The sequence below is a fragment of the Microcoleus sp. D3_18a_C4 genome (genome assembly GCF_036702415.1).
Classification (GTDB): Bacteria; Cyanobacteriota; Cyanobacteriia; order Cyanobacteriales; family Microcoleaceae; genus Microcoleus.
Genome location: NZ_JAUBTI010000007.1, coordinates 1 through 55,371 on the forward strand (window position 1 = coordinate 1; position 55,371 = coordinate 55,371).

The window sequence follows — 55,371 nt, forward strand, 5'->3', positions numbered from 1 at the left end:
CGTCCCGCCCGTCCTTTTTGGACGGGCGGGACGCCCATCCCACAATAACAATTAAAATTGTAAGTTATTTAATTCGCTATCCTTAATAACTAAGGTATTTTTAAACCCGCCCCCACCCAGCGACAGGATTTTATGAGGGTCACACTTACCGGAAACGAGAGTTGAAAACTTTGTTAAGGCAGTTTGTAGCTGCTCGATCGCACAATCAACTCACCTTGACTGGGGTTGCGGCTAAAAATAAAAGCTCCTTCTTGAGTTTCACCGCTTGACAAAAAATCTATTTGTTGGTCGCCGGATTCTACAACTTCACCGTTGACGCGGAGTTCGGCACTAATTTGCACGGATTCAGCCGTTTCGCCGCCAGTGTTAGTTACTGTAAACGGCACGTAAAATTGCCCTTGAGTTTCGCGAATAGGCGTGTTGCGAGTGACAGAAATAACCGGAGGTTCCTCTTTTTTAGTCACCCAGTTGTAGATTACGAGTCCGGTGAGGGTAAAAAGGATCGAGCAGGCGATCGCAAATGTCACCCATTCAGCAGGAGTTCTTTTTTCTTGCTGTTCGTTATTACTTTCACTCATACCGCCAACCTCCCCGCCGCGCCGCCAACAGCCGCAGGCAATCCCAATACTAACGTATAGTTCAACCAAATCGACCACGGGTCGTCAAAACTGAGTTTGTGGAAGAAAAACATCATAAATGCAGAAGCCGCCAGCGACACTAAATAGGCCATGACAGTTTCGCTGAGGGGGCGCTGAAAAATCCCTTGCTGCTGCTGCCGTTTTGCTTGATAAGTAAAGCCTGCTACAAATACAATACCGTAGGAAATTAGCAGGGAAGCGGCGATAATTGCTAATTGCCAAGGCGGCGAAATACCTGCCGCTAGCATGGGAATTTCGTCAGTTGGGGCGATGTTGAAAGCAATGATCATCGCGCCGATTAAAGTAGCGCCGATATCTGCTACAGTTGGATTGATGCTAGGTTCCTTTTCGCTGTCTGAGCTTTGATAGCGATCGCCGCTCAAGAAACCGTTTGCCAGGGCTACTCCCAAGGCAAACGGCAGGCCTTCAAATATGATTTTCCCCAAAGTTTCTTGCAGCGGAGTTTCCGGCGTAATTTCCCTGAGCAAAAACAGGACAAAAGCCGCGCAAACAATGCCAATGGCGATCGCTTCTACGGTATCGATTGCAGCATCTAGCCAGCGGATGTCCTTAGTTTTGCGAAAACCTTCTGTGCGAGTCAGCAAGAAAACGACGATAAAGGTAGTTGCGATCGCGATCGACATTTCCGCTGGTTTAGTATACGAACCAATCCACCAAACCTCCATCGTATAAAGCAGCGGAATGCCGAATAAAAAGCCCCCCGATGCACCTCGAATGATGTCGTTTAGTTCATTTTTCCACGGATTTTTGCGCTGTTTTTTTTTCTGGTTCATTTTTCAGTTAAAAGGTCCATTAAAAATTATACAAAATTTCCCGTGCTTATAAATCCCGTTGCCAAATCTTGATAGTTTTGTTATCACTTCCACTAACCAGAGTCTGCCCATCCGGGCTAAAAGCCACAGAGTAAACTCCCCATGAATGCCCCAAGAGACTGCAAATTTTATCTCTGGTATCGAGATTCCAAAGTTCGATAATACCAGGTTCCGTACTATCCTCTTCGCTGCCAGAATCCCACCCGCCACTTGCTAAAATTTTCCCATCAGGGCTAAAAGCTAAGCAGAAGTCCCCCATTGAATTTTCCGCAAGAGTATAGATTTCTATTCCCGTGTAGAGATTCCACAGCTTAATAGTTCCCACACAGTGCAAAGTCGCAAAAGTTTCTCCATCGGGGCTAACAGCGATCGCATAAACAGAGTCCATACCCTCCTGCCAATGCTTTGTCCAGATTTCATCTCCAGTGGTTAAATTAAAAGCTACTGCACTTAGAGAAACATAATCATCTGCACTGCTACTAAGTAGAATCTTTCCGTCAGGGCTGAATAAAATAGCCAAACTATAAAATACTTCTACTGGCCACTTTAAAGTCCGAATTTCTTCTCCATTTCTAAGGTTCCAAAGTTTGATAGTTGTGTCTTCACTGGCACTTGCCAGAGTCTTCCCGTCGGGGCTGATAACTACAGAAGTAATTATGTCTGAATGTCCGGTGATGGTGTAAATTTCCTCTTTAGTGCTGAGATTCCAAAGCTTGATAGTTTTGTCCTTACTGCCACTAGCAAGAGTTTGTCCATCAGGGGCGAGAGCAATGGATGTAACCCCTTGTGAATGTCCTGATAAAGTGTGAAGTTCTTGCCCTGTGTTGAGGTTCCACAGCTTAATTGTGCTATCAGAACTTCCGCTAACTATAGTCTGTCCGTCTGGGGTGATGACAACAGAACTTACCGCGCTTGAATGCCCGTGAAGGGTGTGTACGCATTGCCAGTTCGGAGTTGGAAACATTTGATATTACTCCTCGTACTCATCCATTAACAACATTTTTACTTATTGTTTTCAAGACCATTAAAGTGCAAGCTGAATTTCGGAAGATTCTCCCAAAGCTTCGTTGACAACAATCAGTTTTCCTTGACTATCTGCCCCTAATTGTTGATTGGCATTGAGTAATTCAATTCCATAAATAGTACCGTCGGGGGCAATGTCCACATTCATTTGATCGCTAACTTGGATAGTTTTTACCTGTGTGGTTTTTTCTTTGAGGTATATATAAGCTACGTTGTATCTTGGATCGTAAGTCAGTTTCACGGGAACCTCCTGCTCAAAAGAATTTGACAATTACAGTGATAATTATCCAGTCTTCGCCTTCTGGGGCTGCGATCGCCTCCACTTTCTTCATAGCATAAACTTTTCCCTGCCACTCAGCATTGAAGGAAAAGTTGCGCCTAAATCCGGTTCTGCCAAATTGAGCCGGAAAAGTTGTGCCACTTTCAACAGTAGCAATTACTTCTGCCTCAGTTGCACCTCGCTCAATCAATCGTGCTTGAGCATGGGGATGTAATCTAACGCTCACGTTGCTATTACCTCCTTTTTGCCTCTTTATTTTTGCACTAACTTAATTCACCACAGCCGCGCATAAGCATCAAAATAAAGGCATGAGTGTCCCACAACAACCTCATTCCATATACTCCTTAAACTCTTCTAGCGGTTCGTCAAAATCATCGGACATCCCAACCATTCCTTTAGCACTTCCTGCTTGCGGATTGGGTTTAGCTTGTTTGGGAATTCCTACCAATTTTACAACAGGCTGGTTATCTTGAGTAATCGCAATTTCTTCCCCTCTCATCGCCGCTTCGATTAATTCCAAAAGCTTTTCTTTTGCCTCAAGAATGTCTACTTGATACATAATTCGGGCCTCCGCATACAGTTGGAAATTTGAGAATTGAGATTTGCCGTGACTAATGAAGCTTGCGATCCTGTATTTTCATCAAAGGAAAGACCAGATTTGTTTGACTCTATCTCGCACTTGCACCAAATCATCAGGGGTTAATATTCCCAGTCTCCTTTCAACTAAACTTTTTTGTAATGTGTTCAGTTTATGTAAGCGAACCGCTGAAGGTCGCTTTAATCCTGCTTTTTGCCATTCCTGAATTTCGACATCAAAGGTTGTACGAGGGATTTGACTGGTTATCTTGGCAACAATCATATCTTCATCTCCTGTGTCCAACAGTACCAAACCAGGACGGTGTTTAGTTTCGGCTGTACCCGCAAACAAGAATGCGACTATAACTAATTCTCCAAACTGATAATTAGTCATTGCTCAATCCTCAGCGTAAATTGCATCTTCTTCGCTGCAATCAGCAAAGAATTGTTCGGCGGCAAGACGCTGCCAATCTGTTTTTTCCTCTACTTCATCTGCTTCTGAGTTTGTTTGTTCATTCACCAGAATTATCACTCTTACATCTTGGTTGACTGCCAAGTATTTTAAAATGTCATCGGTCAAGTTAATTTGGCCTTCCGATGTAACTTTTGCGGGAAATTCGTAGGCTTTCATCATGTTAATTTTAGATTTGTGTTTACCCAGTTATTGCTACTTTAACATAATCTCAATTAGACAAATCTCCCTCCAAATCAACAGACTGTAATTCCATATCACCAGACTGCAACTGAGCGGGAGTAGCCGGAATCGCCGCAATTATTGCATCGATTACCTTAGCCACCGGAATAATCTCCATTCCTAACTCCGGCACCGGTTGATTCTTAGGAATAATCGCCCTTTTGAAACCCAATTTCGCCGCCTCCCTCAGCCGCAACTCTAATTGCGAAACCGGCCGCACCTGTCCCCCCAAACCCACTTCCCCAAGCAAAACAGTGCGTGCATCAACCACCCGATCGCGAAAACTGGCCACAACGGCGATCGCAACTGCCAAATCCGCCGCCGGTTCATCCACCTTCAACCCGCCCACCGTCGCCAAAATCACATCTAGTTTAGATAAAGGAATCCCCACCCTTTTCTCCAAAACAGCTAAAATTTGCTGCAATCTAGCATTGTCCACACCAGTAGTAGTGCGGCGCGGCGAACCAAAACTCGCAGGGCTGACTAACGCCTGAATTTCCACTAAAATCGGTCGAGTTCCTTCGCAAGTAACAGTCGTCGAAGTACCCGGAGAAAATTCATCTCTATTCCCTAAAAACAACTCCGACGGATTATCTACTTCTCGCAAACCGTTGGCTACCATTTCAAAAACACCGATTTCGTGAGTCGCGCCAAAACGGTTTTTCATCGATCGCAAAAGTCGATGAGAAGCAAAGCGATCGCCCTCAAAATACAGTACAGTATCTACCAAATGTTCCAAAACCCTCGGCCCGGCCAAAGCTCCATCTTTCGTAACGTGACCGACAATAAATAAAGTAATATTTTCCCTTTTCGCAACCTGCATCAAAGCCGACGTACATTCCCGCACCTGAGCCACCGAACCCGGAGCCGATGTTAAACTAGCAAAATAAATAGTTTGGATGCTGTCAATCACCGCCACATTCGGTTTCAGCGCTTCCAACTCCCGCAAAACAACTTCTAAATCCGTCTCTGGAAGCAAGTAGAAATTCTCCGCTGAATTGTCCTCGGAATCCTTTTTAGCTTCCCCGTTACTGCCAGATTTATGCCCGCCGTTGCTTGACAATTCAACCGGATTAGCCACGCCCAAACGCTGCGATCGCAACTTCACCTGCTGGCCGGACTCCTCCGCACTGACATACAGTATCCGATCCTTGCGGGCCAACATATTCGCCACCTGCAACAGCAGCGTCGATTTCCCGATTCCCGGTTCCCCCCCAATCAACACCAGCGATCCCGGAACAATCCCGCCTCCCAAAACTCGATCGAGCTCGCCGTAACCAGAAGGCCAGCGAGACTGAGTTTGGTCGGAAATCTGCGATAATCTGAAAGATACCCTTGGTTGACCCTTCGACTTATCAGGGGGCGAACCGCCCACTGTCTTAGTTGTCACCCCAGTTAAACCAGCCCGCGGCACACCAGCAGTAGGTTGCTCTAACTGCTCGTCAAAAGAATCCCACTTCTGACAGCTAGGACATCTGCCAAAATATTGTGGTGAATCATAGCCGCATTCCCGACAAATATATTGTATTCGAGGCTTAGGCATTGTTTACTATGATAAATAGTCACCCTAACATTTAGAAAAGTCTGAGTTAAAGCAATTATCAAGCTTTCAGACCGATCCCCACACATGATTCAATTTGTGTCTTCTATGATAGGGTACAAAAAATTAACATTATCTGAAATGTAACTTAAGGAGTGCTCGGTAACTTGGAAAACCATAAAGAAAAAATTCTGGTAGTTGATGACGAAGCCAGTATCCGCCGCATTCTGGAGACTCGCCTTTCCATGATTGGCTACGATGTCGTCACCGCTGCTGACGGCGAAGAAGCTCTCGAAACCTTTCGCAACACCGAACCCGACTTAGTGGTTTTGGACGTGATGATGCCGAAGCTAGACGGTTACGGCGTCTGTCAGGAGTTGCGTAAAGAGTCAGACGTGCCTATCATCATGCTAACTGCTTTGGGAGACGTAGCCGATCGCATCACCGGTTTAGAATTGGGCGCCGACGATTACGTCGTCAAACCTTTCTCTCCCAAAGAACTTGAAGCCCGCATCCGTTCGGTACTGCGGAGGGTTGACAAAAACGGCGCATCGGGCATTCCCAGCTCTGGAGTCATCCACGTCACCAATATCAGGATTGACACCAACAAGCGCCAAGTTTACAAAGGCGACGAACGAATTCGCCTCACGGGCATGGAATTCAGCCTGTTAGAACTGCTTGTCAGCCGTTCTGGAGAGCCTTTTTCGCGATCGGAAATTTTGCAGGAAGTCTGGGGATACACGCCCGAACGCCACGTAGACACCCGCGTAGTGGACGTTCACATCTCGCGGCTTAGGGCAAAGTTGGAAGACGACCCCAGCAATCCCGAATTAATTCTCACCGCCCGCGGCACCGGCTATCTCTTCCAGCGAATTGTCGAAATAGGAGAAGTAGGATAAAGTCAGTTGGCAGTTGGCAGTTGGCAGTTGGCAGTTGGCATTAGTTAAATTACCAACTACCAATTACCAATGACTAATGACTAATGACTAATGACTGCTGACTAATGACTAATGACTGCTGACTAATGACTGCTGACTAATGACTAATGACTAATGACTAATGACTAATGACTAATGACTAATGACTAAATCTGATCCCAATAAAGTTTTGCGGCAATTGCCCTTAGTTGCAGGAGGGTTAGCAGGTACGCTGCTAATGGTAAACCGGTTGCTGACAGAGCAAATTACAGATTCTCAAGCTCGATCGGACGCTTTGGGAGTAATTATCAGCGCTTTGCTGATTTTAACAGGTTTGCTGTGGCAGCAGGTGCAAGCGCGATCGCCCGATTCCGTAAAACTTATCGGCGAAGAAGGTTTTGAATTTGCGCCGGATTTGCCGGAGGCTGTGAAAATAGAATTAGCCTGGGCGTCGCGTTTGCTGTTGACAAATACCGCCACAAGGTCGATCGTAATTGTGTATCAGGGAAAAGTTCTATTGCGGCGCGGTATTTTAGGCATCAATCCCGAAGTCAAACCGGGGCCAATATTGCAGCGAGTGCTCGACAAAAATAAACCAGTTTATTTAGTAAATCTCAATATTTATCCCGGCAAAATTGAATTTGACTATTTGCCAGAAAATACCCAAGGAGTCATCTGTCAACCTATCGGCAGCCAAGGCGTTTTAATCTTAGGTGCTAACGCGCCCCGCAGCTACACCAAACAAGATGAAAACTGGGTGGAAGGCATTGCCGACAAACTAGAAAATACCATCAATCGATTTTAGATTTTAGATTTTAGATTTTAGATTGTGGATTGTGGATTGTGGATTTTAAATTTTAGATTGTGGATTTTAGATTGTGGATTGTGGATTTTAGATTTTAGATTTTAGATTGTGGATTAGGGATTGTGGATTTCACAATGCCAGCCCGCGTCTTGGTGCGATCGTCTTCGAGGGCTGCGCTAACGACGGATTTGCCTCATTCTCGGTGTTGGCTATCGGCAATAAACAAGATTTATTACCGATAATATCTTTTGAAAAGAAGAAGATCCAGCGCTGCCCCCAACGAAATTTCCAGGGTTTGAGGGTCTTCTTAACCACCAAGACGCGGGCTGCGTGTACAGGGCGCATCTTAGTCCTCAACAAGACTCTCCGGGTGCGCTAGGCGCACCTTACTAGCTCAAAACTCGCAACTCAAAACTCAAAACTCAAAACTACTAGCGAGCCCAGTCAGTACCGCGCCACAGCGTAAAAAACAAAACACTAGAAATCAGCGCGCCCAGCAGCCACTTAACAGCATTTTTAAATAACCCCAAGCGCTGACTTTGCTGAACCGCAGCACTTTGCGTCTGTAACCGTTCCTTAGCCGGAGTAATTCTCGAAAGAATTTGCTCTTTCAATTGCTGTGGGTTTTGCGTATCCGCTTGTACCCCCAAACGAGTAAGTTCCCCCGCCAAATTCCTTAAATCTTCAGGACTACCCTTATTCAGCCGTTCTTCCACCTGCTGCAACTGAGCTAATTGTTGGTTTGCTTGAGTAGTAATTTGCTGGTTGTTTTGGTTGTTGACGTAGATAGTGCCAAAAATTCCCAAAGGCAGCATCAACAGAAAAACCAGACCTAGCAGCAGACAAACCCAAGACAAAACCTTCAAAAAAACTTCTTCCAAGCCTCTGCGATCGTACCCTTCTCCAAAAAATATCAGCGCCATTGCCAGTAAAGGAACTGGCACCCGTTCCACTACAGCCCCAATGGTTTGCAATTCCCAGAGGCGATTGCCAAAATTGGCTGGTATAAGAGTTGCGATCGTATCTAATACAGACAAAATTAATAGACCGTAGCCAATCCAACGCAGTCTGTAGATAGAAAAACCTTGTTCGCCTTGTATGTCATTCATAAAATAATCAGAGTTGTTGTTAAGAAAAATGTCTCTTGACCCCGCTCAAGAACGGATACAAGCCCCCGACAACAGTCGTGGAGAGTCAAAAATTTTAGACTCTTGTTCCAGCTTCCAGATTCACCTGTGGAGTAAATCTAAAAGCTAAAAGCTAAAAGCTAAAATCGACTGAATCGAGTCAAGGATCGGGGAATCGCGGCTGCCACCACCCATACCAAGAAACCCAAGCATTCTCTAGAATTTTTTTGGCATCTTCTGGAGTTGTTTTATCCAAAGGCACAGACATCTGAGTCCACAAACAGCGCCGGTCTTGAATATTTCCCCTACCCAACAACCAAAACAGAATACGGTTTGGGTGCCAATCGCGAGTATTTCGATTATATCTAAACTGTTGGGAAGTTACTGTAGCACTGCCACGAGGATTGATACACGAACTCAAATACAGTCGATTTGGCTGTTGCAAGATTCCGTGAAATCCCGCGCCTTGAGTGTTTACTAATGCTAGTTTACCAGGAGACGACTTGAGAACTGTATGTCCCCTCATCATACCTTCCACTGCCCCAATGGTGTCTACCGCATAGCGCATCTCTATTTCTAGAGCCATGCTATTTTTTTGATATTCATATTTCCTGGCCGCTTGGAATTCTGAATTGTCGCTAAGTTCGATCGGCGCGCTCTTGTTTAGTTTCCAATCGGCTAGAGGCACCGACTCGGGAAACTCAAACGGGGTGACCAGATGCTTGCCGTCCGATGGATATAAAACCACTTTTCCGGCAACCAACAAAACCCCTCCCAAAGTAACAGCCAACAGGGAAAGCCTAAGTGGTTTCCAAGAGGTAATAGCCATTAGCAATTCTGTCCTTCCTTATTTTGGGGTTGGTCTTTCAAAATAGCAAACCAGCAGAATAGCCCGAAAATAAATACAGCAATCATCGAAAATATTACCGAACCATTTCCTTCGTGCCAGTATTTAAATGCTTCGGGTTGAGATAGCGATACCAGCACTGCCAGGAGACCAACTCGCGCGGCATTAACTACAAATGCAGTAATTATTGCCACGAATGGCAATACAATTTTCTGAGCCGTAGTGGTAGGAAACATCAGTAAGAAAACCAGAGCTAGTCCTAACAATTGTAGCATCGCATTCACCCCGGAACAGCCGTGATTCACTTCCACGCTGCCCTTTTCCAGGATGAGAAAAACCCCTTTTCGCACCACGTCAAATCCTACATAGTGCAGGATGAAAGCTGAAAATTTAGCGGTTAATTGGGGGACATCAACCAATACTCCGATCAATCCTGGAGGAATAGCTGTATAGCCAAGAATTAGAAGTTCCTGCCAATATTGTTTCAGTCCTTTTGTGCCGGAAGCAAGCAAGGCGAGACTGATTCCCGACAAAAAAGGCGTTGCTCTGATAAAAAAGTCGTATCCCGATATCGAGGAACTTTTGAGCAATATTAAAGCAATTAACGATGTCCCAAAGAAGCTGGCGAAAATTCCGCTTTCAAAAGTTAAGGATTCGTGCCTTTCCCAAATGAGAAATGCTACGACTCCCCAAAACAGTAACATTGTACCGAACAGGTCAGTGTCGTTTGTTCTGGAAGTCAGAGTTAGGTGTAAGGCGATCAAACCGGAGGCGATGCCTAACAGCCAGTATTTAGGTTCTTGGACGTGCTTGAGCGAGTTTATTTCGGTCATTGCTGCTTTTTGTTTTTACTAAAAGCTTCTAAAATGCTTAATGTGTTGTAACTCTATTAAAATTATCAGCTACAAACACTTAAATTTATGCGTTTGGGGTGATTTTTCACTAAATCTTCACAAAGATTGACAAGGGCGAATGTGTGTGATAGTCACCTGCACCTAATTAAATCTGAAGTTAGGAGCAAAGACCAAAGAAAACAGGTTTTTTAACTCGGATCGATCGCACTCAACTAAAGATTTTCCTTTCTCTCACCCGGTTTCTGCGCCGGGAGTTTAAATGTAAAGCTTGAAGGCAAGACAGAAACCTTTGTGGACGCACTCTCGAGCTGGAAAACCAGTTTTTTACTGGTTCTGGTTTTTGGTAGCCCGTGCGTCCAGGAGGAGATTAGTTAGAGTAGACTTTCCGGTAGTAAGTTTGATATTCCTCCGAAAGCAGGGGTTCCCACCACTCCCGATGGGCTAAGTACCATTCTACAGTCTGTCGCAAACCTTCTTCAACTGTTACTGAGGGAGTCCAACCTAACTCTGTTTGAATTTTGGTGGCATCAATAGCATAACGCCGATCGTGCCCGGCTCTGTCTTTGACAAATGCGATCAATTGTTCGCAAGGACGGGCGGGTAAATCAGAAGCTAATTCGTCCATTAGCTGACACAGCATTTTTACTAAATCGAGATTTTTTACCTCGTTGTTGCCGCCAACATTGTAGGTTTCCCCAGGTTGACCGCGGTGAATAACGGCATCTAAAGCGCGGCAGTGGTCGAGAACGTAGAGCCAATCTCGCACGTTTTGACCGTCGCCGTATACTGGCAGCGGTTTGCCCAATAACATATTGATGCACATTAATGGAATGAGCTTTTCTGGGAAGTGATAGGGGCCGTAATTGTTTGAACAGTTGGTGATAATTGTCGGGACGCCGTAGGTGTGGAAATAGGCGCGGGCGAGGTGGTCGCTGCCAGCTTTGGAGGCTGAGTAGGGACTGTTGGGCGAGTAGGCAGTTGTTTCTGTGAAGGCTGGGTCATCGGGGCCGAGACTGCCGTAAACTTCGTCGGTAGAAACGTGGAGGAAGCGCATTTGTGCTTTGAGAGATGCCTCATCAATTGCTTCAAAATGCTTGCGGAAGGCTTCTAACAGTGTGAAGGTTCCGACAACGTTTGTTTGAACAAAGGCTGCGGGCCCGATAATTGACCTGTCAACGTGGGATTCTGCGGCAAAGTGCGCGACTGTGGTGATGTTTTCTTCTTTGAGCAAGGTATCGACTAAGGTACGATCGCAAATATCCCCCTGCACAAACCGAAAATTTTCGCCTCCTTCCAAAGTTGCCAGGGTTTGTCGGTTTCCGGCGTAGGTTAAAGCATCGAGTACCACTACTCGATCGCCCGGATAGCTGCTGCACCAGTGATGCACAAAATTCGAGCCGATAAATCCAGCCCCGCCCGTCACCAACAATCGGCGAGGGGATCGCTCAATGCCTTGATTCGCGTTGTCTGTCATAAAAATAAGAGTTTTTCCAATAACTAAGCCTTTACAAAAGTAGCCTTAAAAGTAGTTTGTCACCAAGTGTTTGCCGCTCTGTAATTAAAATTTCTACTGTCTCCGCACAGTTAGACAGATTTTTTTAATAAAAAGGCGATCGGGTGCGATCGCCAATTAGTCGGTTAGTTCAGTCCATTGTACAGCTCTCTGAAAACTAGATCCGCGAGTTTCCGACAGCTAGCATTCCGAGCATCTGCGAGGTTGCCGCCGCGCTTTTTAGTTCCGTCGGCGTCAAAGGCGCGTCGCGTGAAATATTCCCGCAGTTCCACTTGTACTGGGGTGTAGGACTGTCCTTTGAGTCGCTGCGGTTCAATGCGGCAGTTTACATACGTCCACAATGTCGATCGCGTGTTTGCACATCCCGTCCACTTACCGCCGCCGCCACCAGCCCGCACTTGACCGCTAGACTTCTCAACCTTGCCGAGGCCGCAAGCTTGCCGAAATCTGCGAAGCGCGCGCTTCTTTGGTAGGCACAAGAAATCTTCAAACGGGTAAATTCTGCTAAGTATCCACCCGCGCTCGCGGTAGCCAAAGGCGAAGCGGTCAAAAACTCGGTGATAAGGATCGAAGTCAGGCTCGCACAGCAGATTGGTCAGTCTGAACTCAATCCCAGCTTCGATGTCGTGGAGTTCGCAGACGGTCGCGGCAAATTGTCGCGTCATTTCGGAGATGTTTGCCCGATCGCACTTTTGCTCTTTGGAGTAGTGATTTTCAAATCGAGCCAGAATAGCCTTGCTCAAAAAATCTCCCTTGCCAGCGAGCCATGCCCAAAATGCAGGTGGTTTGCCGACATCGAGGGAACCGTTCGGTCTGACACTCTTAACATGGGCACGGGATGGATATTCCCAAGCGAGCCTGCTTTTGATGGAATTAACAAAGCTCGTTTGCTTGCGCGTTGTGGTTTTAAGGTCTAGCAGCGCGCGTCGGATTTGTTCAATTTTGGGGTTAAGCTCTTTAACCCAAAATCGGCGATCATAAATTTCGAGATAATGGCGGCGGTACAGTTCGCAGAGCACGAGCGCGTCGAACGGATCATCTTTGTTATCAGTTCCCCCTAGCGAGCGCCGCGTGGCTTTTACCATACCCTGATCCGCTATCACCACAAAAACCCCGTGTTTCCTGAGATGTTTTCGCCAATAGTAGGAGTATGTGCCGGTGCCTTCGAGAATTGCCACAGTCGGAGCATCGCCGATATTCTGTAACAGACAGTCTAATTCTGTCACTTCGTAAACTGAGTGGACGGCCGCAAACTGAGGGGAGAGATAGAAGTCTCTAAGTGCAATTTGGGGGAATTTTTCAATCAAAACCGCGTCAACGCGGTGCGCTGACACGTCAAGTCCGAGTATTTTTAACATCAATTTCCAACAGTTAAACCGCTTACATAACCCACGAATCACCCAAGGAGTTGCCTCCACATCCGCACAGGGGCTTAGGCGCTTTTATCGTGCGGCGAGGTTGGAATTCGCCGCACGTTTGCGATTAGTTGTTTGTTCCCACGAAACAGTAAGGGCTTTATTCAAGCCCACCTCACCTCTGAAGAACTAGAACTAATGCGAGGTCGCAACCCTTGCCCGCTACTCCCCCTTAATAAGGGGAGTTTCGCTACTGGGTTCAAGTAGCTCGTCAGGCGGGAATTAAACCGATCGCAACTAGCGACACATAAACATAAAGTGCTTTCGGTTGCTTGGTGATTGCGCTCGGTTCTACATCCTCAAACTTCTTGGCTCTGAGGATATCGTTAGCAATATTCACGGCCTCAGCCAAACAACAATCAGATGATTTGTGCGAACCTAAAAACCCGCGAGATTTGGCGGATTTTATAACTACGAATGTCTGTTTAAACTCTTCATCGCTGTAAGCATCTGCAAGCATTTTTTTAGCATCGGCAAGCAATCGCAAAACCATGCGACTGTTTTTATTGGTAGACTCCATAGGGGTATTTGTGGAGGATGTCGAATTAGAGTTAGTTGGCGAATTGTCAGGATTTTTGGGTGTCATTGGATTGAGCCCAAGTTGGTCTTTGGCAAGGCGACTCCTAGAAGCGATCGAACGTCGAACCTCGATCGCTTTTAGGTTTTAGATTTTGGATTTTAGACTTCGACTAAAAAAGAGTGTCCGTCAGAATTGTCGCGCAGCGCTTCCACCATTCTTTGGATAGACGCTTCCTTGTCGTCGGGCGACATTTCCGCAAATGTCGCGCGACCGACGACTGCAACAATCACTAAAGCGTCTTCTATGTCGCACTTAAGCGCATCGGCTAGCATTCTTATCGCTACACTAGATGTAATTCCAGTAGAGATGATCAAATGCTTTTCCTTTTCTGAGAGGTCGGTCAAATTAAACGCCCGCGGTGCAGCTTCATCCTCATCGCCGTCGGGGACGATGCGAATGCACTGCAAGTTAAGCTCGCAACTATCCAAGAGGTCGCTAAGAGTTTCCCGCAGTTCCGAAAGCGCGCGATAGTGGCCCTGCAACTTCAAGATAAGATTCGACACGTTAAAGTCAATCTCTGCAATCTCCCTCTTCATCGCATCGTCAATTGGCGGCAATGCAGAATGCCGGAATGTGTAAATGCTTGGTTGTTCCATTAGTTTTTTGGGGTAGGAAGCGATCGCCTAGCTCGAAGGCGATCGCACAAAGAAGCGAATAATGCAGCAAGTACAAATGGTGGAGGCTTACAGCATGGCATCACCTCCCCAAGGGGGCGAGCGACAGCTCGGCTCCACACCAGCAAAGCCAAGCGAGTAACTGTCAATCAGATTATCATCGGCAAAAGGGATAACTGCAAACCTGTTATAAGGCTGTTTGGTTTTGGCCGCTTCGAGCGGTTCCGTCTCAAGTCCGACTTTACCCAGTGCGCCGAACCAATCACAGATGCGCTTGTGACTAAAAGCGTCGGGGGATGGTGTCGGGACTTTTTCGGGGGGATGGAACAAGTCGCTTAAGTTCCATTCCCCGACAACCAACAGCCGCCAGATTTCATAGAGGCTCTTGAATTTCCGTTCTAGACTTCCTAGTCTCAAAACCCATCCCCCGGTGATGGACTTGGTTAGATCGAGGCAAGCAGCGCGCGCGAGTTTTAGCACTCGGATGAAGCTGCATTTTTGCACCGGGGTAATATCCTTTGCCTCGTTAATTGTCTGTGTGTGCGATCGCACTTGCTGCATCAACTCGGCATTTTCGGCCCGCAGTCGGGCAATTTCTGCCAGTGCCGCGTCAAGGTCGGAGAGTTCGTTTTGCTCAAAAGTGCGATCGACATCGAGGGATTTTTCGATCGGCTCCTGGTCTTGAATGTCGATCGGGTTAAGTGACTGAAAAACGGGGAACGGTTGACCAATTAGCGCGGCAACCCAAGTCTCGCGCCGGGTTTTGTTGCCGTCGGGGATAATGCCTAGTTCTTGGGCAATTTCCTTGAGTTCCGGCAGTAGATGCTTGTCTAGCAGTTCGCGGGTGTAGATGTGCAGTTCCATAGTTTTTAAGAAAGAGCGGGAGTGTGCCTGCCCGCCCTCTTTATGTTGGGGTGTGCTCTGCACTTGCACGTGCAAAGGTACATATTCATAATTGCACGTGCTAAGATTAGTGTCAAGACTAGCACGTGCAATAATTGAGGGTAATTCGATATGGCTAGAAACTATGGAACAACGGAGTCAGGGCCGGGAAAAGAAAGCAACAGTGAACGCGACAGTACGCTTGGAGCCAGAGGACTGGGAAGCGCTAGAGGACAAAGCGAAAGAGATGGGGATGGCATCTCGAACGGAATTACTCAGGCAAATAGCCAGGGGGTATATCGAAACGAGGAAAGCCCTAACAAGTCAGGAGCGGCAAATTTTGGGAAAATCTTAAGCCAGTTGAGAAGTTTGCAGCAATCCCACCTGGCTTATGTAGAAGGACACGAAGAAAGACTTCGCGCCCGTTTAAAAGCCGCACAAGAGCATCACAACCAAGTGCTAGATCAAATGAAAGCCCTTGAATTAGAAATTCTTGATCTCCTAGGCGAGGGTGAGAGCGAACCCGGAGGAGCTTAACTCCACAAATAAAACCAGGTCTATGTAGGGGCCTGGTTTTTACATTTACAACACTCCCAAAAGCTGACTACACATAAATGCTTTCTCATGGGAGCCGATTTATCAGTATCACTGCAAAATAGAACTCCTCAACATCATGCAGAGACAACTATCAATTTTCGACACCCTCCAACCGCTAGACACAGCACTAGACAAACTGAAGGCTGGGGACTGGGTGAAGTTACGCCGCAAGACTGCTAGCGCCGCTTACTGGAAAAAGGGCGAGGTTGTGCAAATCGAAGCAGTACACCCGGTTAACGGCAGCGGCAGATTTTGGAACGAACGGGCGAACGATTGGGCATACTTGCACCCCGATGATGTGACACTGACAGAGCCGTCGAGTGATTTTGTGTCGCCGCGTGCGATCGTACCTGTTGCAGAATCACCAGCGCCACCAGATGTTGCAGAATCACCAGCGCCGCCAGATGTTGCAGAATCAGAACCCGCAGCGGGGAAACTTGATTCTGCAACAGGTCAGTCGATCGCACCTGTTGCAGAATCAGAATCGCCGCTTGATTCTGCAACAGGTCAGTCGATCGCACTTGTTGCAGAATCATCACCCGTCCCCGGTGAAATTGATTCTGCAACAAAGGCAGTATCAACGTACCGGCCGAAAGGTTCCGCTAGAGGTGGGGAGTATTTCCGGTTTGTCTACCGTGCGGGAACTAAAGTTAAATCAGTGCACATTCCCGGCGGCAATTCCGGCTCAGTTTTGGCGCAACAGCGAGCGGCCGAAGTGATGGAACTTTCCGCCGCCGGAGTTCCATCACTTGAGATTGTCGAGCATATCCGTCGCTGGAGCACGCGCCGTCAGGAGCCGACGTGGTGAACCCAAAACTCCCCGTCGTAAGCGCAAGTCTCCTTAATCAGTCTGTAACTGTAATTCAAACCTTCCCCAGATACGCTGGTATCGTAGCCGGTGTTGAAGTATTCCCCGTAAGGATCGTTGACGATTAGACCCCGCGCGTCATAGCCACGAACTACGATTATGTGGCCCGACCGGGTAAACATCCCGTGAATGATGCACGGGTTGCCAGCGACGATCGACTGCTTGATTTTGTCGATCGACCCGTACCAAGTAAAGTCATCAGAGCACCCGTGAGCTCTGATGACTTTTGCTATGTCCTCTGCAGAATGGCGGCTTAACCCATTGTCATAGACATATTCCCAAAGCTCATCTTCTAACTGTTTGGCTGAATTTTTCGACCTCACCCCATGATAATCGAGGCACATCGCCGCCGATGTCAAGTTACACGTCCCTTCAGGGTGATAAACATTGTCTAACTGTGAAAAGTGGCGAACGCTTAAATTTCTCATGGCTCCTGTTTTCGAGGCGATGGAGCAAGCAAACCGATTAACGAACCGACACAAATAGATGCTAGATTATTCAACTCTTGCGGCATCTTCCTGTCTTGATGCGGCGACAACACCACACCGCCAACAACGACGGAACTACAAATAAAACACAGGGTATAAACTATAGCGCGGTAAGCTTTAATATCAAGCATGATTAAGGCTCCTAAAAACCCGTATCAGTTTCTTTGAAACTGTTCGAGAAGAACTGATCCATATCTGAGTCACCACTTCTTGGTTGGTAGCCATTCTTTGCCGCGTTGAACTTTTCTAAATCTTTCACTCGCGACCGCAAAGATATTATTAATCCCATTGAGGCGTCTAGTTTTTTTTGAACAATTGCTAAGCGTCTTAATCCTGAATTGTTCGCCGTCCACAATGACAGGACGGCTGCTGCGATACTCAAACCGCCTGTTATATACTCTATTTGTGCCATTTTATGCAGGTTGCTTTATTTGAACCTCGAAAGATTTTATCCACGGCTTTGGGTAGAATTTTAAAGAATAATATTCCTGTCCTTCAATCTCGGAAAAATTTATCAATTTCCAAGCGTTGAGCGGCAACGTAGTAGACCCGCCCTCAATATCCAATTCCCCAAGCGTCCCGAAAACTTGCACCAATTCCCCGGCGACACGCCATGTTTTTTTAGCAGTTGGTGAGGAAATTAACACCAAGACAATCGGCAAGTATAAATCGACTGGGAAGTAAATCGGCTCGACTTCCCAATTCGTATCTCGAAAAAATTGCCCCGAAAAAGTCGGAACCGTCATGCAGCACTCTTAAAGGAGGCTAGCGGCTTAAGCTTGGATGGCTCTGTGAATGTCGAGTCAATATTAATTCGCGTCCCACTTTCAAGTATAAAATAAGTTGGTTTGCGGGTTGCATCAAACGCCGTATTTATCCAAAGTGCGATCGCGGCAGACGACATATAAGTCGGAACCCTGAATGTCATCCATTTTTTGCGCTTGGTGGTTTTCGAGTTTACCAGCGGCGCATCCCCGCCAGTAGTGGGAATTTTGATTCTCTTGTCCGGCAACTTCTGGCCTTTATTCGAGTAGGAAACGCCGTTTCCTTTGTTCGTTATTTTTGGTGTAGTGGTCGAAACCGGTCTTTTCGGCTCAGCCTTTGTCGCCGTAGATTGAACGACAGTTTTAATCCCGTAGTAATTACGAAAGTCCTCTCGAACGTAAAAGTTAATGTAAGTAGTCGGTTCGAGATAGGCTTGTACTAATACTCGCTGAATCTTTGGCGTTGCCGTAGCTGCCTCTATCTCTTTCTCGGCTTGTTCTGCTGTTTGTGGTGCTGTTGCCATTTTCAAATCCTTTGTAGAACTAAGATATCAACCAATGCTGACTCGACGGTTGATAGCAGTATTTATTGCTGCGAGGGCAGCAACTGGAATGAAGAATTAAGTAAATAATTCTGTAGCGTTGGCAGTCACTCCATTCGGCCCCAAAGTGACAGCCGATGGGATAGAAAGCGCTACCGAGTAAAGTCCGGTTAGCTCATTCTGCGTAAATTGGGTAATGATTGTCCGGTTCTGCGGGTTAGTTGTTGGCGAAGATTGAAGGTCTGCGACTATTCTCAAAATTGCCAACAAAGCGTCTTCTACAGTTCCAGCAACAATACTATTAGGGGGCAGTGCAGTCATTTTTTTGCAAATTTAAAAGTGTTCTTAGATTCTATCTCGTCAATCCCTTGCGTGACAAGAGTTTGGCTTAAAATAATTCAGAAGACAGGCTTACAGAACCTTAAAGTTCTATAAGTTCAGTTACATTAACAGAGTAGAGTAAGATTGAAGAGGTAGTAATATCAGAAAAAACACCAAGAAAATATGGCAAGTATCACAGCAGGAGGTAGCGCGACAATTGCAGCAACCACGGTTGAGGGTCAATTTCTACAATTGATTGAATATTTCCAATCGCTAGAAGCAGCGGGTAACAATACCACTAATTTCTTTTCGGGAACTTACGACTCGGACACTCTAATTTTTTCTGGGAATTTCAGCGTCCCTGTAAAAATTAACGACTTGTTGAATTTAGTATTTACGGGCGACCCGGACACAGGCAGTTTTCCATCCGGCACATTTACGGCTGGAACTGCCGGAACGTTTACCGCCCCTCTAGCGATTAATTACTTCATTCAAGTAGTTAACCGACTGATAAGCTTGCAAAACGATTTCAGTAAAAACCCGCAGAAAATCCAAAACGTGACGGCGAGTATAAATCTGAATCGAAATTTATTAACGGGTAGCTTTACCGTTCCGTATACCAAACAGTCCACATCTACGGGAATTGCAATTAATGCCGCGTCTTACTTGCTGTAAAACACATCAAAATAAATACTAAAATGGCAGACTATACTTTCCACTCGCTTGTCGAGCCGCTCAAAAATAACAGCACAATCCAGACAATTTTAGATGTAGACGCGCTCGCAGCACCTGCCAAAGTTGCGTTATTGGCTTATGTAGCTTCGCTAGGATTGCCAACAGCGGAGACTCAACATTTGACTTGGGAGAATATCGGAGTCGCGGTCTTAATCCGCAGTTTGGCGCTGACATACTATTTACCATCGCTAGGAACTCAAACACCCGCCGCCGATGTCAAAAGGACTTCGACACTGCGCGACCGCGTGACAGAAATGCAAAAACTGCAATCTGCATATCCTAAGTGTCAACTTCTGATTTATGGCAAAACTACGCCGGCAAGTGAGTGGATTTGGCTAAACACCGAGGTAATTCAAAACTCAGGAAACCAAGTTAATACGCTCAAATTGCTTCCCTACATTAACCAGATGGAAGATTTCGCACCCGGTCGGGGATGCGCGATTGGCATTCAGTTTATTGCAGATGCGGCGACGAGCGCGACGCTTCCGCAAGCCGGCGATAGAATCACAGCCCAGGGCTCGGTATTTTTAGATGTCAATCCGATCGCCGACTCAAAAAAAAATGATGGAGACAGTGCACTAGAGTCGAGGCTCGCCGCGCTTGAAACATTATTGCAACCATTTGGCGCGGCAACGGCGACGGTGGCCGGTACAACCGGATTGGTATCCGGTGCGGCAGTCGGGCAAGCTGACTTTATACTCAGGGGCGATCGCACTTGGCAAACTCCGGCGGCATTCGTGCGGATGGTTGGCGCGCAATTAATAGAAGGAATTAAAACTTTCTCTCAAACCATTATCGGGAATAAAAATATTCGATGTGTCGGAGCCGATGATTTAAGTACATTGTCAAATCAAAGTCAATCATATATGTTTAGTGTCGGAAGTGGTGGATATTTCGGCCTCACTTCTGCCGTTGCGCCAACCAATACAAAAATAATAGATTTCGGGTTGTCAGATGTCGGAACTTTTAGTATAAGGCGGTTAAATGATGCTTATAACGCAGTTATCTCGACTCTGTTGCAGTTCGATGCTTCCCACAATTTAAGATTATTTAATTTTACTAATCTTGGGGGAAATGTTTCTATAAAAATCGCTAATTTTACCGGAAATCTCCCAAATACTCAGGGAGAGAGATTGTATATTCCGTTAGGTTTTGACAGTGCTAAAGTTTTGGCGGCTTTCCCGTTCTCGCACTTTGATGTCAACGGCAGAATGCCACCTAAGTTTAACGGTCTGGCCGGCTATGAGTACGAATCATATATAGATGAGAATTTAATTATTTTTATGCTGCACCCTACAAATTCGTGGATGATTGTAAACAAACCTTGTTCGTGCTTAGTTGTTTACAGTAATTAAGTTTAACGAAAGTCATGAGCAAGATTAACTTTAGCACCGAAAACCCAGAAATTGAAATCACCCGCGCGATCGGCAAAAAGAGCGATGGAAAAATTACGCTCAATACCGAGGGCGGCTCAATTGAAATAGACCTCGGCTTCGCATCCATCGGCGCAACAACTGACTACGGCGGCGCAATCTCTGTCGGATTATTGGGGCAAGAGATTACTTGGGGCCGAGAAGGTGGCACAATCCACATCGGAATCGGTGGCTTCGCTGTCGATGTCGAGGCAAAGGATTGTATCGTCACTGAGGTTAAGTCTATTTTCGGTCACGTTGTAGCGCAGCGCAGTTATCCCGATCCGGGATGTGAACTGCCAGAACCGCCAGAACCGCCACAACCGCCAGAACCGCCTGGTTTGGTCGATCCGATTGCTGTTCCCGTGCCAGATACCGGTAGTGGATTGGTATTTGTTCATTGCAAGTACGAAGGCATGAGTCCTCTAGCTATGGTTTCCCGAAAGTATCTGCTAAGCTACCAGAAAAGAACGATTCTCAGCCCAATCGAAGATCGATTGCAGGGCGTAGTCGCTAGATGCCCCGTGGATATAACAAGCAATTACACAAGTAATCATCCAGAAAGTTACGATCCAGCATCAGGGACTGTATATACTAAAGGACTTAGACTTCTGACGTATCGTGCAATTTATTATAATAGAACCGAATCGAGGCTAAGGACGGCACCGCTCACCGAACGGGCTAGCATTTATGCTAGCAGCGCATCAACTCCGGGTAGTAACAAGCCATTATTCTTTTGGGGTGCTTTTGCAGATATAAAAAATTTTATAAAAGTTGGCAAAGAAGAAGCGGAGAGGGAAAAAGCCACTTTCCCAGAGGACTACGGAATGACGGTTTATATTCCCTACGTCTGCATCCCGTATTATGGAGAGATAGGAAAATCTAAGCCTTTTTTACCAACAGGAAACAAGCCACCCATGAATAACTGCTGCGAAGAAGTTCTCGATATGCTCGAAGACATTAAGGAAGCCTACGGAGTCGATCGGATTCTAAAGGATAAGTTTCCAATTTCTAATGTTTTTATGGCCCCGGAATGCGACCCGGCAAGCCAAACTATCGCTAAGAATTTCTACGAGATTTTGCAGTGTTTGTTTAGAACGCTCGCCCACGGGTTGATTTTTGAGCCGCGCGTCAGCATCAAAGACGCGGACGCGGCAAAAGCCGGCGATCAAGAATTTAAAGCTAAATACCTCAACGCGACGGGATGGGCTTCGGCAGTAGCAGAGGCGTTGTTAGAAGTAAAAGATGATGGAAATATCAGCACGAACATGGACGTTCGCAACAGCTTTGCCGTCACTCAGACAATGGTAGGGTTGACCGATGCTATTTACAAACTAGAAGCAATTATTGATATGTTGGGGATTGAAGTCGTCTCAAAAGTGCGGACGGTAGAGACACCTTTTAACTTGCAAATTCAAATCGGGAAAGGTTTTGGCGGTAACAACGAGCGGCAGATCGACTTAAACACCGACGAAGCGACAGAAGCGCTGTTGCCGGAATTATTAAAAGTCAAAACAAACAAAGTGAAAACGCTCGATATTCATCCTCGCAGCCGTTCAATAAAGGAAATCTTAGAGTCTATCGAGGCAAACTTGCCAAGTAACAACAATGGCTAAAGTATCAGTGGTCACTCAAGGCGATATCAAAGTATTTCTCACTAGGTTAGTGAGGGATGATGTGAGGCAGTTGCGCCGCGAAATGTCAATGGAACGAATCAATATCTTAAGAACTGTAGGTGTCGGCAATCTGAATGATTATATTGAGGAGTGGGAAACAGATTTTAGCGGTTCGACAACATCCACCAAGCCGCCAGAAGCTAAAAATAAAAAGCTCAAGCGCATCACCAAGACAAAACGCAATCCTAAATCGTGAATCCATAATATTAAAAGGAATGCTGAAGTATGAACTCACCGGCCGGCGTAACTGCCGAAAATTCTAGTCTCGCAATCTCTCTCGGCTTAAAACTCGGCAACTGGTTCCAAGGTATCGGCAGTTCGATCGGTGGCATCCTGTCGCGGGGACTGCTGAACGTCAAAAACTTGCTCGGCAACATGGTTAACGGAGCTAAGGAGTTATTTGGTGCGATCGGTCGCGGGGACTGGAATATTTTCAAAAATTGGCTCAAGGAAGATCCGATCGCAGTTGCGGCCGGTGCCGTCGCCGTCGTATTAATCGGCGGCGTAGTCGTTGGGGCCGTCGCCGGGGGAGTCGCGGCGCTCGCTGCTGCGGTCGGAAGTGCCGGAGCTATTGGCGGCGTAACTTTAGCTGGCATTATGCCGGGTTTGGTACAGGGTGCGGTTTCAGCCGGCGAGGTTGTCTACAACTTTGATTTCAACAAATCAGACGATCAGTTACTCAAAGAACTCAACCAAGGGTTTATTAATTTTGCAGGCGTTGCCGGAGAGTCGCTCGGCCGATCGCTCGCTAACTTTATCATTGGCGCTGACAAGCTTCCAAAATTAAGGGTAGACCGCAACGCGATGCGAACGTTGTTTCTGGTTCTGGAGGATGAGTCTGACACCGGTGAAGAAATATTGGAAGAACTTAGTACGATTGGCTGGGCTATCTTCAAATTGGCAAGGCAAGCTTTATTCTCGATCGGATTTATGAATTTCAGGAAGTGGGCCAAGCAAAATGTGAAAACCGGCATCCCTTGGGTGGACAAAGCTATCGCCTCCTGGGGAACCGGCAAGCCGCTGGTTATTAGCGACAAAGTAGAGGAATTCTACGAAACTGTAGAAGAAAATAACGCGGCGCTCGGCAATCTTTTACAGAACTTCGGGGAAGGTTTTGGAGAGGGAAGTAAGGAAGCCGTTATCCGCCGATTTGTGGTCTACAGCTAAATACTGGAGCAACCAAGATGACGAACGAACGAACACAGAACAAAGTTGCCCGAATTCTCGCTAAAAGTGATATTACCTTCACCCGGATTGATGGCCAATCAAGCGACAAACCATCCGAACAGTCGCATTTTGATGTCTACGAGCTCACTCTCGACAAAGAAGAGAATCCAATCAAAATAATGATTTCTGGTTCGCAGCCGTTCATTGCACTGCAAGCAAGTCTACTGCCAGCGATTCAGCAACTCATCCGAGCCGAACTATCCCGCGCCGACTTGGCTCAAATTGTCGGGTATCCCTACAACGAATATGTTGAACAGCACGTCGCCCCAGTGAGTGTGCAGATTCATTGGAGGTTGTCGGGAAAGCGGCCCTACGAACCAGTCAAGTTAACCAAGAAACTGGGAGACAAATCACCGCCGCGTCCTTTCTTGACAATCCCAAACATTCACCGCTCAAAAATTACCTGGGATAATATCTTGGCTGCGGCGGGTGGCGAGAACGGTTACACCTATGGCGGGCATTACGCGGTTGCATTGATGGGCGACAAAACAACAGACGCGAAAATTGGCAAAGGTGGCCAGATGAAAGCCTATGCCAGCTCGAAAGGGGCGGCGACTGAGCTGGTAGAGCGGGCCGCCGAGTTGAGCAAGTCTCGCATTCTGCGGTTGGTTCATGGTGAAGAAGCGCGATCGACTAAATCAAAAGTGAAAGTATTTCCCGCGTGGTTTCTAATTTTCAACTCTCGGCTGGCGCAGAAAAACCGCGAGCTAAACATCAGGACAGACACCGGCCAGAAAATCCAACTCGGCTACAAACCGGCCGATGTACGGGAAATTATCCGCAAGTGTTTGGAGAAGAGTTAGTCGCAGTTACTCCAAGTAAAACTTTTGCGACTCCCAAAAATCTTTATTTTTTCCGCCAAGTACCGCGCTACCCGGCTCTATCCTGCTGTTCGGCTGCGGATCATCCCAGCAATCGAAGTCTTCAAAAAGTTCTGGCCGCTTTTCTATGTACCACTGCCAAGCGCCGTCCCACCATTTCCACGCTTGCCAAAAACCGTGGGGGATAATCGATCGCTCGACTTTGTACCCTTCAGCGTCTCTATACCATTGCAGCGGGCAAGCGTTAGCAAACTTGTACTTTGCATAAAAAAAAGTTTGTGAGTAAGGTACTGAAACCTCGCGCGAGTGACAGTAGGGAAGTTTAACGGCTTCCATGAACCCGTCTCTAGTTAGTGTCTGTGACGGTTAACTGTTTTAGACCAGTTAGCGAAGGCTGCAGCGGTACTATTTCGGCCTGCAGTTGGTTATCACGCCACCATCCCCAAGTACGACCGCGATCGACAAATAACGAGCCGGGTGTAAAGTGGTTTTCTAGCCATTGCGGCACTACCTCGATTCCTGCTAATACTTCTTTAATTTGTTTTCGCGCGTCGGGTTCTGTTGCTGCGTTAACTACTTTTATTATCCTAGTCTTAGCGCGGTTTGCCTCGCTGGGGAAAGTAGTATTTAAGTATTTCCCGATAGCTTGTTCCAGTAGTTTTTTAAACATTCTCTATTAGCTCCTTTCCATCGTTCTTCCATATCCCAGCGCCGATGATGGGAAAGCTTTAAGTCTATACCAAACTTTGCCAAGTCTAGCGCAATTTTCGGCGTGGAACCGCCCCAAATCTCGCGACTGTTGCGGGTTAATCTCGTCAACTAGCGCTACATACTTGTACTTTGTTGCCCATCTATCAATTTCGCGATAAGAGTAGCCATTGAGTGAATACCACAAACCGTCTATGTACTTGCCTATCCATTCACTTTTCCATATTTGAATTGAATACCCTTTATAAAGCATTATTTGTCTAGTAAAGTGCTATCGCTGATACTAGCAAACGGCATCAGTAGACGTTAACTGCGTGACACAAAGTATCTGATTGTGAATTCTGCAACAATTGCGATCGGCTTCATTTTTCCCATAATGACTTAAACCTCGCCGGATCCAACGCGGTATAACGAACGGTATGCTCGATCGACCGATGCCCCAAATATTCCTGTATCAGTCGCGTGTCGTTACCTTGTGCCGTCAGCGCGTAACCGCAACTGTGCCGCAGCATATGGTGATGAAATGGGATTTCCAACTTTGCGATCGCACAAACCGCCGCCAGTGCCTTTGACACGCCGTCGCGCGTCAAAGGCAACCCAGTCCGACTCGTGAAAATCCAAGGGCTTTTTGTCGGTTGGCGCGATCGTAATTTGGAACAATAGCGACACTCATCGGCGGCCATTGGGTGCACTCCTGAGTTACTACCTTTGAGCCGCTTGATGTGGATGCGCGCTTCTTCGAGTTCAACTTGCTCCCACTTCAAACCGATTAATTCACTGATACGGAGCCCGTGACGATAGCTTAGTAGTATAATTAAGTAATTGCGAGTAGCGATAAAAGCGTCTTTATTCGCCTTTGTCGCCGTTAACAGACGTGTTATCTCGGATTCTAATAGATATTCTCTATCCCGGAGTTCCAGATTGGTCGGCCTTCCTCCTCTACAATTAACCATAAATCCTCGGTAATCTCCGGCACTTCAAAGGCTTATAAATGCGTTGTTTTTAGCGCTTGCACTCTACATAACACACATTTAGTATAGTCTAGCCTGTGAGAGTGTGGCGAGAGTGTAGGAAGTGCTGGAACTATCATTATATCAAGGATTTAGGAGGCGCAGCGCTTGCAGTTTGGGGGATTTTTGGGGAGATCGCAGCGGGCGATCGGGTAAGCAAGCGGACTCAACAAACTATCCTTTTTTACCAAGTCCCCTCAATTCGCTCTCGGTATAAATCACGCGCTTGTAGTCGCATTTGCGCTCTACGCAGCATTCCCAGCCGTCATCAGACAACATCCCCGGTAATTTCTTGAAGCACTTCGGGCATCGCTGCAAAAAACATTTAGAGACGAACTGGCCGTCAATTTTTATTCTCCAGACTGCTGCACCGTGTCGCGCGTATTTTCGTGCTAGCTCATAAGGATCGGTTACGTTTGCATTCGTTGTTGCCATTGGGGACTCACCTCAGATTTTCTTATTTGGGCGCGATCCAAGTAGGGGTTCACAAAACTTGAACTTCTACCGCTCTGTTAGCCCAAACGCTTACATAGTAACCCTTCCAGTTTTTTAAGCGGGCAATTTAAAATTTGAATTGCGTGAGGCTATAGCTGACTTTTGCGATCGATCCGCGATCTGGGCGGCGCGCAGAGTTGATAGATTTGTAAAGAGCTGTTACCATTAATTTTTTAATTATCCTTTACAATCTCCCAAGCCTCATGAAGAAGTTTCAAGTGTTAGCTGGCATTGCTTCCGTCGTCGCGATCGCAAGCAGCATCGCCATAGGTGACGCCGCATCTGCTTTCCCCTGTTCCTACAGCAAATCTAGCGCGTCTAAATCTGGTTCTGCGACAACGCTCCTAGGTTCCGGCGGCTCGGAGCGCATTAATCCGTGGAAATCCTACAAAACAGCAGCTCTCGGTTTCCTCGGTTTGGCTGGAGTTTTGGGTGGCGGAGCGGCCTACATGAGCTACCGCGCCGGCAAGCGTGCTTCTGCTGCTTGCGCTGCGATGACCGATAATTTTGAAGTTTTTGAAGAGCCGATCGCTCCGATCGCAGATGCAGGTGTTTCTGGACACTTGGAAGTTCCGGCGTTGCTCGATTTGGCGGCGGCGGGTGCTGTAGCTGAGTCAGCAGATGCGGTTGCAGTCGTTCGCGAACACCCAGAAGCTCCAGGCGGCGAGCTGGATTTGCCTGTTTCGCCAGTTGCTGAGTTGAGTTCTGAAATTGCGATCGAACAAGTCCAAAGCGCGAGCCTCAAATAGTTATCTCAAACCCAAGTATTCGCTTAGCGCACCTCCAATCTTGCAAGATTGGAGGTTTTTTGATTTGAAATTATCTACCCCTACAATTTCCTGTCATTGCGATCGCGAAGCACTGCAAACAATAGACAGATGAATCGATAGCACACAATATCATATTCCGGCTAAGCAAACGAGCGCTGAATTAATATCAATTAAAAAAACTCTTGCTACCATCATCAATCTCATACCAATTATTAAAAGTCGCTGCTCCCAGTCAGGACAAGGCTGTGCGGTTTTCCTACTGTATTTGCACTGTATTTTATCCGATTGAAAACTGCTATAAAATTAGATGAGTCAAAGCGAGACAGTAGGCAGCCGAGGCGATCGCTAAAAATACTCTTCAGATCAATCTGAGGGTAGACGGCAAGACTTCAAACCCCCTGCTATGGTGGGAAATATAGCCCTACAGATTACAACTATTAGGTTATGAATGCTTGGCGCGATCGATTCAATCAATTTACAGGTAAAACTAGATTGGCAGTTTGCCGGGTGTTCGTTCACCTAACAGGCGAAGATGTTGCACCGCTGTTAGGAGTTCTCAACCGCACCGCCAGACAAGCAATTAATGCCGATGGCGACATAGCAGTTTTAGGAGAAGGTCTTGTAGAAATTTGCAATCACCTGTTGCAGTACGACAACTACTGGCAATCAGCCGCCAATGAAGGCGATGTTTTTTGGAATGAAGGCGAAGCGGGCGATTATGTGGATGAACTTTTCATTGATTCAGCCGATCGCTATCTCAGCGAGCCTCAATACAGTACATCTGTTTACGATAAAAATTCCCCCTTGTCTTTGCCGGTAACTAGAAATGTGGTGGTGATGCTGACAGTTGCGTATGAAGGCGAAGTTCCTGCCCTAGAAACTGACCTGGCTGACATCAGCGCGCTGAAAGTCGGTTTAAAAGCACTGATTAATTTACATTACCAAGAAAGGCTCCGAGCTGTGCAAGTTCACTTTTCTCCCGCACAGTTGGGAGACGAACTTACCAACGACCAAGTGTTGGTCAATTTCCCCGAACTTATTCCCCTTTAAGGAAGGAGTAATTAGTTGTTAGTTATTAGTTATTAGTTATTTGCGGTGCCCAGAGCGGAGTCGAAGGGTTATTTGCTACCAATGCGCGATGCCCGATGCCCGATGCCCAATGCCCAATGCCCAATTCCCAATTACTATTTATGATGCTGCGAAAACTGACAATTTATTTAATGGCTTTAAGTCTTTTAGGGACGGCAACCGCCTGCGGTTCTCCTACCCCACGACCTCCTGCAAATCCTGCTGGAAATCCAAATATTAACACGGTGCGTCCTGCACCAAACAATAACTTGGCTCAAGGTCAATATTCCGTACAGCAAGCTACCTACAACGATGCTGATGGGGAATACAGTTTAATGTTGCTGAATACTCCCCCCGGCAGTCCCCCAGTTTACCGCACTAGGGATTTGCAAATGGCTCGCTTAACAAATGAAGAAATATCGGCAGGCAAGAAAAGTTATCTAAATGTGGATAACAATCAAGCGGTTTTGCATTTGACAGAAGATTTTAAAATTGAGTACGTTCACAACGTTACCGAAACTGTTCCTAATCCTCAAACCGGTCAGCCACAAACCGTAGTAGTGCGGCAGCAATCTGGCTTCTGGGCACCGTTTGCTGGGGCTGTGGCCGGTCAGGCGATCGGCAGTTTGTTATTTAGACCGCAATATTATATGCCGCCAGTGTATCAGCCGGGGATTATGACAGGATATGGCGGGTATGGTAATACTTACGGCCAAGCTGTTCAGCAGTATCAAACTCGGTATCAAACTCCGCCTCCTGCTGTGAGAAACCGTCAAGTTTTAAGGACGACAGGCCGCTTGCGATCGCCCACATACAACCAGCCAGTAAGACCCTCAGTACGTCCAAATGGCAATCGATCGACCGGTTCGGGTTACGGTGGCAGCACTTTGAGGCGATCGCAAAGGCCAACTTCTGGGCAAAGGCGCAGTCCGAGTTTTGGTAGCGGTAGGAGTTCTCGTCAACCGAGCCGGAGCCGCTCTTTCGGTAGCAGAAGGCGCTAAGAATGTATGGTGCGTCGCCCTCGAATATCTGCGCCTTAGTGGGAAATTTCCCGCAGCGACGCACCATACAACTGGATTAAACAGTAACTCGATCTCTCGAAGGGCTTCCTGATAGTCAGTTTCATTTCTAATTGAGCGCAATTCCATACATTCACCTCTATTTAGACTATTTCTGCATCTACTTTGTCATACTCGGCATGAGTGCCAATAAATCTGATAAAAATAATACTAAGGTCATAGCGAAGGTAAGGTTTTCAATGTGGCGATCTCTTTTAAAATTTTCAACCGCAAAGGATGAAAAGTAAGAGATATAGCTATTATTTATGAGATGCGCCTGTACGTTTCAACTGCCACTCATGCGCCCTTCTTTTTGCAGCCTCGATACCACTTTTAGGTAGAAGTTCACCACGCCAGGGTTTCAGTGCTTCTGGATTTACCACAACCCAACATTCATCAGCCCCATACCCCTCTTTTTTTATAGCTTTCTTAGCGTTGAGCGATCCAATATGACCATTTACGGAGTGTTTACCGCGCTTTTGCAGAACTAACCCTCGCTGAATTTGATCGAGTTTAATTTTTGGCCAAATCTCTAAACATCGCTTAAGCATCAAATCCGTAGTGTAGTGCAGCCAAGGAGATTTACCAGAAGCCAAACCACAATCAAATTCATAATAATATTGAATACCCAGTTCAAACTTCCTGACAGAGCTTCCAAAACGAGCAAAACAAGACTCGATCAACTTATCTAAGATAGAAAATTCATACCGATCGATAGTTTGGTCAAATCTCTGCCATTCATTATTTTTAATGTAAAGGCAGCGAAAAATATATAGAGTATTAATAACTTGTGCTGTAGGTTCTCGATCCCTTAAACGTTCGGAAAATTCCCAATTAGACCTAGATATATTAGGCGTTTCATAAGATGTTTCATTGTTTTGATTCTTGTACCAATAACCTTCACGGAATCTATAGTAAATCCATTCGAGTTGAATCTTGGCTTCCTTGAGCGTGGGCGGACAATTGCTCGTAATTGAGTACGAGGGCAAATCCAAACTTTGAGTGAGACCAATCGAGATTGGACTTGGTATTTGCAGCTTTGCCAAGCCACCAAATAACGTCAACTCCTGCATATAAGTAATCCTCTGTTCGTTTTTCAAGTTCTTCAACTGTTATTGAAGCTAGTTGGCACTCGTGAGCGACTATCCACCCGTTAGGAAACTTTGCTACAACATCAGCAATCCGCCTTACTTCAGGAATAGGAAACTCATATTCTATTTCGGCAAGGCTGTACTCTGGCAGTTCTGTCTTGAGAGTTTTTGCTATCAACTCTTTCCCTGCAAGATGTTCAGGACTTTCTGGATGGCTTTGGTAATCGCTTGTGCATTCTGCTTTGTGGGCAAAATGAGGTTTTTTGATCATCCCTTGCTTAATAATCATCGGACTACCACAAAGCTGACATACTAAGTCACCTGCTTGCAGTTGAGCACGAGGATTTTTCAATTTTGTAATGTCTACTCGTTCGTTATTGCTTGCGATTTTGGCAATTAACGGCATGGTCACACCTCTAGTTAAACGATAGACAGAGAGCGTATTAAACAGTTTAAAGCGTTTCCATATAAAATGGCTATACTTAAATAAAGCATCTGTCCTTTCACCATCGGATAGCTGACATGACCCAAAGCCTCAACCCCACCACATTACCTCCCGCCTTTCCCGATCACACCCAACTACCTGACTCCGACGGCACGTTTGTGAAAAACTTCCAAGAACATCCCCAGAGTATCCTACTCACCGACTCCCTGGAAACTACACTGCAAACCCTCCACCCCGACGGACAATATGCGATCGGGCAAGATTGTGGCATTTACTGGCGCGAAACCGACCCTCCCGAAAAGGGAGCCGAAGCGCCTGACTGGTTCTACGTTCCCAACGTTCCGCCCCTAATAGATGGGGAAATTCGCCGCTCTTATGTGTTGTGGCGCGAGTATATTGTGCCATTAATTGCGATCGAATTTGCAAGTGGAAATGGCTCTGAAGAACGAAACAATACTCCCTTATCTCGCTTACCAGAAGGTGTCAACCAGAAACCAGGAAAGTTTTGGGTATACGAGCAGATTATTCACATTCCTTACTATGCGATATACATCATTAAAACGAGCGAATTGGAAGTCTATAACTGGGTGAATACTCGTTATCGCCGTTTGCAACCGAACGATCGCGGGCATTATCCGATCGACCTGATGGGAGTAGAGTTAGGTGTGTGGGAAGGTAGCTATCAAAATCAACATCAGCGATGGTTGCGTTGGTGGGATAATCAGGGGAATTTGTTGTTAACTGGTAGCGAACAAGCTAGACTCGAACGCCTCCATACCGAACAGGAACGCCAACGCGCTGACGCTGAGCGAGAGCGAGCAGATCGCGCAGAACAAACCCAACGGGATGCTATTCCCCAACTGTTGGCAATGGGTTTAACTGTAGAGCAAGTGGCTCAGGCGCTGTCGCTGTCGGTGGAAGATGTACAGAGATTGAGCTGACAGTTAACTTTCATGATTCAGAAGCCAAATCTCTTTTCTCGAATTGCTGGCATTTCTACGATCGCCCTTTGTGCAGTCGGCGGATTGTTGTACGTCAAAAAACCCGTACAATCTGTTCCCGGAAAACCAGCACCAGAGGAAATTGTACTAGATGCCGAAGTGCGATCGCTCCCCGGAAAACTCGACAGCATCCCCCTCTTCAACAGCAACAGTCCCGAATGGGTCAAAAAAGAAGGCATTTTGCTTTCAACGTTTCCCCCAGACGGCAAAAAAGTCCCAGCGGCTCACCTTAACTTTGCCTTTCAAGGGCAATTCAACCTGTTTGCTCACCACTTTTCTCACACTCCGGCAAATTTACGCACTTTGTATATCGCAGCTTTGCTCTACAATCCCGGCTCCGAACCCGTGACGGTGGAAGTGTTGCAGGCAGCCAGTTACCTTATGGAACCGGACGCGCCGTTCAAACAAAAACCAGCACTAAGTGAGAGTCCCAACGGGGAAGTATATTCCGGTCCTGGGATTCGCGCTGTCGATAACGTTTTGCGGGGAATGCGGCACCCGGATTTTCCCGAAAAACTGCTCATTGCACCGGGAGAAACCGCATTGTTGATGAATCGCCCTATTCCCGTGCGGGGTCTGGAAAAGCCGATAAATGGTCGTTCTACCTTTGTGCGGCTCAAAAGTAGCGGCAAGGTTTATGTCGCTACTTTGGCAATGTATGCACCTCAAAATGCTGATGGGGGCGAGCGCGCGCCAACTCTGGAAGAATGGCAGCAATTGCTGAATAATGGCGGTTTGGCAGGCCCCCGCGACAAGACCCCGACTCCCCCCGACGCGACTTCGGGAAGCCTGATTTACGGCCGCGTGGCAGGGGTACAGCAAGGTTCGGGATGGGAAGCGGAATTAGTCGATCGCGATGCTAAAAATCTGGCAATTCCCCAGACTGGAAAAGCGATATCCTATGCGATATCTACCTTGCGCGGGGGCACTTTGGGAACCCAACAAGTGCAAGCAGGAAAAATGCTGGCGCGCTATCCCGACACCGCTTACGAAGCCCACGGCAATTACGGCGTACACTACAATCTGATTTTGCCACTGCATAACACTGCCCAAAAACCGCAAACGGTAGCGGTGAGTTTGGAAACGCCTTTAAAAGAAGATCGACTCTCAAAAAATGGATTGCGATTTCGCCAACCTCCCCTAGATTTTCCCTATTTTCGAGGTACTGTGCGGCTGCGCTACCAAGATGATGGAGGTTACGATGTAACTCGCTACGTGCATTTGTGGCACCGTTTCGGTCAAGTTGTGGAACCGATGGTAAAGTTGAGGTTAGCTGCGATAGAAACGCGATCGGTAAAAGTTGATTTTATTTATCCTCCCGATTCCACGCCGCCGCAAGTATTGACAGTGAGAACTTTGGAATAATTGATTTAGCCTTCTCTGTTTCCCCCAGACCCAAAAAATATGTGATTTAATTTCTACATTAGTATGTAGGTGACAATATGTCTTCTTCACAACCCCCGTCAGGGGAAAGAAACCCTCTAGGATTGGATGAATTGATTGCTATCTTGGTTGCCTTCGGCACGATGGGAGCAATTTTATTTTGGGTAACAGGTAAAAATCCCGATCGATTGAATGCCAGAAATTGGCAATTTCCAGCCGTTTTTTCTCAGCCTGCGGTTACGCCCGCGACTCCGGGAATATTAACGCCAGAATCGGCAAATTCGGATTTGCGATCGCCCGCTGCAACCCCCGTTCCGTCAAAACGGGATGTCGCACCTGTTGCACCTTTAGGGCGGATTTTACCGGCAACTCCTCCGGTGGCTGTAATCGTTGTTCCTCGCAAGCCAATTGGGCGATCGACTCCCAATCCAGCAATTACCAAACCGAAAGCTGATAAACCCAAAGTTGGGCCCGTTAGATTCTCCGATGTTCCAGACAAATATTGGGCGCGTCCGTTCATTGTCGCTTTAGTCGATCGGAAAATTTTTGCTGATTCCACCGACAACAAATTTCGTCCCGACGAACCGATGACGCGAGCCGAACTAGCGCGCTTAATTCAGCGAATGTCCGACGACAAAGAACCGATCCGAAAACCAATTGATTTTAAAGACGTAAAAGACAAGAGTCCTGTCGCTCCTGCGATCGACCACACCGTCAAAACTGGATATCTTAAAGGATACCCAAACAATGAGTTCCGTCCCGACAAAAATATTCCCCGCGTCGAAGTCATCGCAGCATTGGCGAGCGGTTTAAACTTGAAACGGTCAGCGAAAGCAAGCAAAACTTTGCAGATTTATACAGACAGGAAAAAAGTGCCGAAATGGGCAGTTGATAAGGTAGCAGCAGCCACCGAAGCTGGCATTGTTGTCAACCATCCGAAGCGCGCACTTTTGCAGCCTAATACAACAGCAACTCGCGCTGAAGTAGCAGCCATGATTTACCAAGCTATGGCCAAAAAAGGCCAAGTACCTGCTAAGTCTTCTGAGTATGTTGTGAAGCCTTTAAAGTTGTCCAAGTAATATTTTAGGGGCGTTGCTCTGAGCAACGCCCCACAATAACATTTAATCGCTCTTGTTTGTAGTCAGGACTGAAGCCCTCACTACGAAGCAGCTAAATTAATCTTGAAACACCATAATACTGCCCGAATAGCAAGCTACCCAAACCTGATTAGTTTCTGGATCGTAAGTAATCCCGATCGGACTTGAATTAACCTTCACTGTTTGCAGCACTTTCATATCGCTCGTCCTAACTTTGCTAACAGTATTCGAGAAATAGTTGACCACATAAAGCAGTTTTCCCTGATCGGAAATTGTCATGCTGCGAGGTGCTTTGCCTGTCGAAACTTTGTCCACCACTTTACCAGTTTTTAGGTCAATTTTTGCTACATTTCCTTCACCGTTCAAAGTGGCATAAAGATACTTTCCGTTGGGATCTATCGTCAAATGACGCGGCGCATTGCCAATATTTCTCAGCCATTCTACCGAAAAGTCTATGAGATTCACTTTCGCAATATTGGAAGAACCCATGATGGCAACATAGGCATTTTTTGAGTCGGGAGTAACAACAATACCGCGAGGATATGCACCCAGTTTTACTCGCTCGATTTCGATATTTTTATTGATATCAACTACGCTCAAATCCCAACTGCACCAATTGCTTGCGAGCGCGAAGCGATTGTCAGGCGAAACAGCATTGAATTTCGGCACTGCACCTACAGGAATTACCTTTTCTATTTTCAAAGTTTTGGTATTGATCCGGTACAGAAAACTTTGGTCGTGTTTGGCCGCTGGAGAGCACCTGTCGGTTCCCGGATTGCTAAACCCCGAACCGTACATTTTGTAGTTGGAGACGTAGGCATATTTGCCATCGGTTGAAAAAGCCGCTTCTACGGGAGAGCCTTTATAATTGCCTTTGAATTTAGAAAAGCCGAACTTCGACAAGTTTACTGTATCGGGAATAGTCTTGACTAATTTAAAGTTCCTGTCGTAAACTGTGATTGTGTGGCGGTACATCATGTTTTGAGCAAAAAACAAGCCATCTCCCGAATAAACTATTGATTTGGGCGAGATGTTGCCGTAAATTGTTTTTTTCAAGGTCATTTTTCCTTGAGTGTTGTCGGGAGGATTTACTAGCCTTGTGGTTGGTGATTCACTTTTTTTATCCTCGGAATTTTCTGTTTTAAAAGGTGGCAAAGATGGTTCTTGAAATAGAGGTTCTTGGGGCTGAGTTTTAGTTGTATCTTCGAGTTCGTTTGTGTTTTCTGTGGCGGTAGGAGATGGCGAAGATCGATCGACATTTGGCGCTATTTTTTCCGCAGCTTCACTACTCGCCTCTTCCGGCTTACCTTTCAGCGCTGACAAGGTTTTAGGGCCGACAATTCCGTCAACTTTCAGGTTGTTCTCTGCTTGAAACTTTTTCACAGCAGCCAGGGTGAGAGAACCGTAAAATCCTGTAGCCTTACCGCGAAAATAGCCTGCGTTTTGTAGAGTTTTCTGAAGTTGGGCTACTTCCGGGCCTGAATCACCTTTTTTGATGGCGAGTGCGGGATTGACTAAATTTAAAATTGTGAGAGCGATCGTAAAGAAAAGTAAAGGAGCAGAGGCTAAATTCCGGTGCATTTTTGAGTTGGTCGATCGAGTTTGACTCGCAGCCGTTTCCCAAGTTTCAGCTAAATGTAGGTAGGCCAGTCCGTCCATAGTTTTTACCGGGTATTTTTGGTGCTATGATACACCAGTTAATACCATTTTAGATTTTAGATTTTAGATTTTAGATGGCGAATGACTGATGCAATATGGGTTTGCAGCTTGCTGACCGTTGCATTCTTTTTTTAAAGTTGTATAACATTGATTAAATAAAAATCTTACAATCAAACTTAGGGTAAAATATCCTAGCATTTTTTACAGCAGTTTTTAATGGTGTAAGCAAGTAGGAGCGATCGACAATGTTGAGTTGGGAACAAACAGCCGCAGAATCACCGACAAAACAATCCCGCCAGACGTTGCTGGGGGACGGTTACGGGGGACTATGCCAGCGGGCTTGGGTAGAAATCGATTTAGCAGCTTTAACTCACAATGTAAAACAGCTTAAAAAGCTCTTATCTCCTCACACACAACTGATGGCAGTTGTGAAAGCGGATGCTTACGGGCATGGTGCTGTTGCAGTCAGTCAAACAGCATTGCAAGCAGGTGCTAGTTGGCTGGGAGTGGCAACAATTCCCGAAGGAATAGAATTGCGAGAAGCTGGGATAGAAGCGCCGATTTTGTTGTTGGGGGCAACCCATACAGCCCCACAGGTAAAGGCGATCGCCCATTGGCACTTGCAGCCCACTATTTGTACTGCCAAACAAGCCTTAATTTTTTCGGAAGTTCTCGCAGGCATTAACCAATCTTTGCCAGTTCACGCTAAGTTAGATACGGGAATGTCTCGCTTGGGTACGCCCTGGCAGGAAGCAACAGAATTTGTGCAATTAGTCAATCGGTTGCCCAATTTAAAATTAGCCAGTATTTACTCTCACTTGGCGACAGCAGACAGTCCCGACCCCACAGTTATGATAGAGCAACACCAGCGGTTTCAACAGGCGATCGAGCAAATTAAAATAGCAGGAATTAACCCTCCTCGCCTCCACTTGGCAAACTCTGCTGCCGCCCTCGCTGACCCGGATTTGCACTACGATTTAGTGCGAGTCGGTTTAGCTACCTACGGTCTTTATCCAGCTCCTCACTTGCAGTCGAGATCCAATTTGAAGCCCGCCATGCAGGTAAAAGCTAGAGTAACGCAGGTGAAAACAATTGAAGCAGGAACCGGAGTCAGTTACGGCTATCAATTTATAGCTCAGCGGCAGACACAGATTGCCGTAATTGGTATCGGCTATGCAGATGGTATTCCGCGCAATCTTTCTAATAAAATGCAGGTTTTAGTCAGGGGTCAATTCGTGCGGCAAGTGGGCGCCGTGACGATGGATCAATTAATGCTGGATGTAACTGATATTCCAGATTTAGAAGTTGGCGAAGTGGTGACTCTGTTGGGCAAAGATGGGGAATATCAAATTAGTGCTGACGATTGGGCCTCGACTTTAGGAACTATTTCGTGGGAGATTCTCTGCGGTTTTAAACACCGATTGCCCCGCGTAGCAGTAAACTGTTAAGAATAGTCCTGCAGGGGTTTAAACCCCTGCCTCATAGCAAAAGTCGGTTAAAACCGACTCAAGAGTTTGAAGGATAAAATTATTGATTTTAGTCCTCTTTTAGAGGACTTTAGCTATGAGACAGGGGTTTTCAACCCCTGTCGGACTCTCGGAATAAGCGATAAGACTGAGACTGCAATTTTCTATTCCCAATTCCCAATTCCCAATTGATATGACAGTTATTCAGACGTTTTTACCAATAGCCCAAACCTTCTATTCTCAGCTAAATGCAGAAAGAACACAAGCCTTGGAAGTAGCCCAAGAATTCTCGAAAAAATTCGTAGAATTAGGGTTTAAAATTGTACCTCAACTGCTGTGGGCGATCGGCATTTTGTTAATTACGCGATTTGCGATCGGCTTTGCGGGCCGCGTGACTCGCCGAGCTCTGGGTCGCACCGAACCCACGCTGCGGAAATTCTTAGTTCAAGCTGCTGAAATTACGATTTTGGTAGTGGGAGTAGTCGCCGCTTTGAGTCAGTTGGGAATTCAAACTACCAGCGTGGTTGCGGTGGTGGGTGCCGCGGGTTTGGCGATAGGTTTGGCGTGGCAAAATACTTTGTCGCACTTTGCTGCTGGGGTAATGTTGATTAGTTTGCGCCCTTTTGAAGTCGGAGATGGGATTGAAGCTGGCGATGTTAAGGGAGTGGTGGACAGCATCGGGATTTTTTCAACAACCGTGGTGACAGACGATCGCATAAAAATTATTGTCCCGAACAATCAGTTGTTTAACGGTACACTGAAAAATACAACGGCAATGGGAACGAGGCGAGTAGACTTGAAGATTGATATTGGCGATCGGCCAATTCGTCCAACTGTAGCTGAGTTATTAGAAATTGCCCACTCTCACCCGCTGGTGTTGGAGAATCCGCCCCCGACTTGTTTGGTAGCCGAGATTACTCCCGATACAACTATTTTATCTCTCCGACCTTGGTGCGCGTCGGTGGCCTACGAACAAGTGCGATCGCAAGTTCAACAATACGTCAAAGAGGCAATGGATGCCGACAAAGATCAAGAACAATAGATAGAAATCTCAAATCTCAAATCTCAAATCTAGCCGAGGTATTTCCCATGAGCAAGTGGTATCCGCAGCAAATTTTGCAAGAACCCGGTGTCAGAATCACCGCCACCGAAAAACAAACAATTCTCAGCAAATTTCCGCCTCCCGACGAAAACGGTCAAATCTATGCCGACGGGGTTTTTGAAGGCGGCGGCGTGCGCGGAGTTGCGTTTTTAGGAGCACTCAGGTGCTGCAGCGATTTGGGCATCCAGTGGCGAAAATTGGCCGGCACTTCGGCAGGTGCAATTACTGCAGCAGTATTGGCAACCGACTTGTCAATTGATGATTTAGAGGAAATTTTAGGACAGCTCGATTACAGCATATTTTTAACTCAAAAAAACAGTCCTCTAATTTTAAACGGCGACCCCGCCGACGACTTGCAATCTCCGGCTTGGACGCTGCTTTTCCTAACAGTTAGCCGTCAGATGGGAGAATATTCGGCGCAACCGTTCCGGCAGTGGCTGGAAACAATGCTCGGTCGAGGTAAATTGCACACTTTTGCCGATGTCAAACAAATCGTAAAAGAGCGGGAATTAAAAGTAGTAGTATCGAACCTCAGTCGCGGTGAAATGTTGGTGCTACCCGACGACTTACACCGACGCGAATCGACGGATTCCGATCCTTTGTACGAACAGTTGCGACTCAAAAGCGCTGAACATTTTAGCGTTGCTGAAGCCGTTCGGTTGTCGATGAGTATTCCGCTATTTTTTGAACCGGGAAAACTCGGCGATGACTTAATTGTAGATGGCGGAATTTTGAGCAATTTCCCCCTGTGGATTTATGACAAACAATCCGTCGGTGCTACTCCTGCGACGCCCCGCTGGTTTACCTTTGGGTTTCGATTAGTCGATACCGGAATTGAGACTAAAGCTAAGATTGATACTCCCCTGTCGATGCTGGCGGCGATGTTCAGAACGATGATGAAAGCAAGAGACCGCTATCACCAGCGGGAAATGGATAAGGGTAGGGTGATTAATATTGATGTGACTGATGCTGCGGTGACGACGACGGACTTTAATCTCGATGGCGATCGCAAGGCTCACCTGTACCGCTTGGGGTATTTGTATACTAAGAGGTTCTTTTTGAGTTCCAATTTTAGTTGGCAAAAGCACTTGAAGGCTAGGGGCTTTGGGGAAGAGGCTGGCGGTTGAGGTGGCGAAAAGTATACAGAGTAAGGGATTGAGGAATTTTTTAATTAGGGGTTGGCAAGAATAAGATGTGTGTGCTATAGTTAGTTACTGTCATCTTGGAGAGGTGGCTGAGTGGTCGAAAGCGGCAGATTGCTAATCTGTTAAGGGTGTTAACATCCTTCGAGGGTTCAAATCCCTCCCTCTCCGTTCTATTTAATCGTTTATCGATAAAGGTTTGTGGATTCGTCATACCCTTAAAAGTTGCCTTTTCCGCTTTTTTTTTGCTCACTATTGGCGATTGGTCGCGCCACCTCAGTATGCCGCGATCGTCAATGAAGCTATCGCTGCGATCGCACTTTTCCCAACAACGATCGCAATATGGTACGCTCAAGAGCCGGATATTCATCTGTGTTAAGGTGTGAGTAAGTGATTCCAGAATTCGATGAAAACGGCAACTTACCCCCAGGAGTTCATTTTTGCGAATGGGAAGAATTTGTAGAACGATTTGGAAGCAACGAGCTGAGGTTGCGTTTAATGCGCGGACTGCGAATGGCAATGGAGCAACTCAAAGCAGGTGGTTGCCGGACAATTTATATCAACGGCAGCTTTGTTACCATTAAGCCAGACCCAGGAGATTTTGATGCTTGTTGGGATAGCGAGGATGTCGATTACGATTATCTCCGAAAAAATGCCCCTAGATTACTAAATCATTTGGATCGTAGCGCACAGAAATCCAAATATAAAGGTGAAATTTTTCGTTCAGATCAACCTGTAGGAGATTACGGCTTAAATTCTATAGAATTCTTTCAGCGTGACAGACAGTTAAATCCTAAAGGCATTATTGCTATAGATTTATTAAGGTGGAACCCATGATTAAAAATGAAAAAGAGTATGAATATAGTCAAGAATGCGCCCGAAAATTTGAATATTCTCTTAGGGCGTTAGAGCAAGATGAGGAACTGAAGAAAAAAGACCCCGAAGGGTGGCAACTTTCTGGGGATGTCAAACAATCTCACCTGATGGCTTTACAAGCAGAAATTGCTGAATATGACAGGCTTACCTCTCATGATAGCGACACCCCAATAGTATTAACACTTGATGATATTGATTATTTACCCCAAATCTTGATTAAAGCTCGCATGGCAGCCAAGCTAAGCCAAAAAGAATTGGCAGATTTAGCTGGACTGAAAGAAGAACAAATTAAACGTTATGAAGATAATGACTACGAAGATGCCAGTTTTTTGGAGGTAAGATTTGTAATTGATGCACTGGAAATCAAAATTCAAAAATGTGAGTTTCTAGTTCCTTTAGATACCCTAAGAAGAACGCCAGTTACCAAAGAAGAATTACTTTCCTCAACTCATCGTTTTCACAGCCAACAAGATCAACGAATGATGGAGCAAGTTCAATTAAAAAGTTAGGGTTGACAGTTGACGCTGTTAGAGTCCCAACTTTTTTCAGAAATCGGGAATCTGCGTGTATAGTTTTCAATTTGCCAACCTAAATCTAATTAAGCGCTTTCATCGCTTCGACAAATTGCCGCGATATAAATGGCAAAATCTCTTCATTCTTGCTATTCTCTTTCCCCTCGGTAAATACAACCAACAAATACGGCCGCAAACCCGCTATTTCAATGTATGCCGCATCGTGACGCACTTGACTTGTCAGTCCCGCTTTTGACCACAATTTTGCTGATTCTGGCAATCCGCCACCTAAAAAACCTGTAACTTGATTTTCAGGATCTGCCTCTAATTCTGCTGGGTCTAAACTGCGTTTCATTAAACCCATCATTTCTTGCGATGCTTGGGCAGAAACAGCTACGCCGCCGATTATACTGTGCAGCAAACGCGCCGCTGCATTGGTGGTCAGCATATTTCTATTTTCCATTAATTCTCCCACAAATGCTCGCTCGCGACCGTAGGGGCCGTCACACCAGGTTTTTTGATTGGCGTTAATATTTTGTAATTCTGGCCAATCCAATGATTGAAAGTAACGGTTGACGATGTTTCGCTGCTGTTTCCAAGTTTCAAAGGGGCCTGGTGATAATTCTGGGCCGCTGGTGGTGCCGGTGAGCGCGTCTACTACTAAACTGGTGGCGTCGTTGCTGGAATCAACTATCATATCTCGGACGGCGCGTTCTAATTCTGGCGATGTTTGAATCATGCCTTTTTGCGCCCATTCCCAGATGGCAACGAGGTAGAATAATTTGACGATGCTGGCTGGATAAATTCGTTCGGAAGCCCTAGCGCTAAAACCTCGCGGTTGATATTTCCAAAATTCTTCTGCACTCAGGGCTCCGCCTGTATTGACTCGCACCGGCGGATCGTAGACTATCCAGGTAATGGCTGTACGATCGCCATTTAATCCTGTAAATTCTGACAATGTGGAGTCTATAATGCTACTGCCGAGGTTTTCTAATTGTTCGTCTTTGTGAAAAAATGTCATGGTTAATGGCTGACGGTTAACGGTTAACGGCTAGCAGCTAATGGCAATCTCTCGTTAAATGCGAACAATAAATGCGAACAATTAACAGCACACAATGAGCAATTAGCAATGGCCAATTATCAATTATCTGATGTTGTGGAGTACCGAGCCCGATCGCACATAAATATTTACGATTCCCCAAAGTGCGATCGATTGGCAACTCAAGCAGCGCTGGGGCGGCATTTGCGAGTAGTTGACCCCCCCCAGCTTAGGTCGGGGGGAAGAAATGGCATAGACTCGGTTGTTGAGGGGGATACAACGGCTGTGATGGTGCGGCTGTGCGAAGATGATTATCCGGGATGGCTGGATATTCGAGATGTTGAGTTGCTCGATGTGGCAGAAACAGTGTATCATCCTCTGGTGGTTTCTGAGGCCGAAATCAAGGAAAAATTACCAATTGTAATTACTTTCGCTCGCGAGGCTATGAACCAATCCAATTATTATCTTTGGGGCGGTACAGTCGGGCCGAATTATGATTGTTCGGGCTTGATGCAAGCTGCTTTTGTGGCTGCGGGCATCTGGCTGCCGAGGGATGCTTATCAGCAGGAAGCTTTTACTAAACCTATTAGTATCAGTGCTTTAGATACATCTTGCACCATTCTTAGCAACGGGCAAGATGCCCGTTCCACAACACATCAAGTTTCTTGTGGGGTGGGCATCTTGCCCGCCCATGAAAAACCTATTGACAATGGTGCAAAATGTCAGTTAGAACCGGGGGATTTAGTATTTTTTGGTACACCCGAAAAAGCAACTCATGTAGGATTGTATCTCGGAGATAATCGCTACATTCACAGTTCGGGACAAGCACAAGGTCGCAACGGTATCGGTATCGATGTTTTGTCTGAGGATGGCGATCGAGTTAGTCAAGCTTATTACCAGCAATTGCGGGGATATGGTAAAGTTGTGGCAAGTTATCAACCTAGTTAGTTGTTAACTAATGACTAATGACCAATGACTAATGATTACTGATGTTATCGAATAAATAAATGGACGCTGCATTATTTTTGGAAAAATTGGCTGCACAGCAGGCTGGCGCTGAGGTTGTTCTCGACGTTTCAGTGGTGGTGCCGGTGTATAATGAGGTGGAAAGTTTGCCTCATTTGATTGAGGCGATCGCCTCTTCTATCCAACCCTCTGGACTCAGCTATCAAATTATTTGTGTAGATGACGGTTCTAAGGACGGTTCGGGTGCACTTCTCCAGCAGTTAGCCAGCACTCGCGATGACCTTTGTGCTGTAATTTTGCGCCGCAATTACGGGCAAACTGCTGCCATGTCGGCAGGTTTCGATCGCGCTCGCGGCCGTGCTATTGTTACCCTAGACGGCGATTTGCAAAATGATCCGGCTGATATTCCGCTATTGTTGGCAAAGTTAGATGAAGGCTACGATTTAGTTAGCGGCTGGCGGAAAAATAGGCAGGATAATACTATTAGTCGGTTGATTCCTTCTAAAATTGCGAACTGGTTAATTGGTCGCGTTACAGGCGTAACTTTGCACGACTACGGCTGTTCTTTGAAAGCTTATAAATCCGAGTTGGCAGCAGACTTGAATCTATACGGGGAATTGCACCGCTTTTTGCCTGCTTTAGCGTTTATTGAAGGGGCGAGAATTGCAGAACTTCCGGTGCGACATCACGCCCGCCGTTTCGGTCAAAGTAAGTACGGAATTTGGCGGACTTTTCGGGTCTTGATGGATTTGTTAACTATTTCTTTTATGAAAAAGTTCCTGACTCGACCGATGCACGTTTTTGGACTTTTGGGACTGAGTTCTATGACGTTGGGAACGGTTTTAGGGATTTATTTGACTTTCCTGAAATTGGCTTTTGGTCAAAGTATTGGGAACCGTCCTTTGCTGATTTTGGCTGTGGTTTTGCTGTTGACTGGCGTGCAGTTATTTTGTTTTGGTTTGCTGGCGGAAGTGATGATGCGGACTTATCACGAGTCGCAGGGAAAACCGATTTATCGGGTGCGCGAGGTGTTTGGTTCTAAGTAACTAAATGACTTTTTTTCATCTTCCAGATCCCCCCTAGCCCCCCTTAATAAGGGGGGGAAAAGAGTATGTTCATTAAGGGGGATTTAGGGGCATCGAGACTTTGATAAAAATGAGAGAGACAGTGGGTTTTAGGCTTAAGTTGACACCAATACTTTCTAACTCATCACTTTTTGAGCTTGTCGGAGAGATTGAATAGTTGCGATCGCGTGTTCGGAAACTGCATCTATTTCTGCTTCGGTATTGAAGCGGCCAATACCAAACCGAATTGAAGCATAAGCTAATTTGTCCGATCGCCCGATCGCTGCTAAAACATGAGATGGAGATATTTTCGCGGAAGTGCAAGCAGAGCCCGAAGAAACTGCCGCCGCCGGTTGCAAACCCAACATCAACGCTTGACCGTCAACTCCGGCTACACTAATATTGAGATTCCCCGGCAATCTCTTAGTAGCATGACCGTTGAGAAAAACATCGCCCAATTCACTCAAGTTTTCCCACAAACGCTGCCGCAAATTAACCACTCGTTCTGTTTCCGACTCCATTTCCGCAATTGCCAATTCTACTGCTTTGGCAAACCCAACTATTTGCGGTGGGTAGAGAGTTCCCGATCGCATTCCCCTTTCGTGGCCTCCTCCGTGCATTTGCGGCGCTAGCTGCACTCTCGGTTTGTTGCGGCGCACGTAGAGAGCACCGATGCCTTTTGGCCCGTAGATTTTGTGGGCTGTCAAGGACATTAAATCGATATTCATCTCCTCTACGTCGAGGGGAATTTTGCCAATCGCCTGTGCCGCATCTGTGTGGAAAAGAATGTCATTTCCGCGACAAATTGCTGCAATTTCTGCGATCGGCTGGATGACGCCAATTTCGTTGTTAGCCGTCATCACTGAAACTAAAATTGTCTCGGCGCGAATCGCTTTGATCAAATCGCCTATATCAATCAGCCCGTCGCTTTTCACGGGTAAAACAGTAATGTCAAACCCCAATTTTTGCAAATAGGTACAGGGGTCGAGAATTGCATTGTGTTCGGTTTTTACTGTGATAATGTGCTTTCCTTTACTGAAATAAGCTTCGGCGATACCTTTGATCGCTAAGTTATTTGCTTCGCTTGCGCCACTGGTAAAAACAATTTCTTCGGGGGAGGCGTTGATCGCTTCTGCTATGATTTGTCGTGACTGTTTTACCGCTGCTTCTGCTTCCCAGCCGTAGACGTGGTTGATGCTGGCTGCGTTGCCGAACTGTTCCGTGAAATACGGCAGCATCGCATCAAGTACCCGTTTGTCTACGGGGGTTGTGGCGTGGTTGTCGAGGTATATAGGACGTGCGGACATAGTGCAGTTTTGGGTGAAAAAAGTGTTAGGTTTATTGTAGACGAGCCCCTTGTTCTACTACAAAACTTTATAATTAAGAAATATTTGTGAAGATTTATGCGAGCTGACATTCAGGGATTAGAAATTACTGTCGGTGAGCTCAAGCACCTCACAGGCGCGGGGCCCGATCGCGTATACCGGCCGCCGACAGCGACTAAGTTTGCCCGCGAAGCTTTGAAAACTGTCGGTTTAATTGTTTTGCTTCTAATCAGTTGTTGGCTAATGGTTGCGATATTTCCTAGAGCTTATTTGTTGTGGTTGGCCCTCCACTTGGTTGCGATACTCGGTTTAATCCTTGAGGATGCGTGGAAAATTCGGTGCAGCCGGCAAAACAAAGATTTAATCAATCTTTTTGATGATGTGGATCGCTATAATGGTATAATCGAAGCGATAGCCATTAACGATCGGATAGAAGATGCTGGCAATGCGGAAGTCAAAATCGGCGATCGGGCAAAAGTCATTCAAGCCTTGCAGCTAATCAGAGACGATTTAGTTAGAGCTTTGAAAACCGAAAGAATTCTCAGGGAAAACAAAAAATTTGTCGCTACTAACTCCGAATTGTTTGCCAATAATTTGAGAACTTTGAATGCCCTGCAAATTAGCGATCGAGCCAGCGAACAAGGAAGATTGCTCAACGAAGCTTTGCAGGTAGCCGTGGGAGTTCAAGCAGAAATGAAAAAGTTGCAAGATCGAAACGCTGCTAATTTTAAAAAGGGCAAAAGTTAGTAGCGTGCACGGCTGCGTGCGCCTCTTACCCAGTAGCACTATGCAGCTTACTGAACCGCAACAGGCAGGATGCCTGTTCCACTCGAACTCAAAGACATTTTTAAAATTATGAATTAGGAGAATTGTGAAAAAAATATCATAATTATTGTAAAGTTTTACCTGTTACGTAACAGGTAAGGATATCTTGGAAAGGTGACGTTAACAACCAGGTCAGTATGTCTTCTGCCAAACCCAAGATTATAGTTCTCGACGACGATCCGACAGGTTCTCAAACCGTGCACAGTTGCTTGCTGCTGACACGTTGGGACGAAGACACCCTGCGTTTGGGGCTGCGGGACAAGTGCCCGATTTTCTTCATACTGACAAATACTCGATCGCTAACTCCCGAAAAAGCAGCCTCCGTCACCCGCGAAGTGTGCCAAAATCTAAAAAGGGCGATCGCCAGCGAAAAAATCGAAGACTTCCTAATAGTTAGCCGTTCCGATTCTACCCTGCGCGGCCACTATCCCATCGAAACCGACGCGATCGCCGAAGAACTCGGCCCCTTCGACGCCCATTTTCTAATTCCCGCCTTTTTTGAAGGAGGGAGAATTACCCGCCACAGCGTACACTACCTAATAGTTAACAGTGTCCCGACACCAGTACACCAAACCGAATTTGCCAAAGATTCAGTCTTCGGCTACAGTCACAGTTACCTGCCAGACTATGTAGAAGAAAAAACCAAAGGTCGCATCCCCGCTGATGCAGTCGATCGCATTTTACTCGGAGACATTCGCTACGGAAGTTTAGATCGACTGATGGATATGACAGACAACCAATGTGCGGTTGTTGACGGCCAAAGCCAAGGCGATTTAGACACATTTGCCAAACACATTCTCAATGCAGTCAGTCAAGGCAAAAAGTTTTTATTCCGCAGCGCGGCGAGTATTTTAACATCCTTAGCTGACCTCGGCCCGCAGCCAGTAGCAGCCGACGAAATGGCAAAATACGTGAGGGATGGCAAACCCGGTGCCGTAATAGTTGGTTCCCACGTTAAGAAAACTACTGAACAATTGGAGCGCTTGTTAAAAGAACCCAATATAGTTAGCATTGAAATAGATGTATCTCACTTGTTAGAAGATTCACCTGAGTATCGCACCCAACTGCTCGATGAAATTCTCGAAAAAGCCAGCACTGCTCATGCCGATGGTAAAACGCCTGTAATTTATACCAGCCGCAAGGAACTCGAATTTGAAAATGCAGAAATTAGGTTAAAATTTGGAGAGGCGGTTTCTGCTTTATTGATGGATATCGTGCGGGGACTGCCTGCAGATATCGGGTTTTTGATTAGCAAGGGCGGCATTACTTCTAATGATGTTTTGAGTACAGGTTTGTCGCTGAAAAGTGTCAGGCAAATCGGTCAAATTATCGCAGGTTGTTCGGTGGTGAAAACCGAGGCTAATCATCCTCTGTTTCCCAATTTACCAGTTGTTTTGTTTCCGGGAAATGTGGGGGATAGCCATGCTTTGGCTACGGTTTACAAGCGGCTGAGCAAGTAATCAGCAAACCAATCTAAAAAAACAGAACACCCAGAACCCCGACTTCTCTAAGAAGTCGGGGTTCTAACATCGATACCAAGCTGGAGGCTTCTATTATTTTTATGACCTCAAGCCCGGTACATATCATCTTGGACTTAGATACCACATTGGCGCACAAAGAGCAACTAACATCAAAGAACAGGTATTAGAAAAAGTCTGGACTGGTTGGATAGCTATGCCTTTTGTGGACTTACACCTAGTAAATTGATGCGGAAGCTGTACCGAAGGAAGTATCTTGGCGGAAGCAGAGAATGCTGCTGTGGTTTGGTACGATGCGACATATTTGGCGGAAGCATAAACAAGTTTAATAGGTGCTATTTATTAAATTAATCGATCGGAACGCATTATCAGTAAATATGCGGTTTTCAAATTAATATGAGAGTGCAATTTACTGGTTTTATTGGAGAGGGTCAGGAAACTATCATCTAAAAAAATCAGTATTTTTACCGTTTCAACTTTGATGGAGCAGTCCTAATATATAGTCTTATAGTTAATAAATCACTTTCAGAAAGCAAGGCAGTTTGATGTGATGAAGCACTTTTCCCTATTTTTATTGGTTTTAATTATTTCTGGCTTAGTGGCATTGAGTCATGTGCCTAGAGAAGTTATGGCGATCGAAGAGGTGGAAAGTGACAAGGGATATAACTTGACATCTGCAGAAGCGACTAACAAGAATTCAGTTGAAATTAATGGCATCCGCTTTGAAATTTTGGTTTCAAATAGAGTATGGTTAATCCCTGAGAATCGACCCGATGTAAATACCTTGATTCAGCTCGGTACTCGGATTACAAACAACTCGCCTTCTCCTATTCGCTTACCTTTTTTCGATCCCCTGCTTGTAATTCCCTTAGAAATAGTGGAAGCCGATGGTAAAGTATTACAAAGCAAAGGAGGTAGAGATAGACTCCTAAACTCTCCGCAACTCGCTTGTCCCTTAATTCAACCAGGAGAACACGCAACTTTTTTCCCGGACACCAAAGTTTTTTGGCAGAACAATAGTCTGCTAATCGGAGGCTCTGACGGATTGGGGGGGTCGTGGTATTTTGACAACATAAAGCCGGGTGATTATCAAATTAGATTCAGATATATCAGTTCCCGATCAGTAAGACCGTGCTATGACCCTAAAAAAGATGAAGAACACCTAATACGAGAGATTTGGACAGGTGAAGCAACAACGCCATTTGTCAAGGTTCACCTAGTTTACCCTGGCACATAAATAGCAATTGAGACACAATTTCATATCGATTTCATATCAAGAGAGATTTTTATTCGATACCTACCCTGTTAAGGAGTTGTTAAGAATGCGATTACATCAATACCGGATAGTTTTATTAACGTCCCCTTTACTGTTTGTGCTAACAGGTAGGGCCTGTTTCGCTTTTTCTTTCACAATGCCATCGCAAAGACCAGATTCTCTCTGTACCCAAAGCTCTGTTTATTGTTCTTCAATATCTTATACCCAGCAAGGTATTGGCACCGTAACTACTTATACAACTACTGTGTCGCAACTACCAGTGGGCGGAACGGATGCTTTTTTTAACATGCTGACCTCATCCGTTTGGGCGCAAAACGGTTGGACATTTAACAAAGCGCCATCAGTAGAATCTTTAAAAGGTCGGTTTGATATTGGGGTGTACATTCCTTTTGTTACACCCAATGTGGGAGCAGAAATACAAGTTCTTTACAACCCGGTCGTTGGTCAAGATCCAGTAGGCACTAATGTTCATTTTATTCAAAGGGTAGTTAATAATCATGCCTATATATCTACCCTTCAAGGAGTCATTAAGCAACCTTACGGAACTCCCGATAACAAAATTGACACTGTAATAGAGCAGACACAACTAAGTTTTTTAGACCCTCAAAACCCGCAAAAGCAAACATTTAACCCTTTTTACGATACCTATGGTCAAACCGTAAGATATCCAAATCAAACAATTCTTTTTCGTGATTACCCTGTTCGAGATGATATCTATAATAACAAAGTTTGGGATGCAGAACTTTACTTGGCTGAGATAAAAGATCCCCTTAATAAACCCAATGAAGTCACGATATATGATGGTATCTCATGGGGTTGGAAAAGCATATTTACTCCCCCTAAAACCACTAAAAAGTTCTCCGACAGCCTCGCCTCCGGTTTTGAAGTAGACCGTTTTAACCTTTCTGACCTTACTCCTGGTTCAAAATATATAGCCTGGACAAACAACGACCTCCCCTCAAATCGCTGCAACCCCAACACATTCTTAAGCACTGACAATGACTCAGGTTTTCAGCTAGGATTTGACGACGACAGTAGCCGTGTAGGAAATGGCTTTGCCTCCGCACTAACTGGTACTGTGGGCAGCAGTGGCAATATCAACCTCAATGTCGGTGCTGCTGGTGGAGGTGCTCGCGGTCAAGACACAGGCAATTACGAGCTTTTTGTTGATGTTTACGACCCACAAGACTCGCCAGATTTTAGCGTAGCAAGTAGCGGCGGCGGCGGATTCGGAAAAGAAATGCGCGGCCTGACACAGCAAAACCCCATCCTTCCCAATTCTATCCAAAATGGCTGGCAAGTCTTCAACAAAGTTCCCGGCTGTCGCTGGTTTGACCCTCCAACTACTTACGGCTTTGAATTCCAATCTCTTGAAGACACTTTATTTACTGAAATTCTCGATTTTCCTGTGGGCGATGACCAGGAATTTACTGTTGCAGTAGGAGACTCGATACTCGGTAATTTCAGTCCGGGAGATAAATTAGACTTTGTTTCTTTGTTGGGTTATCCAGTAGACAAGTTTAGAATTACTGGGATTGATTCATTATTTGGTGAGACAGCAGAAACAGCATTTCCAATTCAATTAGCTTTTCAGGAACGGGAAGGAAGTTTCAAGATGCGGCAAATTTCCAAGCCAATTGATGCGGAAGCTGTACCGGAACCGGGGAGTATTTTGGCGACTAAGGGAATGCTGTTATGGTTCGCTGGGATGCGGCATATTTTACGCAAGCATAAACAAGTTTAATAATTATTATTTATTAAATCGATCGAGCGGAACGCATTATTAGTAAATCTGCCGCTATCGAATTAATATGAGAGTCCAATTTAGTCTTTTTACTGCTCGCACTAAGTAAATATAACGTAAAAATCCCTGAATTTTTACGGTTAAAGCATTAAGGAATTAGTTTTAATATATAATGAATACTCTTGTCTCGGCGGAAAAATTTGCCGACTTAATCGCAGATATTTGTACATTTAATCATCGAACTATTTCATCCGTAGAGATACGCTTATCCAATTCAGAGCGAGCGCAATTCACTGTATTTACTGAACAATAGAGGTCAAGATTGTCGCAAAAACTTAAGTAGTATTGCGGATGGTCAAGCACCCAGAATTTTTATAGAGTTACACATAGCGATGAAACAGCCACAACAAAAATATTTGTGGGTCGTTAGCGATCGGAGCTGTTCTTTGAGACTACTTGATTATCTGGGAATTGAGAGGGGAGCAAACATGACAAACATAGAATCTTTTGACAACAATGCCGTTGAAGCAAACGGCATATTCATAGAAGTCACGAATCCAAGTCCAAGGTTTTATCCTACCTTAGTCTTTCCCATCCCCAAAAATCTGCTTGGCTCCCATACTTCTATCCAAGTGACGCTGCGTATTATCAACAACACTTCAACTTCTTTTCGCGTCAACCCATCCCAAACCTTTATTCCAGAGGTTTGGACATCTGATAATCAAACAAGACAAAGACTTCGAGATATTGATTGTCTTGCAGCTAGCACTCACCCAAACAGACCTTTCGATCGAGAAGCAACGAGCGGGTTAGCTGGTTTAAGACCCAACTTAGCCCCTGCGATCGAACACAACGAGACGAGAAATTTTGATTGGTGGGAAATCAAACCAGAACTTCCAAGAATTATTTTTCTAACCGCATTGCTTTATTGGGATAATAACTTGCTTGTACTTAAAGTTCCTACTATTCCTGACAATTCTCGAAGTTCGATAGACCATAACAATTGCTGGTATTTCGAGGTAATCCCCGAAGAAACCTATCAGCTCCGATTCGTCTTGAATACCGATTGCAATACCACACCTGTTTCCGAGTCAGATACCAAAGCAGCAAGAACTGCACAAGAAACGGGATCGGGGCTGTTGGCAAGCCCTTTTGTGAATCTTCGCCTAGTTATGCCCCTATCGACTGATAGTAGTGCAATTGAAGTGGATGGCATTCAGTTCAAAACAGAGATGCCGGAGTCCGTGTTAATTATCCCTCCTAATCTGCCTGGTGCTCGGACTGCTGTGAAGCTAGGTATCCGGGCTACTAACAATACATCAACCGCTTTTCGCTTTCAGCAATTAGATTCCCTTGACTTAACACTAATAGGTGACGACGGTAAAGAAATAAAATGGAGGAGCGACCTCATGAGAACCTGGGTAGGTAAAGGGCCAAACTATTACTTAGCTCCACCAAGAGATAGTGCCTTATTTGTTTTAGATGGAAGGCTTTCCTGGCATTGGAATCAGCTTCTACTCGCAATTCCCAACCAAGCTGGAGGCTTCTATTATTTTTATGACCTCAAGCCCGGTACATATCATCTTGGACTTAGATACCTCATTGGCGCACAAAGAGCAACTAACATCAAAGAACAGGTATTAGAAAAAGTCTGGACTGGTTGGATAGCGATGCCTTTTGTGGACTTACACTTAGTAAATTGATGAACATACGAAACTTTATTGATAAATTATATATTGTAGTGTAAGATACTTTTTTTTGCAGGCGATCGAAGTTTAGTATTTTTAATTGTAGCAGCATAAAAATATCACGTAAAAAATCAGTATTTTTACGGTTAAAACATTTATGAATTAGTCCTAATATATAACCAAGTAATTGATGAGTCACTTTGTGAAAGCAAAGCTAATTGATGTGATTAAGCATTTTGCCTTGTTTTTATTGGCTTTAATCATTTCGGGTGTAATGGCACTGAGCCATGTGTCCGCAGGATCGACAGCGCCCTCTGATATAGGAATAACCAGGGTGACTGAGTTGAAATCCGTAGATTTACCGGACAGCAAGACTGTTGAAGGGGAAGGCATTTCTATGAATATCTCAGTACCGTACTTTATTTTACCCATACCGGAAAAGAAGCTGGATATCAGTAGCCCTTTATCTTTTGTAGTTAGCATTGCCAACAATACACAAAATTTCATTCGAGCTGACAACGACACATTGATTCCAGAACTTGTAGGGCAAGATGGTCGCTCGCTGCCACTACAAAAAGCTAGAGATAGACAGTCAAATAGGAGAAGTTTGTGCGGATTAGTGGAGCCAGGAACAACAAAATTATTCCGTTCAGGTGTACTTACATGGAATAATAATAAGCTTCAACTCAAAGGTGATGCTGGGCTTGGTTACTTCTGGTATTTTGACGAACTCAAGCCCGGAGAATATCAGCTTCGGTTCATTTATGACAGTCCTGGTGGAAAAGTTTCATGCTATGACGTAGAAACGCAAAAGCCGATGACAGTAAAAGGACTTGGAAGAGGTCAGGGAGCTACGAACTTCATACCGATTCGCGTAGTTCATCCTGTATCCATTAACAGCAATACAGTTGAAGTAGATGGCATTCGCTTTGAAATTATCATGCCAGAGCGTGTCCTGACAATCCCTCTAAATAATCCCAATACTACAACTGCTGTCAAACTCGGTCTTAGAATTACCAATAAAACAGTAACCTCGTTTCGCTTTCAACAGTTTAATACAACGTTACAAATTCTAGGGCAAGATGGTAAAAAACTGCGGTGGAAAGGACGCGGTGGAGGGAATTTACTGGCAGGATACAACTGTCAGCTAGTCAAGCCTGGAGAAAATGTTACTTTCGGTTTAGATGCCAAACTTTTTTGGGAAAATAACTTACTTTTACTTGGACGCTCTGAACGCTCTGGAGACTTCAGGTATTTTGATGAGCTGACGCCTGGTAAGTATCAGATAAGAATTGGGTACAGCCCTGGAGTGTCAGAGGTAAGCTGCATGCAGGATCTCTCAGGAGATACATGGAAAGGCTTGGGAGCTACGCCTTTTGTAGGGTTTAACTTAGTCGAGCATTAAACTTTAACGACATCACACTTGTCTGTTAGGTAGGATTTCACCCCTGGTTGATAGTTTTTAAAATTAGTGGTTTGTAAGGAGTTACAAAAAATGCGATTACGACAATATCCCTTGGTATTTTTGACAACAAGCTTGCTGCTCTGGCTGATGGATTATGGAGCGAGTGCATTCTCTTTTAGTTTGGGCGGTGACACTAGCTCTAAAACCATTTCATACAAAGACCCGGTTAAGGCTGAAGGTAAAATAACTGTAAAACAGGTAAAACTTCTCGACCCACCTGCTCAAAGTAGTGACTTTCTGAGAACCCTCCAAACCCTTTTTCAAGGATGGGAATTTAATCCGGTATCAATAGATGGTAGATTTGAGATTGTAGAAAATCAGCCTTACTACATATCAGAGCCTAACTTCCCAGACGAAGCTATTCAGGTAGGGGCTAAATTTGAACTAAATTACCTTTATCAGATAGCAGAAGATGGAGTTTCCAGCAGTTTTCACAAGAATCTTAACAATTTACATTGGATTCAGCGGGTAACTAACTATAACTTTTTAAAGGATCGTAAAGGAGAACCAAACAATTTCATTGACGTTCCATCTTTTCAGGGTAATCCCTTCTACGATCTGCAGTTTCCAGGAGTGTTACAACCCGGTGTATTCAAAGACTATCCATTCAGCAATAATGTCTTGATAGGCCATACCTTTGATGCTGAACTCTATCTGGTTGAAAAGACTGCAGACAATAAAGTCTCAATTTATAACGGAGTTTCTTGGGGTTGGAAAAGTACAATTAATCGTCCTAAAACGTCTAAAAAGTTTTCAGATAGTCTAGCATCGGGTGTGGAAATAGACCGCTTCAGCATCCCAGAAATTACTCCTGGTTCAAAATATATAGCCTGGACAAACAACGACCTTCCCTCCAACCGCTGCAACCCCAACACATTCTTAAGCACTGACAATGACTCAGGTTTTCAGCTAGGATTTGACGACGACAGTAGCCCTGTAGGAAATGGCTTTGCCTCCGCACTAACTGGTACTGTGGGCAGTAGTGGCAATATCAACTTCGATGTCCGTGCTGCTGGTGGAGGTGCTCGC

The 55,371-nt window shown here is 45.7% G+C and carries 65 protein-coding genes, 1 tRNA gene and 1 pseudogene (1 of these 67 only partly in view); 33 read left to right on the forward strand and 34 right to left on the reverse strand.

Annotated features, from left to right (window positions below; genetic code table 11):
* Positions 1 to 173 precede the first annotated feature (173 nt).
* The 9 genes from QUB16_RS05455 to radA all read right to left on the reverse strand — a co-directional run bounded on the left by QUB16_RS05455 (position 174) and on the right by radA (position 5,587).
* A complete protein-coding gene (locus QUB16_RS05455; RefSeq protein WP_333314612.1) occupies positions 174 to 578 on the reverse strand; it encodes a TIGR02588 family protein in 405 nt (134 codons plus the stop codon).
* Entirely contained in the window at positions 575 to 1,432 is an 858-nt protein-coding gene (locus QUB16_RS05460; RefSeq protein ID WP_333314613.1) for a TIGR02587 family membrane protein, read from the reverse strand. Before QUB16_RS05460 ends, QUB16_RS05455 begins: the two co-directional genes overlap by 4 nt.
* A 46-nt stretch (positions 1,433 to 1,478) precedes the next feature.
* The gene (locus tag QUB16_RS05465; RefSeq protein ID WP_333314615.1) at positions 1,479 to 2,435 is read right to left on the reverse strand and encodes a WD40 repeat domain-containing protein; all 957 of its coding nucleotides are present in this window, start codon (positions 2,433 to 2,435) and stop codon (positions 1,479 to 1,481) included.
* A gap of 60 nt (positions 2,436 to 2,495) precedes the next feature.
* Positions 2,496 to 2,735, reverse strand: a complete 240-nt coding sequence (locus tag QUB16_RS05470) for a DUF2283 domain-containing protein (protein WP_333314618.1) — start codon at positions 2,733 to 2,735, stop codon at positions 2,496 to 2,498.
* Positions 2,736 to 2,748: 13 nt separating this feature from the next.
* Positions 2,749 to 3,000, reverse strand: a complete 252-nt coding sequence (locus QUB16_RS05475; RefSeq protein ID WP_333314620.1) for a DUF4258 domain-containing protein — start codon at positions 2,998 to 3,000, stop codon at positions 2,749 to 2,751.
* Between the two features lie 102 nt (positions 3,001 to 3,102).
* Positions 3,103 to 3,333: a type II toxin-antitoxin system prevent-host-death family antitoxin gene (locus QUB16_RS05480; protein WP_333314623.1), complete on the reverse strand. Its 231-nt coding sequence runs from the start codon at positions 3,331 to 3,333 to the stop codon at positions 3,103 to 3,105.
* Positions 3,334 to 3,414: 81 nt separating this feature from the next.
* Positions 3,415 to 3,744, reverse strand: coding sequence for a type II toxin-antitoxin system PemK/MazF family toxin (locus QUB16_RS05485; protein WP_333314625.1), 330 nt, complete (start codon positions 3,742 to 3,744; stop codon positions 3,415 to 3,417).
* 3 nt (positions 3,745 to 3,747) lie between these two features.
* Positions 3,748 to 3,984, reverse strand: coding sequence for a hypothetical protein (locus tag QUB16_RS05490; protein WP_333314628.1), 237 nt, complete (start codon positions 3,982 to 3,984; stop codon positions 3,748 to 3,750).
* A 49-nt stretch (positions 3,985 to 4,033) separates the two neighbouring features.
* The gene (gene radA, locus QUB16_RS05495; RefSeq protein WP_333314630.1) at positions 4,034 to 5,587 is read right to left on the reverse strand and encodes a DNA repair protein RadA; all 1,554 of its coding nucleotides are present in this window, start codon (positions 5,585 to 5,587) and stop codon (positions 4,034 to 4,036) included.
* A gap of 164 nt (positions 5,588 to 5,751) precedes the next feature.
* Between radA and rpaB the strand changes: the two genes are divergently transcribed.
* Positions 5,752 to 6,483 (forward strand): response regulator transcription factor RpaB, encoded by a 732-nt coding sequence (rpaB, locus tag QUB16_RS05500; protein WP_071587789.1) that lies wholly within the window; start codon positions 5,752 to 5,754, stop codon positions 6,481 to 6,483.
* Positions 6,484 to 6,664: 181 nt separating this feature from the next.
* Positions 6,665 to 7,306: a cofactor assembly of complex C subunit B gene (locus QUB16_RS05505; protein ID WP_333314632.1), complete on the forward strand. Its 642-nt coding sequence runs from the start codon at positions 6,665 to 6,667 to the stop codon at positions 7,304 to 7,306.
* A gap of 431 nt (positions 7,307 to 7,737) precedes the next feature.
* Here QUB16_RS05505 and hpsJ-A read toward each other — a convergent pair whose 3' ends face one another.
* The 6 genes from hpsJ-A to QUB16_RS05535 all read right to left on the reverse strand — a co-directional run bounded on the left by hpsJ-A (position 7,738) and on the right by QUB16_RS05535 (position 13,555).
* Positions 7,738 to 8,415, reverse strand: coding sequence for an HpsJ-like protein, cyanoexosortase A-associated (gene hpsJ-A / locus QUB16_RS05510; RefSeq protein ID WP_333314636.1), 678 nt, complete (start codon positions 8,413 to 8,415; stop codon positions 7,738 to 7,740).
* A gap of 178 nt (positions 8,416 to 8,593) precedes the next feature.
* Positions 8,594 to 9,262 (reverse strand): cyanoexosortase A system-associated protein, encoded by a 669-nt coding sequence (locus QUB16_RS05515; protein ID WP_333314637.1) that lies wholly within the window; start codon positions 9,260 to 9,262, stop codon positions 8,594 to 8,596.
* Positions 9,262 to 10,113 carry a cyanoexosortase A gene (gene crtA / locus QUB16_RS05520; protein ID WP_333314640.1) on the reverse strand — a complete coding sequence of 284 codons (852 nt, stop codon included), beginning with the start codon at positions 10,111 to 10,113 and terminating at the stop codon, positions 9,262 to 9,264. Before crtA ends, QUB16_RS05515 begins: the two co-directional genes overlap by 1 nt.
* A 388-nt stretch (positions 10,114 to 10,501) precedes the next feature.
* Positions 10,502 to 11,608, reverse strand: coding sequence for a dTDP-glucose 4,6-dehydratase (gene rfbB / locus QUB16_RS05525; RefSeq protein WP_333314643.1), 1,107 nt, complete (start codon positions 11,606 to 11,608; stop codon positions 10,502 to 10,504).
* 164 nt (positions 11,609 to 11,772) lie between these two features.
* Complete coding sequence (locus QUB16_RS05530) at positions 11,773 to 13,005, reverse strand: IS110 family transposase (protein ID WP_333314645.1); 1,233 nt, start codon at positions 13,003 to 13,005, stop codon at positions 11,773 to 11,775.
* A gap of 268 nt (positions 13,006 to 13,273) precedes the next feature.
* A complete protein-coding gene (locus QUB16_RS05535) occupies positions 13,274 to 13,555 on the reverse strand; it encodes a hypothetical protein (RefSeq protein ID WP_333314648.1) in 282 nt (93 codons plus the stop codon).
* Here QUB16_RS05535 and QUB16_RS05540 point away from each other — a divergent pair.
* Positions 13,554 to 13,730, forward strand: a complete 177-nt coding sequence (locus QUB16_RS05540) for a hypothetical protein (protein ID WP_333314651.1) — start codon at positions 13,554 to 13,556, stop codon at positions 13,728 to 13,730. The genes QUB16_RS05535 and QUB16_RS05540 overlap by 2 nt on opposite strands.
* Positions 13,731 to 13,740: 10 nt before the next feature.
* Here QUB16_RS05540 and QUB16_RS05545 read toward each other — a convergent pair whose 3' ends face one another.
* Positions 13,741 to 14,238, reverse strand: coding sequence for a hypothetical protein (locus QUB16_RS05545; protein ID WP_333314654.1), 498 nt, complete (start codon positions 14,236 to 14,238; stop codon positions 13,741 to 13,743).
* Between the two features lie 87 nt (positions 14,239 to 14,325).
* Positions 14,326 to 15,120, reverse strand: coding sequence for a hypothetical protein (locus QUB16_RS05550; protein ID WP_333314656.1), 795 nt, complete (start codon positions 15,118 to 15,120; stop codon positions 14,326 to 14,328).
* 163 nt (positions 15,121 to 15,283) lie between these two features.
* On the opposite strand from QUB16_RS05550, the gene QUB16_RS33495 reads away from it, so the two are divergent.
* The 3 genes from QUB16_RS33495 to QUB16_RS05560 all read left to right on the forward strand — a co-directional run bounded on the left by QUB16_RS33495 (position 15,284) and on the right by QUB16_RS05560 (position 16,543).
* Complete coding sequence (locus QUB16_RS33495) at positions 15,284 to 15,493, forward strand: plasmid mobilization protein (RefSeq protein WP_445251100.1); 210 nt, start codon at positions 15,284 to 15,286, stop codon at positions 15,491 to 15,493.
* A 14-nt stretch (positions 15,494 to 15,507) separates the two neighbouring features.
* A complete protein-coding gene (locus QUB16_RS33500) occupies positions 15,508 to 15,675 on the forward strand; it encodes a hypothetical protein (protein WP_445251101.1) in 168 nt (55 codons plus the stop codon).
* A 136-nt stretch (positions 15,676 to 15,811) separates the two neighbouring features.
* Complete coding sequence (locus QUB16_RS05560) at positions 15,812 to 16,543, forward strand: hypothetical protein (protein WP_333314661.1); 732 nt, start codon at positions 15,812 to 15,814, stop codon at positions 16,541 to 16,543.
* On the opposite strand, the gene QUB16_RS05565 is transcribed toward QUB16_RS05560, so the two are convergent.
* From QUB16_RS05565 to QUB16_RS05590, 6 genes are all read right to left on the reverse strand, one after another.
* Complete coding sequence (locus QUB16_RS05565) at positions 16,525 to 17,031, reverse strand: C39 family peptidase (protein WP_333314664.1); 507 nt, start codon at positions 17,029 to 17,031, stop codon at positions 16,525 to 16,527. The two genes, QUB16_RS05560 and QUB16_RS05565, sit on opposite strands and share 19 nt — an antisense overlap.
* Positions 17,028 to 17,222, reverse strand: a complete 195-nt coding sequence (locus QUB16_RS05570) for a hypothetical protein (RefSeq protein ID WP_333314666.1) — start codon at positions 17,220 to 17,222, stop codon at positions 17,028 to 17,030. The genes QUB16_RS05565 and QUB16_RS05570 overlap by 4 nt, the downstream gene beginning before the upstream one ends.
* An 11-nt stretch (positions 17,223 to 17,233) precedes the next feature.
* Positions 17,234 to 17,503, reverse strand: a complete 270-nt coding sequence (locus QUB16_RS05575) for a hypothetical protein (RefSeq protein WP_333314668.1) — start codon at positions 17,501 to 17,503, stop codon at positions 17,234 to 17,236.
* Position 17,504: 1 nt separating this feature from the next.
* Positions 17,505 to 17,837: a hypothetical protein gene (locus QUB16_RS05580; RefSeq protein WP_333314670.1), complete on the reverse strand. Its 333-nt coding sequence runs from the start codon at positions 17,835 to 17,837 to the stop codon at positions 17,505 to 17,507.
* Positions 17,834 to 18,379, reverse strand: a complete 546-nt coding sequence (locus QUB16_RS05585) for a hypothetical protein (RefSeq protein ID WP_333314671.1) — start codon at positions 18,377 to 18,379, stop codon at positions 17,834 to 17,836. The genes QUB16_RS05580 and QUB16_RS05585 overlap by 4 nt, the downstream gene beginning before the upstream one ends.
* Before the next feature lie 96 nt (positions 18,380 to 18,475).
* Complete coding sequence (locus QUB16_RS05590; RefSeq protein ID WP_333314673.1) at positions 18,476 to 18,718, reverse strand: hypothetical protein; 243 nt, start codon at positions 18,716 to 18,718, stop codon at positions 18,476 to 18,478.
* Positions 18,719 to 18,901: 183 nt separating this feature from the next.
* Between QUB16_RS05590 and QUB16_RS05595 the strand changes: the two genes are divergently transcribed.
* From QUB16_RS05595 to QUB16_RS05620, 6 genes are read left to right on the forward strand one after another with little or no spacing between them, the layout of a single operon-like run.
* Positions 18,902 to 19,393, forward strand: coding sequence for a hypothetical protein (locus QUB16_RS05595; protein ID WP_333314674.1), 492 nt, complete (start codon positions 18,902 to 18,904; stop codon positions 19,391 to 19,393).
* 23 nt (positions 19,394 to 19,416) lie between these two features.
* Entirely contained in the window at positions 19,417 to 20,808 is a 1,392-nt protein-coding gene (locus QUB16_RS05600; protein WP_333314675.1) for a hypothetical protein, read from the forward strand.
* 14 nt (positions 20,809 to 20,822) lie between these two features.
* Entirely contained in the window at positions 20,823 to 22,481 is a 1,659-nt protein-coding gene (locus QUB16_RS05605) for a hypothetical protein (RefSeq protein ID WP_333314676.1), read from the forward strand.
* Entirely contained in the window at positions 22,474 to 22,737 is a 264-nt protein-coding gene (locus QUB16_RS05610) for a hypothetical protein (protein WP_333314678.1), read from the forward strand. The genes QUB16_RS05605 and QUB16_RS05610 overlap by 8 nt, the downstream gene beginning before the upstream one ends.
* 29 nt (positions 22,738 to 22,766) lie before the next feature.
* A complete protein-coding gene (locus QUB16_RS05615) occupies positions 22,767 to 23,708 on the forward strand; it encodes a hypothetical protein (RefSeq protein WP_333314681.1) in 942 nt (313 codons plus the stop codon).
* Positions 23,709 to 23,725: 17 nt separating this feature from the next.
* Positions 23,726 to 24,571 carry a hypothetical protein gene (locus tag QUB16_RS05620; protein ID WP_333314683.1) on the forward strand — a complete coding sequence of 282 codons (846 nt, stop codon included), beginning with the start codon at positions 23,726 to 23,728 and terminating at the stop codon, positions 24,569 to 24,571.
* A 6-nt stretch (positions 24,572 to 24,577) separates the two neighbouring features.
* Here the strand turns inward: QUB16_RS05620 and QUB16_RS05625 are convergent, their stop codons facing one another.
* The 5 genes from QUB16_RS05625 to QUB16_RS05645 all read right to left on the reverse strand — a co-directional run bounded on the left by QUB16_RS05625 (position 24,578) and on the right by QUB16_RS05645 (position 26,742).
* Complete coding sequence (locus QUB16_RS05625; RefSeq protein ID WP_333314685.1) at positions 24,578 to 24,925, reverse strand: hypothetical protein; 348 nt, start codon at positions 24,923 to 24,925, stop codon at positions 24,578 to 24,580.
* Positions 24,926 to 24,935: 10 nt separating this feature from the next.
* The gene (locus QUB16_RS05630) at positions 24,936 to 25,259 is read right to left on the reverse strand and encodes a hypothetical protein (RefSeq protein ID WP_333314687.1); all 324 of its coding nucleotides are present in this window, start codon (positions 25,257 to 25,259) and stop codon (positions 24,936 to 24,938) included.
* A 6-nt stretch (positions 25,260 to 25,265) separates the two neighbouring features.
* On the reverse strand, positions 25,266 to 25,550 hold the full coding sequence (locus tag QUB16_RS05635) for a hypothetical protein (RefSeq protein ID WP_333314689.1): 285 nt from the start codon (positions 25,548 to 25,550) through the stop codon (positions 25,266 to 25,268).
* Between the two features lie 109 nt (positions 25,551 to 25,659).
* A complete protein-coding gene (locus tag QUB16_RS05640; RefSeq protein ID WP_333314691.1) occupies positions 25,660 to 26,250 on the reverse strand; it encodes a tyrosine-type recombinase/integrase in 591 nt (196 codons plus the stop codon).
* Between the two features lie 231 nt (positions 26,251 to 26,481).
* A complete protein-coding gene (locus QUB16_RS05645; protein WP_333314693.1) occupies positions 26,482 to 26,742 on the reverse strand; it encodes a hypothetical protein in 261 nt (86 codons plus the stop codon).
* A gap of 263 nt (positions 26,743 to 27,005) precedes the next feature.
* On the opposite strand from QUB16_RS05645, the gene QUB16_RS05650 reads away from it, so the two are divergent.
* From QUB16_RS05650 to QUB16_RS05660, 3 genes are all read left to right on the forward strand, one after another.
* On the forward strand, positions 27,006 to 27,551 hold the full coding sequence (locus QUB16_RS05650) for a hypothetical protein (protein WP_333314694.1): 546 nt from the start codon (positions 27,006 to 27,008) through the stop codon (positions 27,549 to 27,551).
* Positions 27,552 to 28,016: 465 nt separating this feature from the next.
* Positions 28,017 to 28,622 carry a DUF1517 domain-containing protein gene (locus QUB16_RS05655; protein WP_333314696.1) on the forward strand — a complete coding sequence of 202 codons (606 nt, stop codon included), beginning with the start codon at positions 28,017 to 28,019 and terminating at the stop codon, positions 28,620 to 28,622.
* 140 nt (positions 28,623 to 28,762) lie between these two features.
* Positions 28,763 to 29,641: a hypothetical protein gene (locus QUB16_RS05660; RefSeq protein ID WP_333314857.1), complete on the forward strand. Its 879-nt coding sequence runs from the start codon at positions 28,763 to 28,765 to the stop codon at positions 29,639 to 29,641.
* Between the two features lie 161 nt (positions 29,642 to 29,802).
* On the opposite strand, the pseudogene QUB16_RS05665 reads toward QUB16_RS05660, so the two are convergent.
* The 3 genes and pseudogenes from QUB16_RS05665 to QUB16_RS05675 all read right to left on the reverse strand — a co-directional run.
* Positions 29,803 to 29,880 (reverse strand): annotated as a pseudogene (locus tag QUB16_RS05665) (type II toxin-antitoxin system HigB family toxin); the annotation flags it as partial.
* Positions 29,881 to 29,958: 78 nt separating this feature from the next.
* A complete protein-coding gene (locus QUB16_RS05670) occupies positions 29,959 to 30,687 on the reverse strand; it encodes a hypothetical protein (protein ID WP_333314699.1) in 729 nt (242 codons plus the stop codon).
* Positions 30,608 to 31,195: a competence protein CoiA family protein gene (locus QUB16_RS05675; protein WP_333314701.1), complete on the reverse strand. Its 588-nt coding sequence runs from the start codon at positions 31,193 to 31,195 to the stop codon at positions 30,608 to 30,610. The genes QUB16_RS05670 and QUB16_RS05675 overlap by 80 nt, the downstream gene beginning before the upstream one ends.
* Before the next feature lie 116 nt (positions 31,196 to 31,311).
* Between QUB16_RS05675 and QUB16_RS05680 the strand changes: the two genes are divergently transcribed.
* The 3 genes from QUB16_RS05680 to QUB16_RS05690 all read left to right on the forward strand — a co-directional run bounded on the left by QUB16_RS05680 (position 31,312) and on the right by QUB16_RS05690 (position 34,697).
* Positions 31,312 to 32,175: a Uma2 family endonuclease gene (locus tag QUB16_RS05680; protein WP_333314704.1), complete on the forward strand. Its 864-nt coding sequence runs from the start codon at positions 31,312 to 31,314 to the stop codon at positions 32,173 to 32,175.
* Positions 32,176 to 32,187: 12 nt separating this feature from the next.
* Positions 32,188 to 33,600: a DUF3370 domain-containing protein gene (locus QUB16_RS05685; RefSeq protein WP_333314705.1), complete on the forward strand. Its 1,413-nt coding sequence runs from the start codon at positions 32,188 to 32,190 to the stop codon at positions 33,598 to 33,600.
* A gap of 77 nt (positions 33,601 to 33,677) precedes the next feature.
* Positions 33,678 to 34,697, forward strand: a complete 1,020-nt coding sequence (locus tag QUB16_RS05690) for an S-layer homology domain-containing protein (RefSeq protein WP_333314706.1) — start codon at positions 33,678 to 33,680, stop codon at positions 34,695 to 34,697.
* Between the two features lie 96 nt (positions 34,698 to 34,793).
* On the opposite strand, the gene QUB16_RS05695 is transcribed toward QUB16_RS05690, so the two are convergent.
* Positions 34,794 to 36,374, reverse strand: a complete 1,581-nt coding sequence (locus tag QUB16_RS05695; protein WP_333314708.1) for a peptidoglycan-binding protein — start codon at positions 36,372 to 36,374, stop codon at positions 34,794 to 34,796.
* Between the two features lie 245 nt (positions 36,375 to 36,619).
* On the opposite strand from QUB16_RS05695, the gene alr reads away from it, so the two are divergent.
* The 6 genes from alr to QUB16_RS05725 all read left to right on the forward strand — a co-directional run bounded on the left by alr (position 36,620) and on the right by QUB16_RS05725 (position 41,469).
* Positions 36,620 to 37,822: an alanine racemase gene (gene alr, locus QUB16_RS05700; protein ID WP_333314710.1), complete on the forward strand. Its 1,203-nt coding sequence runs from the start codon at positions 36,620 to 36,622 to the stop codon at positions 37,820 to 37,822.
* Positions 37,823 to 38,033: 211 nt separating this feature from the next.
* Positions 38,034 to 38,882 (forward strand): mechanosensitive ion channel family protein, encoded by an 849-nt coding sequence (locus QUB16_RS05705; RefSeq protein WP_333314711.1) that lies wholly within the window; start codon positions 38,034 to 38,036, stop codon positions 38,880 to 38,882.
* A gap of 47 nt (positions 38,883 to 38,929) precedes the next feature.
* Complete coding sequence (locus tag QUB16_RS05710) at positions 38,930 to 40,069, forward strand: patatin-like phospholipase family protein (RefSeq protein WP_333314714.1); 1,140 nt, start codon at positions 38,930 to 38,932, stop codon at positions 40,067 to 40,069.
* A 97-nt stretch (positions 40,070 to 40,166) separates the two neighbouring features.
* Positions 40,167 to 40,255: transfer RNA gene (locus QUB16_RS05715), tRNA-Ser, on the forward strand.
* Between the two features lie 219 nt (positions 40,256 to 40,474).
* The gene (locus tag QUB16_RS05720; RefSeq protein WP_333105416.1) at positions 40,475 to 40,921 is read left to right on the forward strand and encodes a DUF6932 family protein; all 447 of its coding nucleotides are present in this window, start codon (positions 40,475 to 40,477) and stop codon (positions 40,919 to 40,921) included.
* A complete protein-coding gene (locus QUB16_RS05725) occupies positions 40,918 to 41,469 on the forward strand; it encodes a helix-turn-helix transcriptional regulator (RefSeq protein WP_333314717.1) in 552 nt (183 codons plus the stop codon). Before QUB16_RS05720 ends, QUB16_RS05725 begins: the two co-directional genes overlap by 4 nt.
* A gap of 85 nt (positions 41,470 to 41,554) precedes the next feature.
* On the opposite strand, the gene QUB16_RS05730 is transcribed toward QUB16_RS05725, so the two are convergent.
* Entirely contained in the window at positions 41,555 to 42,493 is a 939-nt protein-coding gene (locus QUB16_RS05730; RefSeq protein WP_333314719.1) for a serine hydrolase, read from the reverse strand.
* 108 nt (positions 42,494 to 42,601) lie between these two features.
* On the opposite strand from QUB16_RS05730, the gene QUB16_RS05735 reads away from it, so the two are divergent.
* Positions 42,602 to 43,459, forward strand: a complete 858-nt coding sequence (locus QUB16_RS05735; RefSeq protein ID WP_333314720.1) for a C40 family peptidase — start codon at positions 42,602 to 42,604, stop codon at positions 43,457 to 43,459.
* Positions 43,460 to 43,518: 59 nt separating this feature from the next.
* Positions 43,519 to 44,523 carry a glycosyltransferase family 2 protein gene (locus tag QUB16_RS05740; RefSeq protein WP_333314722.1) on the forward strand — a complete coding sequence of 335 codons (1,005 nt, stop codon included), beginning with the start codon at positions 43,519 to 43,521 and terminating at the stop codon, positions 44,521 to 44,523.
* Between the two features lie 155 nt (positions 44,524 to 44,678).
* On the opposite strand, the gene QUB16_RS05745 is transcribed toward QUB16_RS05740, so the two are convergent.
* A complete protein-coding gene (locus QUB16_RS05745; RefSeq protein ID WP_333314724.1) occupies positions 44,679 to 45,848 on the reverse strand; it encodes an IscS subfamily cysteine desulfurase in 1,170 nt (389 codons plus the stop codon).
* A 96-nt stretch (positions 45,849 to 45,944) separates the two neighbouring features.
* Here QUB16_RS05745 and QUB16_RS05750 point away from each other — a divergent pair, with 96 nt between their 5' ends.
* From QUB16_RS05750 to QUB16_RS05780, 7 genes are all read left to right on the forward strand, one after another.
* Complete coding sequence (locus tag QUB16_RS05750) at positions 45,945 to 46,613, forward strand: hypothetical protein (protein WP_333314726.1); 669 nt, start codon at positions 45,945 to 45,947, stop codon at positions 46,611 to 46,613.
* Positions 46,614 to 46,828: 215 nt separating this feature from the next.
* The gene (locus QUB16_RS05755; protein WP_333314728.1) at positions 46,829 to 48,151 is read left to right on the forward strand and encodes a four-carbon acid sugar kinase family protein; all 1,323 of its coding nucleotides are present in this window, start codon (positions 46,829 to 46,831) and stop codon (positions 48,149 to 48,151) included.
* A 568-nt stretch (positions 48,152 to 48,719) separates the two neighbouring features.
* Positions 48,720 to 49,406: a hypothetical protein gene (locus QUB16_RS05760; protein ID WP_333314730.1), complete on the forward strand. Its 687-nt coding sequence runs from the start codon at positions 48,720 to 48,722 to the stop codon at positions 49,404 to 49,406.
* 325 nt (positions 49,407 to 49,731) lie between these two features.
* Positions 49,732 to 51,189 (forward strand): hypothetical protein, encoded by a 1,458-nt coding sequence (locus tag QUB16_RS05765; protein ID WP_333314732.1) that lies wholly within the window; start codon positions 49,732 to 49,734, stop codon positions 51,187 to 51,189.
* Between the two features lie 488 nt (positions 51,190 to 51,677).
* On the forward strand, positions 51,678 to 52,892 hold the full coding sequence (locus tag QUB16_RS05770) for a hypothetical protein (protein ID WP_333314735.1): 1,215 nt from the start codon (positions 51,678 to 51,680) through the stop codon (positions 52,890 to 52,892).
* Between the two features lie 187 nt (positions 52,893 to 53,079).
* Positions 53,080 to 54,282, forward strand: coding sequence for a histidine kinase (locus QUB16_RS05775; RefSeq protein WP_333314736.1), 1,203 nt, complete (start codon positions 53,080 to 53,082; stop codon positions 54,280 to 54,282).
* Between the two features lie 90 nt (positions 54,283 to 54,372).
* A protein-coding gene (locus tag QUB16_RS05780) for a hypothetical protein (protein WP_333314739.1) crosses the window boundary here: on the forward strand, positions 54,373 to 55,371 show its 5' portion. It continues 612 nt past the right edge of the window; the window shows 999 of its 1,611 coding nt (coding positions 1-999); the start codon lies at positions 54,373 to 54,375; its stop codon lies off the right edge, out of view.

Coding starts and splice junctions, on each gene's coding strand:
- QUB16_RS05455 (WP_333314612.1), bottom strand. CDS start 578: ATGAGTGAAAGTAATAACGAACAGCAAGAAAAAAGAACTCCTGCTGAA.
- QUB16_RS05460 (WP_333314613.1), bottom strand. CDS start 1,432: ATGAACCAGAAAAAAAAACAGCGCAAAAATCCGTGGAAAAATGAACTA.
- QUB16_RS05465 (WP_333314615.1), bottom strand. CDS start 2,435: ATGTTTCCAACTCCGAACTGGCAATGCGTACACACCCTTCACGGGCAT.
- QUB16_RS05480 (WP_333314623.1), bottom strand. CDS start 3,333: ATGTATCAAGTAGACATTCTTGAGGCAAAAGAAAAGCTTTTGGAATTA.
- QUB16_RS05485 (WP_333314625.1), bottom strand. CDS start 3,744: ATGACTAATTATCAGTTTGGAGAATTAGTTATAGTCGCATTCTTGTTT.
- QUB16_RS05490 (WP_333314628.1), bottom strand. CDS start 3,984: ATGATGAAAGCCTACGAATTTCCCGCAAAAGTTACATCGGAAGGCCAA.
- radA (WP_333314630.1), bottom strand. CDS start 5,587: ATGCCTAAGCCTCGAATACAATATATTTGTCGGGAATGCGGCTATGAT.
- QUB16_RS05505 (WP_333314632.1), top strand. CDS start 6,665: ATGACTAAATCTGATCCCAATAAAGTTTTGCGGCAATTGCCCTTAGTT.
- hpsJ-A (WP_333314636.1), bottom strand. CDS start 8,415: ATGAATGACATACAAGGCGAACAAGGTTTTTCTATCTACAGACTGCGT.
- QUB16_RS05515 (WP_333314637.1), bottom strand. CDS start 9,262: ATGGCTATTACCTCTTGGAAACCACTTAGGCTTTCCCTGTTGGCTGTT.
- crtA (WP_333314640.1), bottom strand. CDS start 10,113: ATGACCGAAATAAACTCGCTCAAGCACGTCCAAGAACCTAAATACTGG.
- rfbB (WP_333314643.1), bottom strand. CDS start 11,608: ATGACAGACAACGCGAATCAAGGCATTGAGCGATCCCCTCGCCGATTG.
- QUB16_RS05530 (WP_333314645.1), bottom strand. CDS start 13,005: ATGTTAAAAATACTCGGACTTGACGTGTCAGCGCACCGCGTTGACGCG.
- QUB16_RS05540 (WP_333314651.1), top strand. CDS start 13,554: ATGCGACTGTTTTTATTGGTAGACTCCATAGGGGTATTTGTGGAGGAT.
- QUB16_RS05535 (WP_333314648.1), bottom strand. CDS start 13,555: ATGGTTTTGCGATTGCTTGCCGATGCTAAAAAAATGCTTGCAGATGCT.
- QUB16_RS05545 (WP_333314654.1), bottom strand. CDS start 14,238: ATGGAACAACCAAGCATTTACACATTCCGGCATTCTGCATTGCCGCCA.
- QUB16_RS05550 (WP_333314656.1), bottom strand. CDS start 15,120: ATGGAACTGCACATCTACACCCGCGAACTGCTAGACAAGCATCTACTG.
- QUB16_RS33495 (WP_445251100.1), top strand. CDS start 15,284: ATGGAACAACGGAGTCAGGGCCGGGAAAAGAAAGCAACAGTGAACGCG.
- QUB16_RS05560 (WP_333314661.1), top strand. CDS start 15,812: ATGCAGAGACAACTATCAATTTTCGACACCCTCCAACCGCTAGACACA.
- QUB16_RS05565 (WP_333314664.1), bottom strand. CDS start 17,031: ATGAGAAATTTAAGCGTTCGCCACTTTTCACAGTTAGACAATGTTTAT.
- QUB16_RS05570 (WP_333314666.1), bottom strand. CDS start 17,222: ATGCTTGATATTAAAGCTTACCGCGCTATAGTTTATACCCTGTGTTTT.
- QUB16_RS05575 (WP_333314668.1), bottom strand. CDS start 17,503: ATGGCACAAATAGAGTATATAACAGGCGGTTTGAGTATCGCAGCAGCC.
- QUB16_RS05580 (WP_333314670.1), bottom strand. CDS start 17,837: ATGACGGTTCCGACTTTTTCGGGGCAATTTTTTCGAGATACGAATTGG.
- QUB16_RS05585 (WP_333314671.1), bottom strand. CDS start 18,379: ATGGCAACAGCACCACAAACAGCAGAACAAGCCGAGAAAGAGATAGAG.
- QUB16_RS05590 (WP_333314673.1), bottom strand. CDS start 18,718: ATGACTGCACTGCCCCCTAATAGTATTGTTGCTGGAACTGTAGAAGAC.
- QUB16_RS05595 (WP_333314674.1), top strand. CDS start 18,902: ATGGCAAGTATCACAGCAGGAGGTAGCGCGACAATTGCAGCAACCACG.
- QUB16_RS05600 (WP_333314675.1), top strand. CDS start 19,417: ATGGCAGACTATACTTTCCACTCGCTTGTCGAGCCGCTCAAAAATAAC.
- QUB16_RS05605 (WP_333314676.1), top strand. CDS start 20,823: ATGAGCAAGATTAACTTTAGCACCGAAAACCCAGAAATTGAAATCACC.
- QUB16_RS05610 (WP_333314678.1), top strand. CDS start 22,474: ATGGCTAAAGTATCAGTGGTCACTCAAGGCGATATCAAAGTATTTCTC.
- QUB16_RS05615 (WP_333314681.1), top strand. CDS start 22,767: ATGAACTCACCGGCCGGCGTAACTGCCGAAAATTCTAGTCTCGCAATC.
- QUB16_RS05620 (WP_333314683.1), top strand. CDS start 23,726: ATGACGAACGAACGAACACAGAACAAAGTTGCCCGAATTCTCGCTAAA.
- QUB16_RS05625 (WP_333314685.1), bottom strand. CDS start 24,925: ATGGAAGCCGTTAAACTTCCCTACTGTCACTCGCGCGAGGTTTCAGTA.
- QUB16_RS05630 (WP_333314687.1), bottom strand. CDS start 25,259: ATGTTTAAAAAACTACTGGAACAAGCTATCGGGAAATACTTAAATACT.
- QUB16_RS05635 (WP_333314689.1), bottom strand. CDS start 25,550: ATGCTTTATAAAGGGTATTCAATTCAAATATGGAAAAGTGAATGGATA.
- QUB16_RS05640 (WP_333314691.1), bottom strand. CDS start 26,250: ATGGTTAATTGTAGAGGAGGAAGGCCGACCAATCTGGAACTCCGGGAT.
- QUB16_RS05645 (WP_333314693.1), bottom strand. CDS start 26,742: ATGGCAACAACGAATGCAAACGTAACCGATCCTTATGAGCTAGCACGA.
- QUB16_RS05650 (WP_333314694.1), top strand. CDS start 27,006: ATGAAGAAGTTTCAAGTGTTAGCTGGCATTGCTTCCGTCGTCGCGATC.
- QUB16_RS05655 (WP_333314696.1), top strand. CDS start 28,017: ATGAATGCTTGGCGCGATCGATTCAATCAATTTACAGGTAAAACTAGA.
- QUB16_RS05660 (WP_333314857.1), top strand. CDS start 28,763: ATGATGCTGCGAAAACTGACAATTTATTTAATGGCTTTAAGTCTTTTA.
- QUB16_RS05675 (WP_333314701.1), bottom strand. CDS start 31,195: ATGCCGTTAATTGCCAAAATCGCAAGCAATAACGAACGAGTAGACATT.
- QUB16_RS05680 (WP_333314704.1), top strand. CDS start 31,312: ATGACCCAAAGCCTCAACCCCACCACATTACCTCCCGCCTTTCCCGAT.
- QUB16_RS05685 (WP_333314705.1), top strand. CDS start 32,188: ATGATTCAGAAGCCAAATCTCTTTTCTCGAATTGCTGGCATTTCTACG.
- QUB16_RS05690 (WP_333314706.1), top strand. CDS start 33,678: ATGTCTTCTTCACAACCCCCGTCAGGGGAAAGAAACCCTCTAGGATTG.
- QUB16_RS05695 (WP_333314708.1), bottom strand. CDS start 36,374: ATGGACGGACTGGCCTACCTACATTTAGCTGAAACTTGGGAAACGGCT.
- alr (WP_333314710.1), top strand. CDS start 36,620: ATGTTGAGTTGGGAACAAACAGCCGCAGAATCACCGACAAAACAATCC.
- QUB16_RS05705 (WP_333314711.1), top strand. CDS start 38,034: ATGACAGTTATTCAGACGTTTTTACCAATAGCCCAAACCTTCTATTCT.
- QUB16_RS05710 (WP_333314714.1), top strand. CDS start 38,930: ATGAGCAAGTGGTATCCGCAGCAAATTTTGCAAGAACCCGGTGTCAGA.
- QUB16_RS05725 (WP_333314717.1), top strand. CDS start 40,918: ATGATTAAAAATGAAAAAGAGTATGAATATAGTCAAGAATGCGCCCGA.
- QUB16_RS05730 (WP_333314719.1), bottom strand. CDS start 42,493: ATGACATTTTTTCACAAAGACGAACAATTAGAAAACCTCGGCAGTAGC.
- QUB16_RS05735 (WP_333314720.1), top strand. CDS start 42,602: ATGGCCAATTATCAATTATCTGATGTTGTGGAGTACCGAGCCCGATCG.
- QUB16_RS05740 (WP_333314722.1), top strand. CDS start 43,519: ATGGACGCTGCATTATTTTTGGAAAAATTGGCTGCACAGCAGGCTGGC.
- QUB16_RS05745 (WP_333314724.1), bottom strand. CDS start 45,848: ATGTCCGCACGTCCTATATACCTCGACAACCACGCCACAACCCCCGTA.
- QUB16_RS05750 (WP_333314726.1), top strand. CDS start 45,945: ATGCGAGCTGACATTCAGGGATTAGAAATTACTGTCGGTGAGCTCAAG.
- QUB16_RS05755 (WP_333314728.1), top strand. CDS start 46,829: ATGTCTTCTGCCAAACCCAAGATTATAGTTCTCGACGACGATCCGACA.
- QUB16_RS05760 (WP_333314730.1), top strand. CDS start 48,720: ATGAAGCACTTTTCCCTATTTTTATTGGTTTTAATTATTTCTGGCTTA.
- QUB16_RS05765 (WP_333314732.1), top strand. CDS start 49,732: ATGCTGACCTCATCCGTTTGGGCGCAAAACGGTTGGACATTTAACAAA.
- QUB16_RS05770 (WP_333314735.1), top strand. CDS start 51,678: ATGACAAACATAGAATCTTTTGACAACAATGCCGTTGAAGCAAACGGC.